Here is a 57,671-nt window from a genome sequence, read left to right as displayed (position 1 = left end):
CAATTTCTCCTATGCACTGATTGAGTTCCGTCACAGTTTCCGTATTTAAAGCATTCAACGCTTTAGGCCGGTTAATCTTCAAAATACCGATACCGTCTTCTTTTGTGAATTCAATGTTATTGTACGTCATGACAGTACAGCCTCCTTTATTAATGAATAATAATTCTGCAATAGCGGACATATATCCACATATCGCTCCCTATGTCCCCCTCAGTATAGGTCTTTATTTGATTGACTAAAACAGGAAATTTTTGCATCTTATCGACTTCTTTTGGCCCTTTATGGACTGGCTATGTCATAGCTTACTCCGGGTTATGCATATTGCGCATATTTTTTTACGTTAGCATAATAATTATGTTATAATAATCACGTTATCAGCGGATAAAAATTTATATGTCCCGGAGAGAGGATGAGACTCATGGGCCCAGATAACTATGCGGAAACATTGAAAAAATTACTGACTTTTACACAGGCAAAGTTTGTGTCTCTTGCCGAAGTAGTCGGTTATGACGTATCGTATGTCAATAAATGGAGCAACGGCACAAAACTCCCGTCATCCCGTTATATAGAGCAGATAAACGAAGATTTAGGCCGATATTTCGCTACCCTTATTAAAGAAAATAAAAAAGAAGAAAAGTTTATAAAAGCATTCTCCTTCCCCGACGATATAACCGATTTGGCCTTTGCCATTACACAGTATCTATGTGCAGCATATAGGGCCAGCATCCATCAGACTCATCCGACAAAAACAAAGGACGGTAAGTCTGCCTGCCTGCAAGTAGTGACGGGCACACACGACACAAAGGCTTTTTTATCCGACTTACTTCATAAAGAGGCGGCTAATGTAAACGAAGACCTTGAGCTTCTTGTCTTTGACGACTTCTGCACCTTATATCAGGCAGGATTTTGGAATTTTTTCAACGATATCTCTTTACAGCAAAAATGCCTGACCGTCCGCGTCGGACTTGATTTGGACAGACTGGAAGAAGACTGCCGTCTATTTGAACACGTCTATGCAACCTTAAACAGATTGCTTGATATCAACTTTATTTTTTATGACATCAAAGATATTGAGCGATCCAATTTACTTATTATGAAAGACGTCTTTGTCATCCAATACGCGCTTTCCAAGACCAGCCGTTTCATGATGTGTACGCATATTTTTGACGAGACAACGATTCGGGATATTTACGAAAACTTCAATTTTATTGATTCGGCTAAGCGGCCGCTTATAACTATTTCCAACTCTCTCGGTATGGATAACACGGGTTACCGCACGGCTTTTTACGCAAATAACCGCTTCTTTTTCCATCTTACAAACGGTTTTGATTTTCTTTTGCCCCACGATGTTTTCGAAAGCATTAAGGAAATCAGTTCCCCCGAGCAGGCTGTTTCTATTCAGCGCCTTTGTGTAACTTGGGAAGAGATCGTAAATAATGCGGAGATCGAATTTATTATTCCCGCATCATCCCTCATGCGTTATCTTGAAAACGGGTACATCTATCTGACAGATGTAGAATATTCACTGACACCGGAAGAACGCAAGGAACATATACAAACCGTCTTGGATACAATGCAGGAAAATCCTCATATCATTATGGGAGTCCTCTCAACGCTGGGGACGGACAGAAGCTATAAAGGGGAAAACCTCTCCTTCTACTCCAATTACAAGACAGGCTTCATGAAAAAAAATAAACGATATATCCACAACCGGGCCAGTCCGTTCTACTTGATTACGGATCATCACCTGCATACGATTGTTCTTGACTATTTTCGCTCCTTAAAAGAATCATCTCTGTTCCGCCAGTACGATGTAACCGAGCTGATTCCGATCTACGAACGAGTCAAACCGCTTATTGAACGAACGTTATGCCTGAAATAAAAACGGCTTCCTTCAGGAAGCCGTTTTTATTTCGCCTTATCTCTTCGCTTTCATTTCTCTCAATCCCATCAATTCATCTTTAAAGAGAAATTCCGGCATTACTTTCACATCTTCCATAATAGGTGTAAATCCCATCTGGTCGAGAACATCTTTCTGAAGATCAATGCCCGGAGCAATTTCCGTCAAGTGAACGCCGTCTTCTTTCATTTCAAATACGGCCCGTTCTGTAATATAGTAAACGGACTGGCCGTGTTTACGGGCATATTCCCCGCTGAAGGTAATGTGGTCTACGACCGGTACGAATTTGCGAACCGACCCTTCTTGAATAATAGTAAGCTTACCGTCTTTTATTTCTTCCTTCAGCTTACCGGTCGTAAAAGTACCGCAGAAAACAACATTCTTCGTATTCTGTGTAATATTGACGAAACCGCCGCAACCTGCAATCCGGGGCCCGAACTTAGAAACATTAATATTGCCGGTCCCGTTGCACTCAGCCAGCCCGAGGCAGGCAAGGTCCAACCCGCCGCCGTCATAAAAGTCGAATTGGCTGGACTGGTCAAGAATAGCTTCCGCATTGACGGAAGCTCCGAAACGAACACCGCCCTGAGGCACGCCGCCGATAGGTCCGGCTTCGACAGTCATCGTCAGACTGTCACCAATCCCTTCTTCATTAGCTACGGAAGCAACGAATTCAGGAATACCGATACCGAGATTGATAACAGCTTCACTTGATAAATCAAGAAGAAGAAGCGATGCGCGGCGGGCAATAACTTTCTTGGTATTCAGCGGAACCGCATCCAGCGCCTGCAACGGGACCGTCACTTCACCGGTAAGGGCCGCATCATATTCACAATCAAAGGATTGTCCCAATATTTTGACTCTGCTGTTTCTACGATATAATCGACATATACACCGGGAACCTTAACAAGTTTCGGATCCAATACACCGCCTTTGAAGATTTTTTCAACCTGAACGATGACCGTACCGCCGCTGTTGCGTGCCGCCTGAGCAATGGCTGTGGCATCAAGAGGCGCCACCTCCTTGGACAAAACAACATTCCCCCATTCATCGGCATAGGTACCGCGAATTAAAGCGACATTAATGTCCATGCGCGGGTAGAACAGCTGGTCCTGACCTTCAATTTGAATCTCTTTGACAAAATCTTCCTTAGTTACGTCATTAAGACGTCCGCCGGAAACACGCGGATCGGCAAATGTTTCCAAGCCGACATGTGTAATCGTGCCGACGCGATGCGCAGCGACATCGCGAAAATATTGGGACAATGTGCCTTGCGGTAAATTATACGCTTGAATCTTATTGGCATTAACCAATTTCTGCAATTCCGTAACCGCATTCCAGTGTCCGAGAATTGCTTTCTTCAACATGCCTTCATGAGCAAAATGATCTCCGCCGCGACCGTCCGAATTCCCTTGAGATGCAGCATAAATAAGAGTCAAATCTTTCGGAGTCCCGGTTTCAAGAAAACGGGATTCCAAGGCGCTCGTCAACGCTTCCGGTTGAGCGGAGCCTACAAAACCGTTCGATGCGACAACGTCATTATCTTTAACGAGTCGGGCCGCTTCCTGCGCTGTAATTACTTTTACCTGCTTCATGATCTCTTCACTCCCTAATCAACGAATATATACTATGTGCTTTTATTATACGTAGTTGACAATGGAATAATAGACAAATCCTTTGACTCATTTTGACTAAAAAAATTCCATGCAGTTCATACAGGCGACTAATTAATCTCTGTTTCTCTATCAAACAAAAACGACCTGTACTATATCTGTACAAGCCGCCTGTTTAATACCATTCATTGATATAGCAGTCCGTCTTCGGGAAAATACGTTGCAAGGTATCCAATCCTTTACCCGTTACTGTAAGTTTATCATAAAATTGTAATTCCCCCGCGTCTGCCGCACCCAATACAAGCAGCGCCAGAGATCCGACGGGAATTGTCACTGCCGCAGCCGCATCGGTCGTCCTTTCAACATGGCCTATACCGTCTTTTACTGAAAGTGCAAAAACACCTGTATTCCAATCGGCAATAGGGTCATTTACGGCAAAAACAACTTTTTCCTGCACAGTTTTATCATAGGGAATCGCTTCAAGAGCCGTTTTTACATCAACAATACGCCCGGTCATAAAAGGCATTGTTTCATGTCCCTTTTTGCCGTCCGGATAGAAACGATAAGATTGATCACGGAGGCCTTCATTCCACTGCAAGACCTCACCTTGAGAACGATGGTTATAAAAATAGCCTAAAAGACCCTTTTTCCCTTTATATGCGGAATAAACAAATTCACTGCATCGGATAGTCGGCCCCCCGAGTTGATAAAAAGCATACGCAATCGGTTCGGCACCGTCAAAGACAACGGCAATATTACCTTCTGCCAGCTGTGCATCAATATGGCGGCGCCATGATGCTTCATCGCGAACGGCATACCCCGAAAGACGAGCGGTATATTTTTCATATACTGCCGCTAAGTAATACCATTGATCCGTCGAATTTACGAATCCGTACTGAACGGAGCGATCCGTCAACAGACGCAGCTCTTCAAGCGGCAGCGTTTCCCGCCATTGGTGACAATAGAGTTCATAGCCGTATTGCTGATAAAACCCGGCCTTTGAAGGCATGAGGATATGTATGCCCTGGCCGCGACGTTTCATTTCTTGAAGAGACGCTGAAAGAAGCTGTCCGCCTAACCCGCCGCGGCGAGCGGCCGGATGAGTGGCCAGTCCGACTACATAAGACACGGGCAACACTGTATGGCGCACATTAATTTTATACGGATTAAGGTGAGCCAGGCAGGCAAGATTGTCTTCCCGAAACCCGAGAAGAACATTCTCGGGTTTATACATATTGGTAAAATACCATCGAAAAAAAGGATGTTCTTTCGGCTCAAAGCAATAGGCCCAAAGGTTCTCCACCAATTCCCGGTCGTCCGGACCAGCTAAACGAAAGTCGAGCATACGTCGCCTCTTTCTTTATTTTGCCAGCGTTACACTGAATTTTTCTACATAATGATCCGGATTATACGATTCTTTTGACTGACGCAATCCGGGTAAGCCCATATCTTCTTCGCGATTAATATACTTTGTATGACTCCATGCATGGACGACAAATTCATGATTAATAGCCTGGTAAAGACCGCGAATAGAAGGATCGCTTTTCTCAAAATGGATGATCGCCGTATCATCGTTCAGCATCTCACCAATAGAAAAGGCCGCAATCCTGTTAAAAATACGAATGGCACCGCCTGTAGCGCCCAAGGCCTCCCAATGGTTGAATATTGTTTCAATGGCAAGACGTTCACCTTTCATATCTTCTTCATTTTCACCGGCCGTTTCTCTGTTAATACGGTTATCCATCCACCGTTTGTCGGCATCCAGACATTCTTCAAATACATCCGGCGTTATGGTCAGGTACTCATACCCCATATACTGATTACGGAAATGATTAAGGTTATTTTTCTTTTGTCGAAATTTTTTGCCGGACAGATTAATAAGATCCTGTGTTAAGTAAACATATTCATAGTTATCCCGGTCGGGCGCTATAGTATAACAATCGGGACACAGAGCATGCAACTTATCTACAACAGGCTGTGTAACCCCTTTCATAAGAAAGGGATGGTCATGCGCCACAAACCATTCCTGCATCCGTTCTAAACCGGCTACAAGACCGCCGTCTTTACGGGAAAAAGGAGGCAGCCAGAACTGCTCGTTACCTCGACCCGAGCGAACATAAAGGACCTGATCTTCTTCTGCCCATTGAATATCATAAGGATATTGCCATGCAAGCAAATTCATAAATGTAGCATCCGCCTGTTCATATCGCTTTTCATGAAAATACGAATCCAAGACAGGCTTATCTTCAATAGTAAATCCTCTAAACTGAATTATTGTAATCTCCCTCCGATTATATAGCTACCCCTTAGAAACAAATGGATTATTTTTTATATAAAAGCGCCAAGGGAAATATTTTCCCTTAACGGCATAATCAATATTAATACGCCTGGAACGCTCCGTATGCATCAGTATACCAGATTCTCCATGAAGAATAAATAATGATTCTCCGCATAAATCAATCTTATTTTCAGCCAATCCGATTTCCATAGCCATACATAATTTTCCCGGCCCGTTCGTTAAATTTTTTGTAACTTTGGTTGCTTTCCGGTTTACAAGCATTCTTTCAATACCGTCTACAGGTTCTACCGCTCTGATCAGGACGGCTTGTGCGTCTCCGGGCGATGCAGTCACAATATTCATACAGTAATACATGCCGTAAATGAGATAAACGTAGGCAATTCCGCCCGCACAAAACATCGGTTCCGTCCGCGCAGTTAATCCTTTATGACTATGCGCGCCATCATCAACTTGCCGTCGATAGGTACCGCCGTAGGCTTCCGTTTCAACAATACGTCCGACGAAGGTCGTATCGGGCCGGACATGCACCAAATAAGACCCCAGGAGTTTAGGCGCCACCTTAGCGGCAGGCTCCTGGAATTCTTCATATTGCCATTTTCGCATCATTCTTTTCTACGACAACCGAGTGCATAGGAAATTTCATAGGCATACTGACTCATTGTGAAAAGCATTTTTTGTCTGATAGAATCATAAAACCGCATAGACGGCCCGGCTATAGTCAGAGAAGCGACTACCCGTTCTTCGAAGTTGAAAACGGGCACGGCCAAAGCAAAAAGACCGTGTTCGCTCTCATCCTGTGTAACGGCATACCCGTTATGACGAATCATGGAAAGCTCGCTCTCTGTAAGATTGCCGTATTCCGAACTGATACGTTTTTGTTCTTTTTCATTAGACCAAGCAACGAGAACCTTACCGGCTGCGCCTTTATAAATAGGCAGGGACTCTCCGAGAGAGATAACCCGCCGTAAAGAATGTGTGCTTTCGACATGATCAAGACAAATACGATTATCTCCTTCAGCAATATAAATACTTGCCGTTTCATTAAATTCCCGTTGGAGTTTGCGCAAATACGGTTTGGCCAAAGTAACAAATTTTCTGTCCAATGAGATGAATACCCGAGAGCCAACGATTTAGGACCCAGGCGATACTGTTTTGATTCTTCATTACGCGTTAAATACTGACGTCGCTCCAAGGTATTGACGATGCGAAAGGCCGTCGACGTATTGAGTTCCGTTTGTGCGGCAATTTCTTTCAGGGCCATGCCGGCATTGCATTCAACAAAAAGATCCAATACGTCCAGGCTCTTTTCCAGAGATTTGAGAAGGCTTTTCTCTCTATTTCCATCATGATGGCATGTATCTTTCATCATTGTTCCTTCCATTTAATTTTACACAGAAATTTTCATACCTATTTCTAACGAATCGGGCGGATCCGATACAATCGTCTCTCCTTCACGGAGACCGTTGAGGACGACAATACGGCCGTTTTCTTCATCTCCCGTGAGGACAGCGCGAACATCAACCACATCGTCACTATTGACGACATAAACAAAATCGCCGCTGTCTTTTGTACGAATCGCCTCTTTCGGTACCGTGATCTGTTCAATTTCCTGCGGTGTAGAAAGACGAATGTGATAAAATTCCCCGGGTACAAAAAGATTCTTATTGTTATTAAACGTAATTTTAGCTAAATATGATTCTGTTGCCCTGTCTTCTTCCGTCGCCAGGAAAGTGAGTTCACCGACCTCCGTTTCACCGGCCGGAGTCAGGACCAGCACACGCAGGCTGCCATTGCCCCTAGCCGTCCGGATAACCTCAATATAGTCCTTCGGTACGGCGAAAGTAGCTACAAGCGGCGTAAGCTGTTGAACTGTTGCCAGGACATTTCCTGCAACAGCGATGGAATTATTTTCAGTAACAGCCGTTACCTTACCGTCAATAGGAGAATAAATCGTGGCATTGCCGAGCATCTCCCGGGCAGTTTGAATCGTCTGCTGCAGCTGAGCAACTTTTTCTGTATCTACAGACGGCGCTGTATAATTTACACGACCCGACCGGGAACGAAGCTGATTATATTCGGCATGAGAGAAGTAGCCGTCCTTATAATATGCATTTAACTGCACCCGCTCGGGCGTATTTTCTTCTGTATCTTCATAGCTCGGTGCAGGTGCTGCCGAAACGGTTAGCGACATCAATTCCGCTTCAGCACTGCCGACGCTTTGTTGATACGGTGTCGGATCCACTTGAACAATAACTTCACCGGCCTTAATATCCTGTCCGACAACCAGGGGTGCCGAAATAATCTTACCGGACACCTTCGGCATAATTTCTGCCGAGTGAAGCGCTGTAATATTGGCATCCAAGGTAAGTGCTACAGGATATTCCGCTTTGCTAACCTTTTCGGTCTTTGTGGAAATTGAATTCCCGCACCCCGTCAATACGGCGAGGGATATAATGAATATGCAGAAAAGGCCTGTTACATGTTTTAGTTTCATTTTATCCTGTTCCGTTTCTTAAACAAAGGTATAAAACAAAGTAACGATTATGACACCGGGCACACCAAAAAAGCCGATGACAAGCCCCACCAAAGGGTTTACATCAACATGATGCAAGCCGACTATTGAGCCGTACGAATTAATAATATATAACATAAATAAACCTATCACCGTATTTATGGCAAGACGGCGAATAGGTGCCAAAATAAATTTATTAACGATAAAGAGAAGTACAATCCCCACTGCTATGGATGCATATTCCATATAAACCTCACATCTCCTATTGACGGTTTGCTACGGCACCGGCTAAAGTGGCTTCATCAGCAAATTCAATATCGCCGCCTACGGGAATACCTCTGGCAATTCGTGTTACTTTAACTCCTGCAGTCTTCAAGAGGCGGGCCAAATATAAGGCCGTCGCTTCGCCTTCCACGTCCGGGTCGGTAGCAATGATAACTTCTTTCACCGTCGTATCACTCAGACGCTGTAACAGCTCTTTAATACGCAAATCTTCAGGCCCTACACCATCCAACGGTGAAAGCGCTCCGTGTAAAACATGATAGAGACCGCGATAATCCTTACTCCGCTCTATAGCCGATACATCTTGCGGCGTCTCGACAACACAAATAACAGATTGATCGCGGCGTGAATCAGTACAGATGAAACACGGATCGGAAGAAGAAAGATTGAAACAAACGGAACAAAAACGCATCTGTGTTTTTGCTTGACGAATAGCTTCAATGAACGCGGTCGTCTTTTCCTCCGGTTGCTGCACCATAAAATAAGCAAGTCTGCGCGCCGTCTTAATTCCGATACCGGGCAAACGACGGAACTGCTCAGCCAATTGATCTAACGGCGTATCCATTAGAACATCCCCGGCAAATTCATACCGCCCGTGATTTTACTCATTTCCCGAGCCATCAAATCATCAACTTTTTTGCTCGCTTCATTAACAGCGGCAACAATGAGATCTTCAAGCATTTCCTTATCTTCCGGATCGATAACGGACGGGTCAATATTGACACTTTCTACAGACTTCTCCGCGTTCATGACAATTGTCAACGTACCGCCGCCAACGGTTGCCTCAACAGTACGTGTTTTTAATTCTTCCTGCATTTTCTTCATATCTTTCTGCATTTTCTGAACTTTTTTCATCATGCCTTGCATATTTCCACCAAACATATGTATTTCCTCCTTAAACTAATCCTTATATTCAACATATATATTACAATCACCAACAGCACTGAGCAAGGAATCCAATACCGTCCGTTCCGTTTCCGGTAATCCTGCCGCTCAATGAGAACGGGATCTTTACTGCCGTCTGCCTGGCTTTCCAGAACAGTTTCTGCCGGGACTCCAAGGGGATCAGGTGAAACCGGCCGTGTCATCATTGCCGGCAGAATGTCGTTTTTTTTTTCGTATTCCGCCAGCTCCGCATCGCCTTCAAGATAGCTATGCATATGATATCCCTTCCCGAGGACTTGAGCAAGTGCCGCATCAACACAAGCATAATAATCTTCCCGGTTGGCTCGCGTCACCATAAATTCCGTTTTTAGAGCTAAAATAAACTCGGTTTCACCGATATAGGCAACACGACCGTTGCGCACGCACGAAAGAACGGCTTTCTTTCGGTCTTTGTCAAGAACTGTACATACTTTATTCCAAATAATCGCATATTCCGCCTTTTCCGGCCGTGTCCTTCTCTTCTTTACTGTCGGAACCTCGCACATATCTGCAGCCTCTGGTGATACGGCAGTTGCAATTGTCGTCACGGCTTCCGCTTCAGGCGGTTCCGTAACGGACTCCGCTATCGTTGACTGAGCAGCCGGTATTACAGGCGCAGGTATTTCACTCCGCGTACTGCAACCAGATGCTGACCGTACCTGCATGGCGGCGGCAGATACCGGCGGCTGCCCCTGTTCAAGCTGTACAATACGATCCATTATATCCTGCGGCACAGTATAGGCCCGTTCCTCCAACGCTTTGACACGTTTAGTTAAATCTTCCCCCTCATGACTGTACGTACGTGCTGCCATAAGCAGGCCGGCTTCTACGGCTATGCGCGGTAAAGGGGAGGTTTTTACACGCAATAAAGCTTCTTGTAAAATGTTAAGGACCGCAAAAACTTGCCCCGCCGACACGGTTGCCGCCTGCTCCTGCAATTCTTTTTCCGAATCGGCATAGGCGGCAAGAGTATCCGAGCCGGGCGCCGCCTTATAAAGCATGACGGCGCGCAAATGAGCTATAATTTCCGTCAAAAGAACTTGCGGTTCTTTGCCCATAGCAATGATTTCATCAACACCTTTAATAAGTATATCATTATGCCTGTGAAAAAGGGCCGTTGTCATCATAAAAAGCCAGTCTTTCCCTACAAGGCCGAGCAATTGACGTACGAGAACTTCATCAACCGTACCGCCACCGTTACCGATACATTGGTCCAGAAGGCTTAGCGCATCACGCATGCCGCCGTCAGCCTGAACGGCGATGATATGAGCCGCCCCCTCGGTGAGAGCAATGTGCTCTTGAGAGGCTATGTACATAAGTCGCTCACCTATATCATGACTTGTAATACGACGAAATTCATAGCGTTGACACCGGGAAAGTATCGTCATCGGAATACGTTCCGGTTCAGTCGTTGCCAGGATAAAGATAACATGCGACGGCGGTTCTTCCAGCGTTTTTAAAAGTGCATTAAAGGCTTCTGTCGTCAGCATATGCACTTCATCTATAATATAAATCTTTTTATCCCCTTCTGTCGGCATAAACTTAACCGTTTCTCTGAGTTGGCGAATATCTTCAATACTGCGATTCGATGCCGCATCTATTTCTACGACATCGAGTGATTCTCCACTCGTAATATGGCGACATACAGGACATTCATTGCACGGACGTAATGTCGGGCCGTGTACACAGTTCACGGCTTTTGCAAAAATTTTAGCCGTACTCGTCTTACCGGTTCCACGCGGTCCGGAAAATAAGTAAGCATGTGCTACTTTATCATTTTTTATGGCTTGTTGTAAGGTTTCCGTAATATGTCTCTGACCGACAACATCTTCAAACAGCTTCGGTCGCCATTTACGATAAAGAGCAATATAGGCCATATTCTTCCCCTTTTATATAAAAAAAGCAGCTCTTCCGCTGCCTTTACCATCCCCTGTAAAAGCACTCGTGTGTGATAGCTTGCCAGGTTCCCTCGTGGCACATGAAAATGGCTACTTATCGCTGCTTCCTTTCGGACCTGACGAGGTTCATAGGTCTTCATTGCACAAGCCCCAACAGGCTATCACGCACCAATACTCTTAAATATATACTTGATAATTATAGCGTATCAACACAAAAATAGCAAGGCTGAATGCCTGTATACAGGTACTCAGCCTCGTTTATTTATACTCATTTCAATAATTTATAAAATAAGATTTCTCCTTGGAATTCCTATTTTATTTATGATGCCAAATATCTACACGGCGATTGTCGGCACGGCCTTGATCCGTTTCATTTGTTGCAACGGGATCATGCTTACCTTCGTACTCAAGTACGAGCTGTTCGGAATTAACGCCGTGATCAACGGCATATTTAGCAACGTTCACTACGCGGCGTTTAGAAAGATCGTCATTGTAAGAATCCGTGCCCTTAGCATCCGTATTGCCGACAAGTTTAAATGTGTCATGCGGATATTCTTTTGCTACCGCTACGAAGTGATCAAGTTTACCCTGGTCGTATGCCACGGGCGTATCAACATCGAAGTCGAAGTGTATGCTTTCAAGGTAGTAATCATTATAAGTATGCGGCGTTTCTGCCGGTTGTGCCGGCGCAGTCGGTGCGGGAGTTACATACACGGGAGCGGGAGCCGCATCCTTATGGCCGCCGAAACGATAAGAAAGCGTTACGAAAGGCCCTTTATACGAAATGTTCGCATCGTCTGTCGCCCCCAACGTCCCTTTATCGACTAACTTTGTATTCACATAGCGGTAGCCTGCTGAAAGATCAAAATCTTTAGCAAACGTATACCCCAAACCGGCTTCCCAAATTGTAGTTTTTTTCGTACCGATGGCCGCCTTGCCATAAATATCAAAGTTTTTAGCAAGCGGTGCTTTAGCAATAAGACCGAGCTGTGCTATATTATTTGTTTTACTGAAACTATCTACATCTACAGAGTTCTTAATGCGATTCCAGCCGCCATATACGGCAAAATTTTTATTGAGCGAATATACGAGGTTTACTTCGTGTTCATCACCGTCAGTTGCTTTGGCGCCATCATACTTAGTATTCAAATCATGATACACATATTCCAAATTCCACTTATCACTCAACGCATACCCTAATCCTCCCTGAAAATTCCATTTGGAATCAGTAGTGGCGGTTCTGTAATAACCGAAATTCTCACCGTCCACACTTGCCTTTACATCCCATGCACCAAGATCCAACTGAAACTGGCCTTTCTGGAACTATGTTTGCGGCGTAGCAAAGGCTGCAGATGTTACACACGCTGCAGCAAGGGCTGCTAAAACCAAGACTTTCTTTTTCATATTTTTCCCACACTTTCAAAAATAAAAAAATATACCGGTTATTCAGTAATTTTATCACTAAAAATCACTGAACTCAACTATAAAATACACGGGAATAAAATATTTTCCTGAAAAACAAGAGCCAAACTGCAATAACCCTTTTTTTATTACAGAACGCACTAAAATATCCATTTTTTTCGAGTTAAATAATTCCACGCCGTAACAATGGCACTGGACAATACCTTCGCCGGCAGGGGCGGTAAATTGCCAAGCGACGGCATTGTTAAAAACCACATGAGAAGAAGATTCCACAATAATCCCATAGAACTGACGAGAAAAACGAGCGACAGTTCCACCCTTTTATCATAACGACGCCCGCTTTCAAAAACAAAAATATTACCGAGAATATAATGATATATAGTTGCCAGGGCAAACGCTGTCGCCGTTGCAGTCAATATCTGTATAGTGCCGCCCACTGTCGGAAAGAATGCCCTATAGGCAAGATAAAGAAAATAGAAGAGTATCCATTCCAAAACAGCAGCAGACCCGCCGATACAGAGATAAAAAAACACTTTTATATACTCGTTATTTGTGTAGTCCCATTCAAAGAGCGTTTTTTTTCGCATTATTCCTCTTTTTCACCATGGTCTTTCTTCCACTGCTTAATTTGTTCAAGTCGGGTCTTACAACGCACCTCTATACCGTGTTCGGTCGGCCTGTAATACATTCTGCCGCGCAGGGAAGGGGGCAGACATTCCATTGCCGTCAAACCGGCGGGATTATTGTGAGCATATTCATAATCCTTGCCATAATTAAGCTCTTTCATCAGCCTCGTCGGAGCATTACGGATTTGCAGCGGCACCGGTTCGGCGAATTGTTCGAGTGCATCCTTTCGTGCCGCCAAATACGCCACTTCCACAGCATTCGATTTGGGCGCCAACGAAAGATAAATGACAGCCTCCGTCAAATGAACGGAACATTCAGGCATACCGATAAAATGGCAAGCCTGATAAGCAGCTATAGAAATTTCCATGGCCCGCGGATCGGCAAGCCCGACGTCTTCTGCTGAAAAACGTACGATTCGTCGCGCTATATAAAGCGGGTCTTCACCGGCTTCAAGCATACGCGCCAACCAGTAAACGGCCGCATCAGGATCGGAATTACGCATTGATTTATGAAGTGCTGAAATAAGATTATAATGCTCTTCGCCCTTCTTATCATAAAGAAGTGACTTCTTGGAAATGCACTGTTCCAACGACTCTTTGTTCACCGTTATGACATCACCTTCCAAATCACCGTTAAGGACGGCCATTTCCAATGTCGACAGCGCCGAACGGGCATCCCCGTTGGCAAACTCGGCAATAGCCGCCAAAAATTTGTCAGCAATGTGTATCTCCTGTGCGCCGAATCCGGACGGATCGGCTATGGCTCTTTTCAATAGAGTCAGTATATCGTCTGTCGACAGTGCCTGTAATACAAAAACTTTACACCGCGATAAAAGGGCGCCGTTAATTTCAAAAGACGGGTTTTCCGTCGTCGCACCAATAAGAATAATACTGCCTTTTTCCACAAAAGGTAAAAAAGCGTCCTGTTGTGCCTTATTGAAACGGTGTATTTCGTCAACAAATAAAATTGTTCTTTCACCGTACCGCGTATTTTCATCGGCTTTTTGCATAACCTGACGAATCTCTTTAATACCGCCCGTAACAGCGGAAAAATCTAAAAACGAGGCTTTCGTGTGATTGGCTATGACACGGGCGAGCGTTGTCTTTCCAACCCCTGGCGGCCCCCAAAAAATCATGGAAGGTACTGTATCATGTTCTATGAGCCGACGAAGAACCCTGTTCTCACCTAAAATATGGCGTTGGCCGATTATATCGTCGATTGTCCTGGGCCGTAAACGGGCAGCCAAGGGCTGCTGAACGGCACTCGTTTGAAAGAGAGATATTTCTTCCATAATCTTTCTCCCCGCAGCTGTAATATTACACTTCCTGACCGGTCAATATCGAATATTCAGCACGCACGTCGTCTTCACAAGAACGCATGGCAAGGATGGTTTTCTCCATAAGATCCGATAATTCCCACCCGAGAATTTCCGCTCCGTTCGTAATAATCTCACGCGAACAGCCGGCTGCAAACTTTTTATCCTTAAATTTCTTCTTCAAACTTTTAACTTCCATATCCTTCGTGCTCTTCGAAGGACGCATGATGGCAGCCGCACCGATAAGACCGGTCAATTCGTCGGCAGCATAGAGAACTTTTTCCATTTCATGTTCCGGTGCAAGATCGACGCAGATACCGTAACCGTGACAACATACGGCATGGACAAATTCAGGTGACGCATCGATTTCGGCCAATAATTCCGGCGCTTTTTTACAATGTTCTTCCGGATATTTTTCAAAATCCACATCATGAAGCAAGCCTACAAGACCCCAATAATCGACTTCATCCTCATATCCGAGTTCATGAGCATACCATTTCATCGTTCCTTCCACGGTAAGAGCATGCAAAATATGAAACGGATCCTGATTATATTTTTGTAAAAGCGCAAGCGCTTCCGTTCTTTTCATATTATCTCCTCCGACATATAGTGAGTGATTGCAGTTAATTTATATAAATTGTTCAAGCCGATTCATGCGAAAATCTTCCAGCATTTCTATAAACGCTTTGCAGTGAACCGGGTCCGCTGTAAAGTAAAACAGGTGAGACGGGCAACTGCAATCCGTACAGCCGAAATGATCAATATGCCGCTCTGCAATATCTTCCAAACGATGCGACAACCTGTGTTCCAAATCGTCAGCTGTACGAATCGGTATCGTCGCCGTCACAATCGTAATCGGTCTTAAATAATCAAGATCAATGCATCTTCTTGCGAACTCGTCTATGTCTCGCCAAGCGGGCGGCCAGATTTCTTTTCGCCGAGCCGACGTAAACATAGTAGCCCGGTACAAAAGTTATCGTTCCGAGAGCGCCTATATAAGCATTTTTTTCTTCCGGCACTTGTAATACAACCATATAACTGCCGCTGTCGTGATTTTCCCTCTCTAAAATATAGCCGGGATAGATAAGCTGTCTGCCCGGCTCAGGCAGGGAAAACCTGTCATTCCAGCCAACAGAAAAAGCTTTCCAATCAAGTTTATCTTGATAAGCCGCAAACGTGTCGGCAAAATCAGGATCCGTATGATAATCCGGCAGAAACCAGGTGGCCTTACGCCATTGAACAAGAAACAGAATACCTGTCCGATAGCCCTTTTCCTGTAATGAAACAAGATGAAGAATATGTTTGCGCCCCCGCTCCGTAACGGCGTCGGGAAACATGGCCCCTGTTTTGCTGAAAAGAGTGCAGGATTTTACTTCAATAAAAAAAAGTTCTTCATCTTTATGGAGAAGCAAATCGAAACGGCTGCCTTCAATAGTGACTTCCCGCCGTAAAATCTGCCAATCCTCCCAACCGGGTATTCTTTTTTCGCGAATAAGCGCTTCCGCCACATCATTATTATACTGCGTATCCATGAGAACGGGCGTATTGTCCCGCTCAACACCGACAACATCATACAGCGTCTTGCGTCCGGGATTGGCAGCTCTCCTGATCCATAAAACAACTCCGGGAAAAAGCAGCTCCCAGAGACGTCCGGGATTGGGCATATGGCAAGTAATGGTCTCACCGTCTAAATCCGCATGGACAACAAAACGATTCGGTCTGTCTATGAATTTCCCCTTGTATAAGGGCTCATGTCGTATCATAGTTTTCACTTTCTTTATATTTGTTTATTTTACACGCTTTCCCAAATCTTGTCATATATAAGAGAAGATAGCCGCCCTGTAGTAAGTACCTGCTTTTCAAAATTATACTTCATCCGGCCATTCACCTGTAAAAGAGACGGCTGCGGGACCTGTCATGTAAACATTACCGTCATCCTCATTATACTCTACATGGAGCGACCCTAAATAGAGCTGTACATCAACATTTCTTCCTGTATACCCGTTCAGAAAAGAACTGACCGCTGCCGAGCAGGAGCCGGTTCCGCAGGCAAGAGTAGCGCCGGCGCCGCGTTCCCATGTACGAACCTTTATGGTCTTGTCGTCGATAAGCTCTGTAAAATTAACATTGGTATTCTTCGGAAAAACTTCATGTGTTTTGAAAAGCGGTCCCCATTTATTAATATCAACAGCCTCTACGTCGTTCACATACGTAACTGTATGGGGCACGCCTAAAAAAAGAGACGTAATCTTCCAAGGTTCACCGCCAACTGTAATTTCCTCATTGAGAACGGGACCCGCAGAGCCTGCCATGGGAATGGAACCTCGGTCGGTAAAAGGCTTGCCCATGTTGATGGTAACAAGACCTGCATCACCGTTTTTATCAACTATGATCTTCGGTTTCATGATACCGGCCAGCGTTTCAACGGAAAATTCGGTTTTCGTAATTATTTTGCTGTCATATACATATTTGGCAAAACAGCGAATGCCGTTGCCGCACATTTCAGCTTCACTGCCGTCAGCATTGATAATGCGCATACGTACATCGGCCGCATCACTGCCGGCAATGATGATCAGTCCGTCGGCGCCGATACCCGTATGACGCTTACACATGCATCGTGCCAATTCAGAAAAGTTTTTGTCTCTGCCGTCCTTATTTTCAATAAAGACGAAATCATTACCTAAACCATGCATTTTTACAAATTTCATCGTCAGCTCCCCGTACACAGCCCCAAGGCATGGTACTTATCTGTTTCTATTAAAATTGATCAGACAGCCTGCCTGGATGATACGCCGTTCTTCAGGCGTCAGCTCTGTAATGTATAACTTAATTTCCGAAACGAATTTACCGCTTACAACATAAGCCGTAATGTCATCGGTCCGCCCCTCCAAAATATTGCGAATATGAGGAACATAAATATAATCTCCCACTTCAAAGTTCGCATCTTTCTTCATCTGAAAAGGAAGCATCCCCCAGTTAATAACATTGGAACGATAGCGTTTTGTCGCATATTCCTTGCAAATATTGGCCAACCCGCCCAAAACACGCTGACAGCTGGCAGCCTGTTCACGTGCCGAGCCGTCACCCGGCTTAATACAATATATCATACTGCCTACTTCTACAGCGTTACGATCAACCGGCCCGATAATATCTTCGAGGGCATCATAAACAAGATTGAGCTCTTCTGCAATCACTCCTTCTTTTCGGGCGGCTTCCCAAGATCGCACCACTTTTGCGCGACCCACATAGTCGGGATCGCGACGAGAAAGCGTAAATTCGGCAAGCCCGAGCGGATTGGAACGATATGACGAGGTTTCACCGGACGGAATCAGTTCATCTGTCGTTGTAACGGGATCCAAAATTTTGGAACATACTCTGACAAGAATCGAGTCCGCCAATTCTTCCTGTTCAGGCCAATCTTTGATATTCGGCCCGTAAATGAGAGCCGCTTCGGCATCGGCCTTGTTAAACCCATAATATATACGGTTAGCATAAGGTGAATCATCATATTCATAACCCGGTTCAATATAATCATCCATATACCCTTCAGCTGAGGTGAGGACGCCATCGTTTGCAGCTGTTGCCGCTATAGAGCGGGCATCCATGAGCGCCACTGCCGAAAACTGCCCGGCCCCGGGTTTACTGCCTTCACGGTTCGGGAAATTACGCGTTGTATGACGAATGCTGAAAGCATTGTTAGCCGGCGTATCTCCGGCGCCGAAACAGGGGCCGCAAAAAGCCGTTTTCATGACCGCACCGGCCGATATCAAATCGACTGCCGTCCCCTTACGAAGAAGATCCAGGTAAACCGGCTGAGAAGACGGATAAATATCAAGTGTAAAAACATCATTCGTCAGGCCGACATGTTTCAACACATGGGCAGCTGCCATAATGTTTGTATAATTACCGCCTGCGCAACCGGCAATTACACCTTGCTGAACAAGCAGGCGGCCATTTTTAATTTTATCGGCCAGGCTAAAATGAACGGACTCGGTATTAAGACGCTCTTTAATTTTTTCTTCCACATCATGCAAAATATCTGCCGTATCGGCATTTACTTCATCAATAGTAAACGCGTTGCTCGGATGCATAGGCATGGCAATCATTGGTTTGATCTTGCTTAAATCGACATAAATCATGCCGTCATAATACGCGACGGAGGCGGGATTCAGTTCCTTATAATCATTCCCGCGACCGTGCATGGTAAGGTATGCTTTTGTGTCTTTATCTGTACGCCATATGGAGGAAAGACAGGTTGTTTCTGTGGTCATGACATCAACGCTGTTACGATAGTCCGTATTCATAGAGGCAACGCCGGGGCCGACAAATTCCATAACCTTATTCTTTACATACCCGTTTTTAAAAACTGCACCGATAATGGCGACAGCAATATCATGAGGACCAACTGCCGGACTCGGCTTGCCTTCAAGATAAACGCCGATAATATCCGGATAAGCAATATCGTATGTATCGCAGAGTAATTGTTTTACAATCTCGCCGCCGCCTTCACCTACGGCCATGGTCCCGAGAGCCCCGTAACGAGTATGACTGTCCGAACCGAGTATCATCTTGCCGCAACCGGCCATTTTTTCGCGTATATATTGATGAATAACCGCAAGGTGGGGCGGGACAAAAATACCTCCATATTTCTTGGCTGCCGAAAGACCGAAAACGTGATCATCCTCATTAATCGTACCGCCGACGGCACACAACGAATTATGACAGTTTGTGAGAACATAGGGCACCGGGAATTTTTCTATACCTGATGCCCGCGCAGTCTGAATAATCCCGACAAACGTAATATCATGGGACGCCATAGCATCAAATTTTATTTTCAAATGATCCGGTGATTCGGATATATTGTGACTCATTAAGATAGAATAAGCAATTGTCCCTTTACGGGCTTCTTCTTTGAGAACGGCTTTCCCCGTCAGTGCCTTGATTTTGCTTGCTTTTTCTTCAGCTACAATACGACTGCCGTCAATCAAGTACACGCCGCCTTTATACAACTTAATCACGTTGACCTCCTTATATGACGAAAAACTTATTATTTCTCATTCTGAAATTTATGTAATTTGTTTTCATATTATAAAAACAACAAGCAATATAATATGTATTATATCATAATTATTCTATATGAAAAGTCAGATAACTTACTTTTTAATCATGGTCACATCATTTTACAGTATGTGGTTTTATGCTATAATTACTTATGCATAGACCTATGGGTTCACAAAAAAGGATTATATAAATATTTATAGATTTAAAAGAATATTTAAAAACAATAACCAAGCCCCTTGGAAAGGAGCCTTCGGAATGGACCAAAACATCCATGTTGCTCAATTTTACGGTAAATCCCAAAACTTCACACAAATCCCCAGAGCCCTCTATACGAAACACGGTGTAAAACGAGGACTGCGTAATGAAGACCATACAGGCGTTCTTGTCGGTTTGACACGTATTGCCGATGTCGTCGGGTATCGAAGAGATGCGGACGGTCACAAAGTAAATTGTGAAGGTACACTCTACTATAGAGGTATTGATATTTCGGATTTTATAAAAAAAGATATATATAACGGCTATCTTTATGAAGAGGCCTGTTTTCTTCTTCTTTTCGGGTATTTACCGAATAAAAAAGAGCTTCACGAATTTTGCAAGAATATTTCCGATTCATATGAACTTCCTGATGATTTCTTAGAAATGAATCTTCTTCGTATGCCCGGCAGAAATTTGATGAACAAACTGCAACATGCCCTGCTGACTTTATATAATTACGACGAAGATCCGGATAATACGGATGTATACCAAACTTTATTAAAAGGGTTAAATATTATGGGCAAGCTTCCGTCGATCGCCTGCTATGCTTATATGTCCAAGGTCCATTACTACGACAGACGCAGTTTGATTATACACTATCCGCGCAAAGATTACTCAACAGCCGAAAATATTCTTTCCATGCTGCGGCCGGACAGTTCTTTTTCAGAAGCAGAGGCACATCTTCTTGATTTACTCCTTTTCTTACATGCTGATCACGGCGGCGGTACGAATTCAACCTTTACAAATGTTGTCGTCGCTTCAACGGATACAGATATTTACTCAACCATGTCCAGCTCCATAGGCGCGCTCAAGGGTCCCCGCCACGGCGGTGCTAACGTACGCGCTTCAAAAATGATGGAACAAATCATTGATACGGTCGGTCTCAACGCTTCAGAAAAACAGCTGCGTGATACGGTTTACCGAATTCTTAATAAAAATTTCCCCGGCACGGACGGTCTCGTATACGGTTTCGGTCATGCCGTCTATACGATTTCCGACCCGCGTGCCGAGATTATGCGCAACTACTGCGGCGAAGTAGCTCATAAAAAAGGCCTTGATAAGCACTTCGACTTTTATCAGCGTTTTGAAAGCGTAGCTAAGGATATTATCAGTGCCGAAAAAGGTATGGATATTTGCAGTAATGTCGATTACTACAGCGGTTTTTGCTACCATATGCTCGATATTCCCCGCGATTTATATACGCCTTTATTCGTAGTCAGTCGACTCGTCGGCTGGTTGGCACATAATTTGGAAAATAAACTCTATGACGGGCGTATTATGCGTCCTGCCACAAAGTATGTCGGCGATTTACTTCCTTATATATGCAGAGAGGAACGATAACCAATGAAAACAATTACAGTCTTTAAAGGAGACGGAATCGGCCCGGAAATAACAGATGCGGTCATTTCTATTTTAAAAGCGGCCCACGCCCCTTTGACGTATGAAATATTCAATGTCGGCGCGGCCGAATATGAACGCAACGGTGCTCTCATCCCGAATGATGCCTTCGTCTCCTTCGAAAAGACACATCTGCTCTTGAAATCGCCTATTACAACACCGATTGGGAAAGGATTTCGATCCCTTAACGTGACCTTGCGCAATAAATACAATCTCTATGCCAATATCAGGCCAGCTAAATCAAACGATGCCGTAAAAACCCCCTTCCCAAATGTCGATATCGTTACATTCCGAGAAAATACGGAGGATCTCTATGTCGGCATAGAAACACAAATTGACAGGAATACGGTTCATGCTACCAAAATCATTACTCGTACTGCAAGTGAACGAATCATTCGCGATGCTTTCATATATGCACGGAAAAAAAAGCGGCACAAAGTAACATGTGTACATAAAGCAAATATTCTTAAACTGAGTGACGGTCTTTTTCTTTCTATTTTCAAAGAAATCGCTAAAGAGTTTCCTGATATTGAAAGTGACGATAAAATTGTCGATAATGTATGTATGCAACTTGTCATGCATCCTGAAAATTTCGATATCATGGTCACTCCGAATTTGTACGGTGATATCATTTCCGATCTTACAAGCGGTCTTATCGGCGGTCTCGGTCTCTTACCGTCCATGAACATCGGTACGGACTATGCCATGTTTGAAGCAGTCCACGGCAGTGCTCCCGATATTGCCGGTATGCATATCGCCAACCCGACGGCGCTCCTCTGGTCGGCATGCATGATGCTCGAATATATGAACGAAAATGAAACGGCAGCAACGATTCGGCATGCCGTAGACCTCATCCTCAGTGAAGGCACAACGCTTACTCCCGATCTCGGCGGTACAGCTAAGACGGAAGAGTATACAACAGCTATTATTGCTAAGTTATGACATTTTAATTTTAAGCTCTCTTTATGGGGTTACCATAAAGAGGGCTTTTTATATATACCTGTAAACACATATACGCTATAATAAGACCATTACAAGAAAAAGGAGTAGGTACATGAATATTTCCGTATTAGGCTGCGGCCGTTGGGGCAGTTTCCACAGTTGGTACGCAAATCATATCGGTCATAATGTTACTTTATGGGGCCGTGAAGGGTCATCCAATTTAAAGCAGTTAGCAGAAACACGGCAAAACGAATATCTCTTCTTGCCCGAAACTGTTGTCTTAACAAATGATTTAGAAAAAGCTGTAGCTGCGGCCGATATTTGTATCATCTCCATTAAAGCACAGGCATTTCGTAACTTTACCAAACAATTAAAAACTATTAAAACTATTACAACAAAACCGCTTCTCCTTTGCATGAAGGGACTCGAATCGGAAACAGGTAAGCGCCTCTCTGAGATAGGGTATGAAGAATTGGGTAAAAACGCAACTTTAGCGGTCTGGGTCGGTCCCGGGCATGTTCAGGACTTTATTAAGGGCATGCCGAATTGCATGGTCATTGCTTCAGAAAATACGGAATTGACAAAAGTGCTGGTCCAAACGCTTACCAGCCCCCTTATTCGATTTTATTACGGTCATGACCTGCTGGGAACGGAAATCGGCGCCGCTGCCAAGAACGTCATCGGTATAGCGGCAGGCATGCTCGACGGTCTCGGTTGTTCAAGCCTTAAAGGAGCTCTTATGTCCAGGGGAACGCACGAATTATCCAAACTTATCGCAGCCATGGGCGGAAATAACATGACCGTTTACGGACTTTCCCATTTGGGCGATTATGAAGCAACCCTTTTCTCACCATACAGCAATAACCGCCGCTATGGAGAAGGACTGATCAAACATGAATTTTTTGAAAAGTTGGCCGAAGGATTTTACACGGCCGAAGCTTTAATTAATCTGTCGGACAAGTACGGCGCAGAACTTCCGATCAGCCGTACAGTTTACGAAATAACACACAACAATAAAGACCCGAAAGAAGGACTGGAAGGGTTGTTCCTCAGATCCTTAAAAGACGAGTAAAAAAGGAATGGAGTTAACTCCATTCCTTTTTACTCTCTCTTCTTACATTCCTTCACTTTTACTCAATTATTTCTTCTGTCTTTGCACGGAATACAAGAATTTTATCGACACGAAGATTATCCATATCGATAACTTCAAATTTGTAGTTTTTCCATTCGTATATATCCGTTTCTTGGATAATTCGGCCTATTCCGTATGTGACAAAGCCGCCCATGGTTTTATAGAGGTCTTCTCCTTCACCGGGGAGTTCTTCATCTATCAGGAAGAAATCTTTAAATTCTTCAATCGAAACCAAGCCGTCAATAAGCCACTCATTGAGTCCTCGTTGAACGATTTTATTGGCTTCTTCCGCCTTCTCCGCTTCCCCCACGGGCATGATCCCGACGAGCTTTTCTAAAATATCGTGAACAGAAAGAATCCCGCTCAAGTTACCATATTCATCAAGGACGGCCGCTTCATGAATCCCCTTCTCCTGGAATATATGAACGACTTTCATTATATCCATGGATTCGGGGATATACTCGGGATTACGACAGGAATGTTCCAGGATAGCATGAATAGAAACATATCTTTTTAAAGCTACGCCTTTATAGTATTGACTAAATACCTTATTAATAGACGCAATGCCGATGAACTCATCAATAGATCCGCGACAGACAGGAACATTAATGTGGTGAAAAGCAACCAAATCTTTCATGATTTTATTTTCATCATCTTCCAAATCGATCCAATCCATTTGGGTTCGGTTCGTCATAATATCGCCTGCATCCATATCAGAGAGACGAAATACGCGTTCGACCAGTTTCGGTTCTTCTTTATCAAAAGCACCGAGTTCAGCCCCTTTTTCCAAAAGCAGCCGAATTTCATCAGCCGTTACGGGCAGCACTTCCGGATTATCCGCACCGATAAGTTTCGTAACAAAGGCGGTAGACGCAGAAAGAATCCAGACGAGAGGAGTACATAGCTTGGAAAACCAAAGCATAGGACGCGCTAAAAAACAAGCGATCCGTTCCGGGCTGTCTATTGCAATCCGCTTGGGAACAAGTTCCCCAAGAATTAAGGTCAGGTAAGTAATAATAATAACGATTGCGGTTAAACTGATGGAATAAGCATACGGCTCGGCCCCGGGTATAAGCGCTACATATGATGAAAGCGGGCCTGCCATTTCCGTACCGCCGTAGACACCGGTCAATAAACTGACCAAGGTCATACCGAATTGGACGGTCGAAAACATTTTATTCGGATTCTCTCGTAATTTAAGGACAATTTTCGCCGCCTTATTACCTTCTTCAGCTATCGTTTCCAACCGTGATTGATGACTGCTTACTATAGACATTTCAAGCATAGAAAAAATGCCGTTACCGACAGTAAGTAAGACTATTACACAAAACTGTTTTACCAAAGAAAATTCCAAGTACAATCACTTCTCCTTAAAATTATTACCAATCGCCGAAACCGCCGACTATCCTACGAGGAGAATGCCTGCCAATTATTCCTACACGGATACCGCGGTCTGTGCGCTCGCCGAACTTCTCGGGAAGATACTTGCAGTCAGTTACAACAATCGTCTTTTCAACGTTTTTTGTGACGCCGGCAATTTCAAGAGTGATCAATGCTTTCGTTTTACCTTCAGACACGGGCAATATTAAATTTTTGTCCGACACATTGGCAACGGCGTTATTCAATGTTCGCACATTTAAAGTATAAGGAACAAATGTCGGCACATCGACATAAAACGTTCCTCTGTCAATCAAGGAAAGCACCTGCGGGTACAAGTCTATCTTCGTTTTCTTAACAAGAGTCTCTGTCGTCCCGTAAATAAGTACACCTTTTGTACCTTCAGCAAGCAGCCAAATATTCGTTTTGTCTTTTGCAACCGCATACTCGGTTACTGCAAGACGTGTATGCACATCATATTCCGTAAGATGATAGAAATAGTCATTCATCAATTCATTGTCAATGTGAAAGTACGTGTGGCTATGTTTTTCAGGAATTGCCGTTTTTACAAAAGATATGATTTCATCATTTATTTTACTTTTAGAACTGTGATCGGCATCAAAATGTTTTATTGCAAGCACAGTGTCTGTCTCAGCATTTGTATATGAGATCTCGTTTGCGGCACAGGCAAATGAAGCGAAAAGGATTGTAATTACCAGCGGAATTATTATTTTCATCATTATTCCTCTTAAAAACGTGCCATTTTTTCTTTCATTGATGCCAATCGATCGAGTGCTTTATACAGAGTCTTATCATCCACAGCAAAATGGAGACGAATATAATTTTGTACATCTTCAGCAAAAAAAACAGAACCGGGTACAGCACCGACACCTACTTTTTTCACTAAAGTCTCACAAAATTCTGTATCCTTTTCATATCCGTACTCAGAAATATCAAGAAGAATATAGAATGCACCGCACGGTATATTATGGGTGATATTCAATTCATCGAGTCCATTCATAAAGATATCGCGTTTTTTTGTATACATTTCTATCAGACTGTCGTAATAAGCTTGATTAAAGTCAAGTCCCGTAACGGCGGCTTCCTGTAGCGGACTGGGTGCACTGATCGTCAGATATGCATGAATTTTCTTTATTTCTTCCACTATTACAGGAGAGCCTATAATATAACCGACACGCCAGCCCGTAATAGAGTAGGTTTTAGATAAAGAACCTATGCAAACAGTACGTTCATACATTCCCGGCAATTCACAAAAATAAGTATATGTATGGGGTTTATAAATAATATGAGAGTATACTTCATCAACGATGGCAAACGTATTATATTTACGAACGAAATAAGCAATTATTTCCAATTCTTCCTGAGTAAACACTTTACCGCACGGATTAGACGGATTGCAAATAAGGATAGCCTTCGGTCTTTGTTTAAAAGCCGCTTCCAATTCATCTATGTCAAAAGTAAAGTTTCCACCAAGAAGGGGGACAAAAATCGGTTCTCCACCGGCAAGAAAAACATCCGTGCTGTATGCATCATAATAAGGAGAAAAAATAACGATCTTATCTCCCCGATCAACGATTGTCATAATCGCCGCTATCAGTGCTTCCGTTCCTCCGCAAGTTGCAATGATTTCATGTTCTGCATCAGGTTTATGTCCCGTGAATGTAAAGCGATAGTCCGCCAATGCCTGACGAAAACTTTCCGAACCGGCATCCAAACTGTATTGATGCGGACCTTTATCAACAATGTCTTTAAGGCTATTCAAAATAGGTGCAGGCGGTGAAAATTCCGGAAACCCCGCAGATAAATTGATTGCACCGTACTTATCCGATAAAACGGACATGCGAGCAATCGGCGAATCCGTAAAAAATTGCATGCGTTTCGAAACTTCAGGCATAGCGCCCTCCTTATATTACAAGTCGAGATTTCTTACTTTCTTTGCGTTATCCTGAATAAATTTGCGACGAGGTTCTACTTTATCTCCCATAAGAACGGAAAAAATGCGATTCTGCCTCTACAGCATCTTCCAATTCCACTTTAACGCGTACGGAACTGAGGATCCATAGTTGTTTCCCAAAGTTGTTCCGGATTCATTTCACCAAGCCCTTTATAGCGCTGGACAACAGTATTATCACCGCCGACTTCTTCAATCTTACTTTTCAATTCATCATCAGTATATAAATACCAAATAGAACGACCTTTACGAACTTGATATAATGGCGGCTGTGCAATATAAACATGGCCTTTTGTAATCAATGGCTTCATAAACCGATAAAAGAACGTCAGAAGAAGAGTTCTAATATGAGCCCCGTCAACATCCGCATCGGTCATAATAATAATTTTATCATAACGGCGTTTCTCAATATCGAATTCTTCACCAATACCTGTACCGAAAGCCGTAATCATGGCGCGAATTTCTTCATTCGCCAAGATCTTATCAAGGCGTGCTTTTTCTACATTAATGATCTTGCCGCGTAACGGTAAAATAGCTTGGAACTTACGATCTCGCCCCTGTTTGGCGGAACCGCCCGCAGAATCGCCTTCAACAAGGTAAATTTCCGTTCTGTCCGGATCTTTTTCCGAACAATCGGCAAGTTTACCGGGTAAACTGCTGATTTCCAAGGCATTTTTACGACGTGTCAATTCTCTTGCTTTACGTGCAGCCTGACGGGCGCGAGCAGCATTAATATTTTTATTAACAATAGCCTTAGCTTCTGACGGATTTTCTTCAAAAGTTTGGTTTAACCCGTCGGAAATAATGTTATCAACAATCCCTTTTACTTCACTATTTCCCAATTTTGTCTTAGTCTGACCTTCGAACTGAGGTTCTCTGACTTTAACACTAATAATTGCCGTAAGACCTTCACGGACATCTTCGCCGGATAGATTTTCTTCGTTTTCTTTGATAATACCGGATGAACGGCCGTAATCATTAATCGTACGCGTTAAACCGGACCGGAAGCCGCTTAAATGCGTGCCGCCTTCTTCAGTAAAAATATTATTTACGAAAGTAAGAATATTCTCACTGTACCCGTCATTATATTGAAGAGCAATATCAACTATAATATCATTTTTAATACCTTCCAAGCTAATAACGGTTGAATTTACAGGATTCCTATTTTCATTGAGAAATTCAACAAAAGACTTTAACCCTCCTTCATAATGATAAACTTCTTTTCTGTCTTTACGCTTATCCGTTAATGTTATGGTCAATCCCTTATTAAGAAAAGCCAATTCACGAAGTCTGATTCTTAAGGTTTCAAAATCATAGGCTGTATCAGGGAAAATTTCCGGATCCGGTTTAAACCAAACTTTTGTGCCTCGTTCATCTCCTGCTTCAAGAGGCCTTACCTTTTGTAACGGTTTTGTCGTCAAACCGCGGGCAAAGGCAATATTCCATAAATAACCGTCACGTTTAACTTCAATTTTAGTCTGTTCGGAAAGAGCATTTACAACAGATATACCGACTCCGTGTAAACCGCCGGAAATAGGGTACCCTTCTCCGCCGAATTTACCGCCTGCATGGAGGACTGTCAAAACAACTTCAATAGCGGGTTTACCTATTTTATGCATAGCTACGGGAATACCGCGCCCGTTATCAATAACTGTAACACTATTATCCGCCTCAATAGTGACTTCAATATGTGTCGCATATCCTGCCAAAGCTTCATCAATACTGTTATCAACTACCTCATAAACAAGATGGTGAAGACCTTTAAGCGACGTGCTGCCGATATACATACCGGGGCGTTTCCGAACAGCTTCTAATCCTTCTAAAACCTGTATTTGTTCTGCTCCATAAGAAGATTTCTTTTTTTCAGACATAAAACTGATTGCCTCCTGCTTTATAATCATTAATTATACATCATTGCTGCAAACTCACAAATACTGTCCGCGATTACAAGATATTTATATAAATTTTTGAGATCGGGAAAATATATTTTTATACCGTTTAATGAGGGTTTCCAATGTAATTGGCGAACCATACAAATACTCGTCTGTCAATACATATGATTTTATTTTATTGTCGGAAATATTGCCGACCGCAATAAAAGGTTTATTGAATTTTTTTACACTGTTGGTTTTTACCGATTTTGTCGGGTGACATTTTACGATAGATATGATAGACGTAAGAGGAATAACTTCATTTTCTCCTATATGAAGATACATTATTCTTTCCTCCTATACTTATTTACCAAATGAATAATAAAACTATCTTCCAAATCAGACGGATTTTTTCTTGTAATAAAAATAGCTAAAAAAAGATCGTCTTCTTCCGTATCAACATTATGGTAAACTTTTTCAATCAATCTATAAATACAATTACGGCGTACTTCATTATACATTTCTTCCGTAAATCTTTCGGCACCATAATCATGAAGCACATCTTCCCATGTAAGCCAGGGAAGCTCCTGCAATATGGACGTTAATTTTATTTTTCTTTTCCTCTCAACTGCCAGACTACAAAATAAACACCCTTCTTCTTTTCGCAGCCATCTGCCACAATGCGGGCAAGAATGATATCCTTCCCGCTCGTAAGCAATACGTCTGCGTTCCCTGGCTACAAACAAATTAAACATTTTAGATTGCATAGATTCAGGAAATTTATCTATTTCATTATGAATCTTCTTAATTGTATCCGGAGTAATGACAATTGAAGAAAGATAAGTTTGAAATTGTCCTTCATGGATTTCATCCCATAAGATACTTTTTTTAGGCGGAACTTTTCCGGAACCTGTAAACTTTATATCTTTAACATACCGTTCACCCAGATAAGAATTTATTTTTTCTTTAATCTGCCGTTTATATATAAAAAGTTGGCTCATCCAAGCTGAATTAATAACGCCAATTGTAATAACACCATCACAGATATCATGGATATATGAATACCTTCCTATTTGAGATCCCATAATATGAGACCAATTACTCTTTAAGGTATAAAGACGATACGATTGTAGAAGATTATTTTTTTTCAGTATATTTTGTATAAAATTGCCGGCTTTTTCCGGAATCCCCTTTCTAATATCAGTCATATTTAACCTTTCCGTTGACAACATGTAAAAAATGATATTCTTTTTTCTTGCGAAAAACAGCATCATCTGTCGCAGTAATAAAAGTCTGTATTCGTTCATGAACAAATTCAAGAAGAGAGTTGCGCCGCCCTTCGTCAAGTTCACTCATTACATCATCTAAAAGCAAAACAGGATATTCCCCGCTTTCAGATTTTATAAATTCCAATTCAGACAATTTTAAAGCTAAAACAGCAGTTCGTTGCTGGCCTTGAGAACCGAACCTTCTCAAATTTCCTGCTTCCGTACCTAAAATAAGATCATCTCGATGAGGGCCGACAGATGTAGATATTCTGTATATATCATATTGTCTGTTTTTCTTCAAAAGCCGATAATACCACTCCGGATCAGTTATATTCTGCTCATCACCTATACCTTTATTATAGGGTTGCACATAGGTTAATGTTAAATTTTCCTTATTCCGTGTCAGCCTCTTATATATAATGCCTGCCATGAAACGAATTTTTTTTAAAGACTCCAACCTCTTTTTTACAATTTCCGCCGAAAATTGGGCTAATTGCTCATCCCATTCATCTAACGAAATACACCTCTTATATTTCATTTTCCTTAAAAGAATATTTCGCTGCGCAACAGCACGATTATATTGCAACAGCAAATGATAGTATGTTTGATTTACTTGAGATATTTCCATATCCATAAAACGTCGTCTCAACAAAGGAGTTCCTTTAATTAATTGTAAATCATCCGGTGAAAACATAACTGCCTGCAATGTTCCGAACAGTTCCTTTATCTTCACCTTTGTATTATTTATATATGCAGATTTTTTTTCAAATCGGGAAAAAATTATTTTAACTTCCTGTTCAACATTATTTCGTACAAAATCAATAATAACACTTCCTTCATTCGATCCTTGTCTCAATATATCAATATCCCCGACGCCTCTATATGATTTACCGATACAGCCCGCATACATGGATTCAAGAAGATTTGTTTTTCCCTGTCCGTTACGCCCATAAAAGATAATAATAGACTTTGGAAAAGAAATATCGACACTTTCATAGTTCCTGAATCCCTGTAAACGAACGCGTGTAATTATCATTTACTTCGCTCCAACCAGACGATATTTGCCATTATCTTTAATAATAATAACATCACCTGTAACAAGTTGTTTACGCTTAACCGTACAAATCTCTCCATTTACAATAACTTTCTTATCAGCTATAAGAAATCCTGCTTGTCCGCCGCTTTCCACAATATCGGCCCACTTTAAAAATTGATCAAGCTGTATTTTTTCTGTTTTAATAACTATATCCTTCATTATATTTTCCTATCTCGTACGCATCGGTGTAACGACAAAAACGCAATTTCCCTGGTCTTTATCTTGTACCAACATGGGACTGTTTTCTCTGCATTTAAGAAAAATTTCATCTTTATGGCAATGTCTAAGAAGATCAAGAATAAACCGCCCGTTAAAAGATATTGCAAGAGGTTCACCGGACATATTGCATTCTACAGAATCTTCCACCGTGCCGTGATCCGGATCCTGACTGGTCATCTTTATTTGATTATTTTTTATTTCAAAATTAATAACGTTATATTGTGCATCTTTAGCAACAATAGAAATACGTTCAACAGCCTCCGTAAATTCACTGCGATTTACAGTAATGATATTTTGAAATTCTGTCGGTATAACACGACGATAATCAGGAAAAATACCTTCAATCAATCTTGTCCTCATATATACATTTCCAAACTGGATAGCCAAATAGTTACGTACAGCTGTCACTTTAACAACAACAGGCACATCAGTAGGTAATTGACGCGACACTTCAGTAAGCAATCTGCTGGGTATAATTGCCTGAATATCATCTGTTGCAGATTGTTCCAAAACGGTAGATTTAAGAGCAAGTCGATGAGTATCCGTTGCTACCATGGAAAGAGATTTTTCGGAAACATCCATAAAGGTACCGGTAAAAACAGGCCGAGACGTATCTGTTGCACAAGCATAAGATGTATTATCAATAAGTTCTTTTAAAGTAACACTGTCTATTTCAAATTGAGCATATCCTTGTTCGACGACTTCAACTTCATTAAAATCTTCCGTATTCATAGTAACGTATCGATAAGTCAGTTTACCGCCATGAATTGTCATTTGAGAATTTGATTCATTTTTTGTCAGAATAATTTCATCACTGTTAATGCGTCTGGTCAATTCGGAAAGATGAGGATCCCAAAGGAATACTTCACCTGCTTCTTCAATAATGCCGGGTACTATTGTTTTAATGCCCATGTCATAGTCATTAGCCTGAATTTCAATAACATCGTTTAAAGCTTTAATTAAAAGACCGTTTTCACTGGAAAGATTATTGCTTTTATTAGCAGCTACTTTTTGTACGGACTGAAGTGCTTGTGTAAAATCATTTTTTTGAATTCTGAGTTTCATATCTTATTCTCCTTTTATATGAGTATGAAATGAATTGGGAATTAAATTATAGTAGTAATAGTAATAGGTACTGTGAATTTGTGCAAAAGCCTTATAGATTTACTAATTATAGTATCCACTTATGTGGGTATAAGGTAGATAAATCATATTTCTTTATCCACAATAATACATGTATTTTAAGTGATTTGATTTATAAACAGTATATAGACAACTTGTTCTCCTTAGTTGTTCACATTAGTGATTAATTTTTTTAACTGTTCTATCGTTGTTTTTAAAGATTCATCTTTTTCCATATTTTTAGAAACTTTAGTACATGCATGCATAACTGTTGTATGATCTCTGCCGTTAAAGGTTGCGCCTATATGGGGATATGTATTATCTGTCAGTTCACGACAGAGGTACATGGCGATTTGTCTGGGATAAGCAATTTTTTTCATTTTTGTTTTACTCATGAGGTCTTCATATTTAACCTTGTAATAATGACAGACAACCTTAGTTATTTCATCTATCGTAATATATTTTTTTTCATTTTTATCTTTGATTAGTTCTTTTAACGCGCGTTGAGTTAATTCCAAGGTAATAGGTGATTTTTCTACGGAAGCCTGCATTTGAGCTCGTATAAATGCTCCTTCAAGCTCACGAATATTTTCGCTTACATTAGAGGCAATGTAGTCGATAGCTTCTTTTTGTATTTTTATATTTTCTACTGAAGCACGATTGCGCAATATAGCTGTTCTTGTTTCTAAATCGGGAGGTTCTATACTGACTACTGTACCGCCTTGAAAACGTGAACGCAATCTATCTTCCAATTTTTTAATATCTTGCGGCGGCCGATCACTGGTAAAAACCATTTGTTTATGATCTTGATATAGTTTATTGAAGGTGTGAAAAAATTCTTCTTGAGTATGCTCTTTACTTTCGAGAAATTGGATGTCATCAACGAGTAAGACATCTATATTACGATAACGCTGACGAAAGCTTTCAGAATTGCGATCTTGAATGGATTGAATAAGTTCATTAGCAAAATCTTCACTTGTAATACAACGTAAACACATGGTTGGGAATTGTTTAAGAATATGATGCCCTATGGCGTGCATAAGATGAGTTTTACCGAGACCGCTGCCGCCGTAAATAAAGAAAGGATTATATTTTTTTGCCGGTGCTTCGGCAATGGAAAGAGCGGCTGCATGGGCTATACGGTTACTGTTGCCGATGATGAATGTGTTAAAAGTATAGGCATCATTTAAAGTAGAAACTCCTATATGTGATATAGAAGGATTTTCGGCAGACGGAACTATTTTTGAATCAGTATCGGCAAAGGGCGTTAATTTTATTTTTTGACAATATTCAAGCGGTTCGGATTCATATGATTCAGTAGATTGTTGGTCAGCAGTTTTAAAAATTTTTTCTTTTGATTTATATGTGTTGTCTTCATATATATTATCTGTTTTTTCTACCGCTGCAGCAGTCTCTTTATCTATAATTAAACTTTCGCTGTGAATAAGACGAACCCTTACAGGCCTGCCCAGAGAGGATGAAGCTGTATTTTCGAGAAGCTTTGTATATTTTTTTGTAATGAATGAACAAATGAAGTTGTTTGTCGTATCTAAAGTGAATACATTTTCTTCAAAGGAATAAGGAATGAGGGATGTCTCGATCCATGTATTATAAATTTGCGGCGGCAAAGTTTTTTTCAGTTTATCTAACATGGTAATCCATAATGTTGTAATGTCTACCGTTTCCATATAACCTGTAAATCCTTTCTGTAAGAATGATTATGATTTAAACATGCTGTAATGTGCATAATCGTGTGGAAAGAAACATATATCATTTAATAAATACCACAACTTTAAAGAAAAACAAAGTTATCAACAATTGTTAATAATCTGTTGATAACTTTTAATAGCTATCCACATTTTACACTAAAATAGTTGTAAAGGGAATAGACTGACCTCATTAAATTAATTAACCTGTTGATAGATAAGATGGAAGCTTTCATTGACAGTATGTAGTCGATTGAGTATAATTACACTATTATAGTGTAGGTTCATAAGACTGTGTGTAAAAGGGGGGTGCTTCATTTGAAACAAACATTTCAGCCGAATAACTTGTGGAAGAAAAGAACACATGGCTTTCGTGAAAGAATGAAAACGAAAGGCGGCCGTATGGTTTTAAAAAAACGTCGCATGAAAGGTAGAAAGAAACTTTCTGCTTAATAATTTTACGAGATGAACAGAAGAATTCCATATGGGATTTTTCTGTTTTTCTGGTATTAGTAGGTAACGTTCATGTATGAGTTAAGAAAAGAAGACCGTCTATGTAAAAATAGAGAATACCAGCTAGTGTATCGTTATGGTAAATCGTATGTTACGAAATCAGTTGTGCTTTATGTTATGAGACGGTCATCAAATCAATCTGTACGTACAGGATTTGTGACAGGTAAAAAAATTGGTTGTGCCGTTGAACGTAACTATTGTCGGCGTCTTATGAAAGAAGTATATAGACTTCACAAGGCGGAATTGTCTGACGGATATGATTTGGTATTGATTGGCAGAAGCAGATTGAAAAATGGCCGTTATGCCGATGCGGAACGTGCTATATTGAATCTTTTTGAACAGGCGGGTATATTACGAAAGAAGTAAATTATGAAATATGTTCTTATCTTTTTTGTGCGGTTTTATCGATTATGTATATCTCCGTTGGGATTACCCTGTTGTCGTTTTTATCCCAGTTGTTCTGCTTATGCTGTTGAATCCTTACAAAAGTACGGTATGTTAAAAGGAACATGGTTAGCGGTTAAACGTATTTTAAAATGCCATCCTTTTCATAAGGGCGGATATGATCCGGTACCGTGACGGAATAGACGAAATAAAGGCTGTTCCCGTATGGGGCTTGCACACTTGATTGGAGTTGAGAAATTTGGGCTTTTTCAGCGGAATTATGGATGTATTGGCAAGTTTTATGTCAACATGTCTTGATTACTGTTATGTTTTTACACAAATTATAGGATATCCTAGTTATGGTATCGCTATTATTATGCTTACGGTTATTATAAAATTAATACTTAGCCCGTTAACAGCGAAACAGATTCGTTCTATGGAAGGTATGCAACTTTTGCAACCTAAAATAAAGGAATTACAAAAAAAGTATAAGGGTAATCAGAAAAAATTGCAGGAAGAAATGAGCAAGCTCTATAAAGAAATGGGCGTAAATCCTTTTTCAGGGTGTCTTCCTATTTTGATTCAGATGCCTTTTCTTGTTTCCATTTTTTATGCTCTTCGTTCTTATCCTTATGATCCGGCATATCAGAGCTTTCTTTGGCTGTCCAGCTTAGGAGAACCGGACGGGACATATATTTTGCCTGTACTGTCAGCGCTTTCAACGTTTCTTATTCAGAAGCAAATGACCGGCGCTCAGTCTGATGTAGAAGGTCCTCAGGCTATGCAACAAAAAATTATGAAAGTAGCGATGCCGTTGTTTATCGGTTGGATCAGTTTGACCTTCCCGAGCGGTTTGGTTATCTACTGGATTATTTCCAACATTTTTCAAGGTGGACAGCAGATGCTCATGAGTTACCTTAAAAAGGAGAACTGAAATGACTAGTATCGAAGTTACGGGAAAAACCGTAGAAGAAGCGGTTAAATCGGGGTTGGCACAACTTCAAAGAAAAGAACAAGACGTTCTGACAGAAGTTATCACGGAACCGAGCAGCGGTATTTTCGGTTTCGGTAAAAAAGATGCTAAAGTTCGTCTTACCGTTATTGAAAAAGAAATAATGCCGGATACCCTTACAGAAGCGGTTATGACGGAATCTGTCACGGAACTGGAAGAAATGACAGTAAAGAAAAAAGAAGAGGCCGCTGCAGAAAATATCGCTGCCGAAGGAAAAGAATTTCTTCAGGAAGTTCTTGAAAAGATGGGTATTTCCGTTGTTATTGAGAAAATGATTAAAGAAGATAAAATCATCCTTCATTTACACGGTAAAGATTTAGGAGTTCTCATTGGCAAGCACGGGCAAACATTGGACGCACTTCAATATTTGGTTAATTTGAAAGCTAATAAAGATAGGGAAAATCACTGCTTCGTGATGCTTGATGTTGAAAATTATCGTACTCGTCGTGAAGAAACACTGAAAGCCTTGGCCCATCGCTTGGCAGGTCGAGTCAAACATAATCACGATAAGATGGTTCTTGAACCGATGAACGGGTATGAACGCAAGATCATCCATGTTGCCCTTCAGCATACGGAGCATATTCGCACGGAGAGTGAAGGACAGGAGCCGTATCGCCATGTGGTTATTTATTACCAGTAAAACAAGGACCCGGTGCGTTGCGCCGGGTTCTTTTCCTATATAAGGAGTAGGATTTGATATGTATGATATATCCGACACGATTGCCGCCGTTGCCACGCCGCTCGGAGAAAGCGGTATCGGTATTATTCGAATCAGTGGTCCCGAAGCATATGAAGTAGGCGCAAAAGTTTTCCGTCCTAAAGGTAAGCAGGGTATAAAAGAGTATAAAGACAGAACGATTCATTTCGGAACAATTGTCGATGAAGGCGGAGAAGAAATAGATGAGGTACTTGTTCTTATCATGAAAGAACCGCATTCATATACGGCTGAAAATATTTTGGAAATTCAGTGTCATGGCGGCAGACAGCCTATAGCTTCCATTTTACAACTTGTACTGAGAAACGGGGCCAGACTTGCCGAACCCGGCGAATTTACGCAGCGAGCGTTTTTGAACGGTCGTATCGACTTGGCACAGGCCGAAGCCGTTATGGATATTATTCAAGCGAAGAGCAGGCAGGGACTCAGTGCGGCGGTAAGCCAATTGGAAGGTAAGTTATCTAAGCTTGTCCGTAAAATGAGGACAGACTTAACCGATCTCATTACGCGTTTGGAAGTAACTGTTGATTATCCGGAAGAAGATTTGGAAGACATTGTTGTACGGGATATGATCGGTGCCTTGACGGAAATGAAGGAAAAAATAAGGATAATGCTTGCACAATCGGTAAAAGGCCGGATAATTCGGGACGGTGTTACGGTTGCCATTGTCGGTGCTCCCAACGCGGGAAAATCAAGTCTCTTAAATTACCTTTTGTCTGAAGAAAGAGCTATTGTTACGGATATTCCCGGTACAACGCGCGATATCTTAGAAGAGTGGGTATCCATTCAGGGAATTCCCTTTCAACTTGTTGATACGGCGGGGATTCGTGAGACAATAGATGTTGTTGAGACAATAGGCGTTACCAAGGCAAGAGAGTATTTGGAACGGGCCGATATAGTTCTTGTTGTGGTGGATCGCTCAAAGGCATTGACAAAAGAAGATAAGTGTTTGCTCCAATCAGTTAAGGGAAAACAGGTTGCTTTGGTATTGAATAAAATCGATTTGGCAGATGGTATAAAACATGAAGAATTATCCGAATTCTCTTATCCTCTTATTCTCGTTTCAGCTAAAAATGGTGAAGGTATGGAAGAACTGGAACAATTTCTTGTCGACAGATCTCTTCAGGGCGGTATGAACGGATATGATGTGTTGATCACCAATACACGCCATATAGAATTGGTCAGGCAGAGTTTGGCTGCTTTGGAAAGAGCGGAAGAAACGATTAAAAAGGGTATGCCTTTGGATTTTGCTATTATAGATATTCGTGAGGCCTGGGACCTTTTAGGCTCCATTACGGGGGATACGATTCATGACGATATAGTCGGTGAAATATTCAACCGTTTTTGTTTGGGAAAATAGGAGGCATACTCTTGTTTATTGCAGATACATATGATGTTATTGTAATCGGTGCGGGTCATGCCGGTTGTGAAGCCGCTTTGGCGGCTGCACGTTTGGGTGTACGCACCCTTTTGGTAACTCTCAGCTTGGATAATATAGCGCTTATGCCCTGTAATCCCGCTGTCGGCGGACCGGGTAAGAGCCACCTTGTCAAAGAGATCGATGCACTTGGCGGACAAATGGGGATTAATACAGATGTTGCGACCATACAGACGCGTATGTTAAATACCGGTAAGGGACCGGCTGTATATTCGTTGCGGGCGCAGATTGATAAGAAACTGTATCAGGCAGAAATGACACATACCCTGGAAAATCAGGATAATCTTGATGTGAAGCAGTTGATGGTTACAGAGCTTATCATTGAGGGCCGTGTTGTCAGAGGAATACATACGGAATTAGGTGAAACGTATCTGAGCCGATCAGTTATATTGGCAACAGGCACTTATTTGAGAGGAAAGGTCATTATAGGTGAAACTACTTATGCCAGCGGTCCTATCGGACAACGTTCCGCGGAGGTTCTTTCCGACTCATTACGTCGTGCGGGTATTTTTCTGATGCGTTTTAAAACAGGGACACCTGCTCGCGTAGACCGTCGTGCTTTGCGGACAGAAGAAATGGAAATACAGGCGGGTGATGAAAAAGGATATGCCTTTTCCTTTCTTTCAAAACGCAAAAATCGAAATCAAGTGTGTTGCTGGTTGACCTTTACGAATGAAAAAACACATGAGATTATACGTTCCAACCTTGACAGAGCACCTATGTGTAACGGCGTTATCGAAGGAATAGGCCCGCGATACTGCCCGTCTATTGAGTCTAAAATTCTGCGTTTTTCCGATAAGAAGCGACATCAACTCTTTATAGAACCGGAAGGATTACGAACAGAAGAAATGTATGTACAAGGTATGAGTACCAGTTTACCTATGGATGTACAGTATGAATTTTTAAAAACGATACCGGGGCTGGAAGACGTAAAAATTATGCGGCCGGGCTATGCAATTGAATATGATTGCCTTGATCCTTTGCAGTTGACACCGACCCTGGAAGTAAAACATATTCAGAATCTTTATTCTGCCGGGCAGTCTAACGGGACAAGCGGTTATGAAGAAGCTGCGGCACAAGGGCTGATTGCCGGCATTAATGCCGCTCTGAAGTTGAAAGGTAAAGAGCCGTTTATTCTCACTCGTGCAGAAGCGTATATAGGAGTTCTTATTGATGATCTGGTTACGAAGGGAACGGAAGAACCGTATCGTATGATGACAAGCCGTGCTGAATACAGACTTGTTTTACGTCAGGACAATGCGGATTTACGATTAACCGAAAAAGGCCGTGCTATCGGTCTTGTTAATGATAGACGTTATGCGGCGTTTTGTTGTAAAAGAAAAGCGATTGAAGCAATGATTGAAGAGTTATCAGAATTTCCCGTGACGCCGACCGCGAAAACCAATGAACGGCTGACGGCCGTCGGTTCAGCGCCGCTACGTACAGGCGCGAAAGCTGTTGATTTATTACGTCGTCAGGAGATGACCTATACTCTCTTACACTCCGTATTCCCCGAGCTTTCGGAACGGTCGGCTGAAGTGGCAGAAGAAGTGGAAATAATGATAAAGTATGACGGATATATCAATCGGCAGAAAGATCAGGTTGCCAAAATGAATAGGCTTGAACAGAAGCTCATTCCTCCCGATATAGATTATTCAATCATTGAGACCGTTTCCTCTGAGGGACGACAGAAACTGGCAAAAATTCGTCCTCGTTCACTCGGTCAGGCAAGTCGTATTTCGGGGGTTTCTCCGGCGGATATAACCGCTCTTTTAATTTATATGGAACAATATCGACGAGAGGGTAAAGGCAATGTTTCTATGTAATGGTAAAACGCTTTTTGCAGAAGCACAAGTAGCCATTTCGGAACTCCAATTGGAAAAATTTGAGACCTTTGCGCAAATGCTTATTGAAAAAAATAGAGTCATGAATTTAACGGCCATTACGGAAGCGGATGAAGTGACGGTAAAGCACTTTATTGACAGTCTTACTTGTTATGATGAAACATTTTTTGCTGCCGGCGCATCCGTTCTTGATTTAGGCACAGGGGCCGGTTTTCCGGGGATACCGTTGGCTATCATGCACGATGATTTAAAGATAACCTTTTTTGACAGTTTGCAAAAACGTTTGAATTTTCTTCGCGACGTAACGACTGCTATCGGTTATAAGAATGCATCTTTTCTTCACGGCAGAGCTGAAGAAGAAGCTCATAAAAAGGAGTTTCGGGAATTTTTTGATGTCGTTACGGCACGGGCCGTAGCCCGCTTACCGGTGCTTGCCGAATGGGCGCTGCCTTATGTGAAAATAGGCGGTACATTTATTGCACTTAAAGGGGCCGCATATGAAGAAGAGTTAAAAAATGCTGTCAATGCGCTGAAAATACTCGGTGCTGAAGTAGAGTCTGTGCAGATGAAATCTCTTCCCGGCTTGACGGATATACGGGCTGTCATCTATATTAAAAAGGTAAAAGAAAGTCCATTTGAATATCCGCGTAAACCAAAGGTTGCCGCAAAAAATCCGTTATGAGAACAAGAAGGGGATGTACGCTATGATGTTTTTTAAGAAATGTGCTATTATTGCTTCCGTATTCTGCCTCTGCGGATCTATCGTGACAGCAGCCGAAAATAATATTGATGTACATGCGCAATCTGCATATGTATTGGATGCTGATACAGGTGCTGAAGTATATGCAAAAAATGCAGACGAAAAGCTTTATCCCGGAGGCACGACTATGATTATGACGGCTCTTTTAGGTGCTGAAGCAGGAGATGCTCTTTTGGATAAACCGATTAAGCTTTCCGCTGAGGCGGATACCCTTGACTCGGACGTTGCTGTTCTCGGTCTTTCCCCGGATAAATCTGTTACTGTGCGTAATGCTTTGACAGCAATGATGACTTATACGGGTTGTGATGTGGCTCTCGGTACAGCGGTAACGGTTGCCCCTTCAGTCAGTGAGTTTGTTCGTCGAATGAATGATAAGGCTGCTTTAATCGGTGCTTTAAACACACATTTTGTCAATCCTCATGGACTTCCGGATAAGGAGCATTATTCAACGGCCCGCGATTTGGCAAAGATCGGAGCCTATGCTATGGATAACAGCACTTTTAAATCTTTTACCGGATATACATTCTTTGAAATGCCGTATATAACGGGCGGTAAAGAAGTAGTATATTCATTAAATGAATTTCTTACATCCGGTTATAGAGGTGCTGACGGGATTAAAACGGGTGCAACTGATTTTGGCGGCGCAACGCTTGTGGCATCTGCGACACGCGACGGTAAGACCTTTGTTGTATCCGTCCTGAATTCCGATGATCGTTCCGGTGATGCACGGCGTTTGATGGATTATGCTTTTTCTCAGGTAAAAGATGAAGCCCCGACAGAAACAACTATGTCTGATAATGCGAAGAATCCTGACGATTCGGCATATGTTCTTCGTGATGCTCCGGCAGGACAAACTTTAACCGATATTGCGGCACAGTATCATACTCCTGTACAAAATTCTGCGGTATAATAAATATAAGCTGAATACCGCTCCCATAATTATGAGAGCGGTATTCAGCTTATAAAAACAGAGATACTTTAGTTATTTGTTAGCCCTTACCAATAATAAATTTCTTTGTTACGGCAGGAAGATATACAAAATTTCTCTTTGTGCGATCTTCACAGCCGGCTCCATGCTTCTGTTGCTTAATTATACTGGTAGTAGTGGTATAATTAGAGTACCTATGGTATGAACAGGCAAAGACATGTATTGTTTTTATCCTGTTTTGCGCCAGAGAGCAACTCTTTCCGGTATATAAGGAGGCATTAACATGAAAGAATTTACGTATATTATTACAGATCCCTCGGGCATTCATGCCCGGCCGGCAGGCTTACTCGTCAAAGCGGCAAAAAATTTTGAAGCCGGGATTTTTGTCGAGAAAGATGCTAAAAAGGCGGATTTGAAAAAGATTTTTACGGTCATGGCTCTTGGGGTAAAGCAGGGCGAAACGATTAAGGTCACCATTGACGGCTTTGATGAAGAAGCGGCAGCTCATGAAATTGAGGGGTTTTTAAAAGAAAACTTATAAACGGGGGTATTTATGCTGGTCATTCAGGGAAAGCAGGTTTTTCCGGCTATTGCGACTGGGCCGCTTGCCTTTTTCCGTAGAAATACTGGTTTTACGGCATTGTGTCATATAAAAGATACAGAGGCGGAAGTACAGCGTTTTCAAACGGCCCGTAAGATATCGATCGAACAGCTCAGGTCTTTGTATGCAAGAGCGCTTGGAAGAATTGGCGAAACGGAAGCTGCGATTTTTGAAGTTCATCAGATAATGCTTGACGATAATGATTATATTGAAGGCATTGAACGGCTTATTCGCAATGAAAAGATGAATGCTGAAGCGGCAGTAGAACAGGTAGCACAGCAATTTGCAGAGATGTTTCGGTCGATGAGTGACGCATACATGCAAGAACGGGCTGTAGATATTCTTGATATATCCCGTCGTGTACAGGGACAGTTAAATGGCGGCAAAAGAGACGATTTCTCCGCTTATAGTGGTACGATCCTTGTTGCTGATGATTTATCTCCCGGTGAAATACTTCAGCTTGATACGAATAAAGTTCTCGGATTTGTCACGTCCTGCGGCAGCACGAGTTCTCATGCCGCTATTCTTGCGCGTACGCTGAGTATGCCGGCTGTAGTTAATACCGGCCTCGCTCTTTCTGCTGATGTGGAAGGTAAGCTCGCTATCATTGACGGGTTTACAGGTACTGTGTACATTGATCCCGATCACGCTACGATGGCCGCAATGAAGAAAAAGCAGGATGAAGCGGTAATACATAAGAAATATCTCGATACATTTTGCGGTAAAAAAACATATACTGCAGACGGTAAGAGAATCAACGTATTTGCTAATGTCGATAATCTCGGCAATTTATCGCAAATTATTGCCAACGATGCTGAAGGTATCGGCCTTTTTCGCAGCGAGTTTCTTTACTTTGAAAATACTGGTTACCCGTCGGAAGAACAGCAATTCGTTGTTTATAAAAAAATAACAGAAATGATGCAAGGGAAAACTGTCATTATTAGGACCCTTGATATCGGAGCCGATAAAAAAGTTGATTATTTCGATCTGAAAAAAGAAGAAAATCCGGCAATGGGGATGCGAGCTATTCGTATCTGTCTTACGCGTCCGGAGCTTTTTAAAACCCAGCTTCGGGCTCTCTGCCGAGCCAGTGCGTATGGAAAAATTGCTGTCATGTTTCCCCTGATTATTTCTGTTGATGAAGTGCGACGCAGCCGAATCTTGCTTTCGCAAGTACAGGATGAGCTGAGACAGCAAAAAATTCCTTTTGATAAAGAGATGCAGGTCGGTATTATGATTGAAACGCCTGCGGCAGCTATCATCAGTGATGAATTGGCAAAAGAGGTTGATTTTTTCAGTATCGGATCTAATGACTTGACACAGTATACGTTGGCCATTGACCGGCAACAGAGCGATTTGGATGAGTTCTTTGATCCTCATCATCCGGCAGTTCTCCGACTTATTGATATGACAGTAAAAAATGGTCACAAAGAAGGTATTTGGGTAGGTATATGCGGTGAACTCGGTGCCGATTTGAGTCTTGCGGAAACCTTCCTTCGTATGGGCGTGGACGAATTCTCCGTTAATCCGCCGTCAGTTTTATCGCTGCGCGAGAAGATTTCATCTGTTGATCTAAGTAAATAAACTGCGGAGTAAGAGCGCCCGTAAGGACGCTTTTTGTGTGAAAAGAATAGGCGAGAATGAGAGAATGCGTCAAATTTATGGTGGCAGATGGTTACAACAGCCGGGATATATTTCTATAAGTGGGACATGAGGGTTAAGAATTGAAAAAACTGTAAGTACAGACAGAAAACTTTGTGCTGCTTATAGGAATGCCGGAGAACCCCAACTCTGCCGATCCGTCAAACAGCCGACTTGGGAAAGTAATTCAGAACTGCACGATAAGGATAGATAACCGGAACGTTGTCCAATGAGATTTTCTAAAAGCCTGTATGTGCTTATCGGCTTAGCAGTGAACCACCGGGGCTTACTAGCTGTCAGTGCTCCGGCTGCAATACGATATTTCTGTAAATGCGGTATTAACTGAATCGGTATTGCCGTAGCCATATAAAACACGTTAATACGGTGACAATGGATAAGGAAAATTAACTTAGATGAGTTAAGATTAGAAAGGACATCCGGAAAAAATGCAATTAAAATACTAAAGAGAGGGTGCAGCAGAATAAAGATTTTATCTTACTCTGCTGCACCCTCTCTTTAGTTGTGTATATTTACGAGTTCATAGCCTGCGTCAGCAATTACTTTTGTAAATTCATCAATTGAAATTTCACGTATTGCTTTTACGTCGGCGCTTTTCGTTTCGAGGTCGACTTTTACGGATGTAACGCCATCCATGGCCGAGAGCGCTTCTTCAACATGTTTTTTACAATGATTACACATCATGCCTTCGATTTTTAATGTTGTTTCCATTTGTTTTTCCTCCTTAGGAATGATTAGTGTATAGCCTGCATCCGTAATCGCTTGAGCAAAGACAGATGTTCGGATAGCTTGATTACTTTCAATACGGGCCGATTTGCCTTTCAGGTCGACGGTTACGGCTGTTACACCGGGGATGACCGAAAGGGCATCATGCACCTGTTTTTGGCAATGGGCACACGTCATGCCGTCAATAGTCAAGCAGGTGTGTATAGTAGTTTTTTCGGATTCGTTTGGTTCAGTGCTTGTTTCACGTGAAACATTAGGATAAGTTGCGTTAAAAAAACGTAACCGCAAAGCGTTCATAACAACGCAAAAACTGCTCATACTCATTGCGGCGGCGCCGATCACAGGGTTAAGTTTGATACCGAAAGCGGGATAGAGGAGACCGGCTGCGAGAGGAATACCGATGATGTTGTAAATAAAGGCCCAGAAGAGATTTTCTTTAATATTTTTGATAACGGCTTTACTTAGGCGGACAGCTGTTACGGCATCCAGAAGATCATTTTTTATGAGTACCGCATCGGCACTTTCAATGGCAACGTCCGTGCCGGCGCCGATTGCAATTCCCAGGTCGGCTTTCATAAGGGCCGGTGCGTCATTAATCCCATCCCCGATCATGGCAACTTGATGACCCTCGGCCTGGAGTTTAGCAATATATTTTTCTTTATCCTGCGGTAAAACTTCTGCTATTATTTGAGGAATGTGCAGCCGCTTTTGTATGGCTTTAGCAGTTCGCGTATTATCACCTGTGAGCATAATTACATTGATCCCCATTTTTTTGAAAAGATCGATTGCCTGGGAACTTGTCGGTTTTTCAATGTCGGCGACCGCAATAATACCTTGGACAGTATTTTTTGTAGCGAAGAGGAGAGGTGTTTTGCCGTCATCGGCAAGGTGATTCAATTTTTTTTCTACAGTTGTAACGGAAATGTTGTTTTCCGTCATCAGACGGGCGTTGCCGGCATACCAGGGTTCACCGTTAATGTTAGCGCGAACGCCTTTGCCGAAAATGGCGGAGAAGTTACTTATCTGTACGGGAGATATGCCTTTGTCTTTGGCATAATCCACAACGGCCGTAGCCAGGGGATGTTCGCTTTTACTTTCAAGTCCCGCCGCGATTGGTAAAAGTTTATCAGCCGTCATACCTAAGGGAATAATGTCTGTGACAACAGGCTTTCCTTCCGTAATAGTGCCGGTTTTATCCATTACGACCGTATCAATAACGTGTGCTTGTTCGAGAGCTTCGCCCGATTTAATAAGGATGCCGTTTTCCGCCCCTTTGCCGGTGCCTACCATAATTGCTACAGGCGTGGCTAAACCGAGAGCGCAGGGGCAAGAAATGACGAGGACGGAAATGCCGAGAGAAAAGGAGAATTCAGGATCCGCTCCCATGAAAAAATACCAAATCGCAGTCGTGATCAAGGCAATGGTAATAACAACAGGCACAAAGATGCCCGCAATTTTATCGGCTGTTTTGGCAATTGGAGCCTTACTGCTGCTGGCTTCATCAACGAGGTGAATAATCTGACTGATAGTTGTATCCGCACCGATACGTTTGGCCGTCATATGGATAGCTCCGGCTTTATTCAGTGTCGCCGCCGTAACCGTGTCACCGGGTTGTTTGTCGACAGGAATACTTTCACCTGTGATGGCGGATTCATCAATACTTGTTGTTCCTTTGGAAACAATGCCGTCAGCAGGAATGCTTTCGCCGGGACGAACGATGATTTCATCGCCGATAACGAGTTCGCTAACCGGAATAATTGATTCAATATCATTCCTGATTACAGTGGCATTTTTCGGTGCAAGGTTTATAAGCTTTTCAAGTGCTTCGCTGGTTTTTCCCTTGGCACGGGTTTCCATATATTTACCGACGGTGATAAGAGTGACAATCATACCGGCTGACTCAAAATAAAGATTTGTACTGTACGTTTCAACGAGTAGCATATTGCCGTATCCGAGTCCCCAGCCGATGCGGAAGATGGCAAAAATACCGAAAAAGGCTGAAGCGGCAGAACCGAGCCCGACTAGACTATCCATGTTGGGAGCCCCTTGGAAAAGACTTTTGAAACCGTTTATGTAATAATGTCTGTTCAGATAAAGGATTGGTAAGATGAGAATAAATTGTGCAAATGCATAGGTAATCGCATTTTGCGGCCCGTCAAAAAGGGAGACAATATATTCAGGTACAGGTAGACCAAAAACGGCTTTGAACATATTGTGAGAAGCAATGTACATGGTCGGAATGAGGAAAATAACAGACCAGATAAGGCGTTTCTTCATCGCTGTAACAGCCGCGGCGGCACCGGATGAGGCGCTATTTTTTACCGGCCGTGCTTGAGCGGTGGAAGAAGCGGTTACAAAAGCCTCATAGCCGGCTTTGATAACGGCATTGATAATGTCCTGTTCAGATAAAACCGAGTCGTCAAAATCGACCTGCATACTGTTTGTAAGGAGATTAACACTTGCTTTGTTTATACCGGGTAATTGGGAAACCGCCTTTTCCACACGGCTTGAGCAAGCCGAACAAGTCATGCCTGTGACTTCAAACTTTTCATGCTTCATTTACATCACCTATTTCATCATTTTTTGTAGAAGTACCACTAGCTCATCGACGACTTCAGTCTTTCCTTCTTGAATATCATGAACGACACAGCTTTTGATATGTTGTCCCAGAAGCTCTTTGCTAAACGCGTTTAAAGCAGATTGAACGGCGCTGACTTGAGTTAGGATATCAACACAATAACGATCATCTTCAAGCATTTTTCTTATACCTCGGATTTGTCCTTCAATACGATTTAATCGACAGACAAGTTGTCTATATTCTTTGTCTTCTTTATTGCGATATTTCAATTTTATGTTCGTCGTGCAGCAACACTTGCTCTCTTTTACCATAATAAGTCTCCTGAGCAATATACTTGAATATATCTTATATATATACCCCATGGGGGTATGTGTCAAGAAAAGTTTTTAATAATATAAGAAGGGGTAAGCGCATGTAAATCATATTTTTGGACTATATAAACTTACAAATATGACAAAAATTTCTGAACCAAGGTCATATCAGCTATAAGTCGTATCGGATACAAGAAAAAACACGCTATTATCCACGTGCATTTAAAAAATGACCGGGATAATAGCGTGTTGGAAACAATTTTCGGATTAGTAAAACTGTGAATTTACCATATTACGAGACAGTATATCGTTTACGTAAGCTTTCCGGAAATGACTGAAACGGACTTTAATTGTTATAATATTAAACAAATTAAGATCAAACTAAAAGGAATGAGCCCTGTAGAATACCGACTCATTCCGAAAAAATCACTTTAACTGTAATTGTCCGATAAAACAGGTACACTTCATTTCCAAGCATACCTTTTAGCTAAACTCTTATTTCAACAAAGCGGCGACGGCCTGTGTTTCATCCACTGCGTTATCAGCGCCGGCTATGACGGAACCCTGCAATACAATTGCATCAAGGCCTTTTGCCTGGCGGTCTTGTTCAACTTTAGCGACGATATCTTTCTGAATGGGATCCAGTAACTGAAATTCAAGTTTATTAAGATCTTGACTGAGTTTGTTGCCAAGCTCCTGTTTCTCTTGTTCCGTCTGCATTTTGGCGCTCTTGCTCTTATATTCATCCTGTGCTTTCTTTACGGCATCCTGCATTTGCGCGGTAGCTTTCGGATAGTTTTTATGAGCCTGTATTAACGCATCAAAGTTGACATAGCCCACACCTGCCGCAAATGCGGAAGTTGCTGCCGCAACACCGAGCATACCGATTACGGCAAAAGATGCGAGCTGTTTTTTCAAATTCATGTTCATATACCTCCTAAAACAAATAATCGTTTTACACCAGTTCATTATAGCAAAAATAGCCTGAAAACACAATGGAATGGCTTATATTGTGACGAAATAGTAGATTTATATTATTATACTTCATTATTTTTCGGCTCCGTGTCGGTATCTTTGTCGGGGTCTCCTTCATCGTTAATATAAATATACTTATCTTTTTTCATCTTATCAATAATTTCGGGAGCCATGGCAATAAGCTTTTCAAAGCCTGATGCATGATATCCGTCTTGCTTGATAGAAAACATTTCTACCCGCTCACCTTTGATAACCAGAATAGCCGTCGGTTCCATTTTCGCGCCGCCGCCGCAGCCTGCACTGGCACAGGCGGTATCACCTTTACCGTTCGTTCCTCCTGAGCCGAAGCCGAAGGTAACATCGACAAAAGGGACGAGAATTGCATCGCCGATGTGAACGGCCTCACCAACGACGGTTTCAACTTTAATCATATCCTGAAAGCTTTTAAAAATAGTTTCGAGATTATTCCTGGTGTAATTGTTGTCCATTCTTCTGCCCTCTTCTGAAAATGATGTATTCTTTATATAATGTGCGCACTTCCTGTGTCAGTATAAAGGAAAGCGTATAATAAATTAAGACAAGGGGGATAATTCGGCCTGATAGTGTGCAATGCACGTTATATTCTTCATTTGAATAATTAAAAGATAAGTTACGTATATATTTTGCCATAAAAGTGTATAGCCAGCCTGCAAGCATGCCGGTTTCATGCGGTTTGCTCAGGCCGATTGTGCCGGTGAGCGTAAATTTTCGGATACATGAGTGCGAGATTATTTTATGGAAAAAAACAAGAAAGAGAGTTATGAAATCTTGAGTTAAGATAAAATGTCGCCAAGGAAATCGTTCTTTTACAGTGGCGGATTCAATATTTTTTTGTGTGTAATCCCGCTCTAAAGTTTCTTTTACAGCAACTTCGATTTGTACGGTTTCTGCTTTATTATCTGAAACAGTATGTGTTCTTCCTGTTGAGTTTTCTGGAGCGGTTTTTAAAGTCTCACTTTTTTTTGCCGTATGCCAGCGGATATAGCGCTCTTTAATAGGTCGCTTGCCGTAAGTATAGGAGTAAGAAAATAAAAAAGCTCGCCCTGACCAGGATACTGTAAATTTTCCTGAAAAGGGATCGCCAATATGGCCGTATACGGTATAATGGAACGGGATGGAGAGTATTATTACGGTTACCATTAGAAGTAATGTAATAATGGCCAATACGACCGCCATGGACGGACCTCCTCTATGATATATGCAAATAGTTTATATGTTATTACATTATATAGGGGCAGGAAAAGTTTTGCTAGTCTTTCTTTTCGTTAAAAATACAGTTTACATTCTCCGCTTTAAAGCAGCGAGAACAAGAAATACAGAGTGCAGGGGCTTTATCTCCCTTTCGCCAGCGGTTGGGTAAATCCGGTTCACGGAGTAAGGGACGGCTTAAAGAAATAAATGAAATATTTGTTGTTTGCAGACATTGTTCCATATCCGTAACATTACGGAAACCGCCGACTACACCGATATCGACTTTGCTTTTAAGACAGGCGGCGGCATCGGCGGCATATGAGGCGAAGTACATCGGTTCCTTTGTACGGCGAATAGCGCGGATCGGCCCTTGACGCGGTAAAGAGGCCGTATTGCCGCCGCTGATTTCAATGGCATTGATACCGGCTTTTACGGCCCAGGTCATGACCTTTTTGCTTTCTTCAAAGGTCATACTGCCTTCTTCCATATAGTCGGCACTATTCAATTTGAGCCACATAGGAAAATACGGACCGACGGCTTCACGAGCCGCACGAATACATTCCAGGAGGAAACGTGCCCTGTTTTCCAGAGAACCGCCGTACTTGTCTGTGCGTTTATTAAAATAAGGAGTGAGAAATTTACTTGCTAAATAGCCGTGAGCGCCATGAATTTGAATCCCGTCGTAGCCGGCTTTTTTTGCGCGGACAACGGCTGCAGTCATTTGTCGGACCAGTTGTTCGATTTCATCTGGCTGCAAAACATGCAAAGGGCTTTCTGTGATAACGACTTTTTCGGGAATACCGCTGGGGCTGATAAGCATACCGTCCCCTTCCGGCAATGCGATAGCCGAACCCATAATAACCAATTGAGCGATTATTTTACCGCCATGATCATGAACGTGAGCGGTTAATTTCTGTAACGGCCTGATACAATCATCAGAACTGATGCGAATTTGACAGTGTTGATACGGTTCCATCGGACTGACCGCCATCATACCTGTAATGATGATGCCGCTTCCGCCGTCGGCCAAGGTTTCATAGTTTTGAAATAGCCGTTCTGTCGGATACCCGTTGATATCGGCCATGCCCTCAAAGGTGGCAGAACGAATGATACGGCACGTCGCATCAATACCGCCGATTTGAGTTTTATCAAATAACATAATTATACTCTCTCCTTAGACCGCAAGTATTTTATAACAATATATTTTCTCATTATAACGTAAAAATATTGAAAATGCTAATATATTATTATGTCTATAATTATACCCTTTTATATTAGGAATTTATCAAATCGGGATGATTAAATTCGATAGGCATATAGCGGCCTTTCGTGTATAATGTAAGTATTTGTTAAGTGATTTATGCGCGCGAAGGGATGTTGAATAGATGGCAACTGCTATGGTACTCGGAACCCAATGGGGTGATGAAGGTAAAGGTAAGATTGTTGATTATTTAGCGCAACAGGCTGACGTAGTTATTCGCTCTCAGGGAGGTAATAATGCAGGTCATACCGTCGTCGCAGACGGTCAGTCATTTGCGCTTCGTCTGTTACCGTCGGGAATTTTATTTTCTGATAAGACGTGTATTATTGGCAACGGTGTTGTTGTAAATCCGGGAGTATTAATAGAAGAAATCGACGGCATGGTAAAAAAAGGCATACAAATCAGTAAGCTTGAAATATCTACGCGTGCTCATGTCATTATGCCATATCATATTCGGATTGATGAAGAAGATGAAAAATTGAGGGGTGATAATCAAATCGGTACAACGCGAAATGGTATCGGCCCTTGTTATGCAGATAAAGTGAATCGCATGGGCATTCGTATCGGTGATTTAATGGATGAAAAGATATTCCGTCAAAAGTTGAAACTTAATTTGGAGTTGAAAAATCGGCTCTTTAAAACTTATTATAATTGTAAAGGATTTGATTATGATGAAATCTTGCAGAGATATCTTGTTTTTGCCGAACGTATTCGTGGATATGTAAAAGATACGGAATATTCGGCAAATCTGTATATTGAACAAGGGAAAAAAGTTCTTTTTGAAGGAGCCCAGGCAACGATGCTTGATTTGGATCACGGAACCTATCCGTTCGTTACCAGCTCTAATCCTACAGCCGGTGGTGCGTGTGTCGGTTCCGGTGTCGGTCCACGTAGGATGCAGAAATAATCGGTGTTGTCAAGGCGTATACAACGCGTGTCGGTGCGGGCCCTTTTCCTGCAGAACAGGTAAATGAAGTCGGTGAATATCTTCGCCGGACAGGTCATGAATTCGGTACCGTAACAGGCCGTTGTCGTCGTTGCGGTTGGTTTGATTCGACTGTTGTGCGGTATGCGGCAATGTTGAACAGTCTTGATTATCTTGCCATTACACGTCTTGATATTCTTGATGGATTTGATAATATTAGTCTTTGTAAAGGCTATATATATAAGGGTAAGGAATTGCAGGAATATCCTGAAAGCCTTGATGTACTACAGAATGTGGAACCGGTTTATGAAGAATTACCCGGTTGGAAATCTGATATTTCCGGTTGCCGGACATATGAAGAATTACCGGAAAATGCTCGTTATTATGTAGAACGCATCAGACAGCCCTTCGGTGTGCCTTTGGGGATTGTTTCAGTCGGTCCTGATCGTGCGCAGACTATTGTTTTACATAATGTTTTCTAAGCAATAAAACGATAATTAAATAGCTCTAAGTAAATGAATTGGGTTCAGAGACTTTTTGAATGCGTTTATAAATCAAGAGTCGTTTTTTCTGCGGTTATATGACCAAAGAAAAAACGACTCTTGGTTTATAAAAAGATGGTAAGCAAAGCAAAGTAAGTTCCTTATTCCCGATTTTATACGGTTAGAGAGCACTTCTATATATCGTCTTCATCACCGCAATGTCCCGACATGGAGCAACCGCCGCAAGAGCCGTTACACATCTTTTGGAGAGAACTAAGTCCTGAAAGAGCCGTTATCGTTTTACGCGGTTCAATCATACGGCTTTTTGAAACGGTGATACCTATCTTAGCGGAATCAAGTGCCGTGAGAATTGACACTTGCTGGCTCAGAGGGAAATCTCCTTCTCCCGGGCAAACTCGCCATGCAGTTTTAAATTCATCACGAGAGTAAGTAATATCAATAATTTCAGTCAGCTTATTCAGAAGAGATTCTAGTGCCGCTGCTGCTGTGCAGTCAAGAATCATGCCTTCGGTGAACTTTTGCTCTAGGAAGAGATTATCTATGGCAGCATCTACTTTTTTTCCTAAAGTTGCCGTCATGGCAACGATTATTTCTGCTTGCTTAAGGAACGGCAGGATCTGTGTCCCTTCGACACCGAAGGGCTGTCTACCTAAAAAGGTATGAGACGGTATATCATATGGGAGTTCTTCATAAAGGCCTCGGGGTTCCGCAAAATCGAGAATACAGGTGATTGCCTTATCAATAGCGGTGCCGTCCATTTCAGATATATTACGCTGTATACCGTAGTGGATAATTTTTTCCTTTTTTATTTCATCTATATGCAAGGCTGTTTTTGTCATTTATAGTATCCTTTTCGCACTAATTAATATAATTCCTTATTATTATAACACTGTAATAATTGCGGCGATAGAGATGTGGGGACTAATAATTTCTGTCGTATAAAACGCGTCTTTATGCTATACTATACGATAGACTATGTGAGTATTGTCCCCCACTATTTTATACGACGAGGTGAGTCCGGTGGCTAAGGTTATAGCCGTTACAAATCAAAAGGGCGGTGTAGGAAAAACAACGACAGCCGTTAATTTAAGCGCCTGCCTGGCAGAGGCAGGCAAACACACTCTTTTGGTCGACCTTGATCCTCAGGGCAATGCGACAAGTGGTCTTGGTATTGATAAACACACTCTTCAAGGCGGTACATATGATAGTCTTATCGGTGCTATGGATATGAATGATGTCATCGCGGAAACAGCTGTAAAAAAACTTTTTATTGCTCCTGCTACAATGGATCTGGCCGGTGCGACTGTGGAGCTCGTGGCGATGGAGGAACGGGAAAGCGCGTTGAGAAAAGCTTTGATTAATGTATGAACGACACGCGGAAGGGCTTTCGATTATATTCTCATTGATTGTCCTCCGTCTCTTGATTTACTGACAATCAATGCACTTGTGGCAGCCGACTCGGTTCTTATTCCCGTTCAATGTGAATTTTATGCGCTTGAAGGGCTGGCACAGCTGACGGAGACGGTGCAGGCTGTAGCTTTGGATATGAATGCGAATCTTGCTGTTCTCGGTCTTTTACTGACTATGTATGATGGCAGGACTAACCTGTCTTTGCAGGTAGCGGAAGAAGTGAAGAAATACTTTGGCGATCAAGTCTTTAGGACAATTATTCCTCGCAATGTACGCCTTGGAGAAGCTCCCAGCTATGGTGAACCGATTATAACCTATGACCCGCATTCCAAGGGGGCTACAGTATACAGGAAAGTGGCGAAAGAGGTGATTGAGCGTGTCGGCTAAAAAGGCCGGTTTAGGCAGAGGACTAGGGTCTCTCGGCTTAGATCAGAAAAGAGAGATATCTTCAATTGAAGGCATAACGTTGCTTGCCGTCACATCTATCACGGCTAACCCGCGACAGGCCCGTCAGATTTTTGATGAAGAAGCTTTGCAGGCCTTGGCGGATTCCATTCGGCGTTACGGTGTTGTACAGCCAATTGTTGTACGTCCGCTCGCTGATAAAACGTATGAACTGATTGCCGGCGAGCGACGTTGGCGTGCGTCACAGCGTGCTGGGTTGAAAGAAATCCCCGCTCTTATTCGGACCTGTGAAGATACCAAAGCTACAGAGATAATCTCTTATTGAGAACATCCAGCGCGAAAATTTGAATGTGATTGAAGAAGCGGCAGCATATAAGCTCCTTATTGATATGAATAATTGGAAACAAGATGAATTGGCTGCAAAAGTCGGGAAAAGTCGTTCTCACGTTGCCAATATAATGCGCCTCTTGTCTCTTGCTCCGCCTGTGCGGAAACTTATTGAGAACGGAGCTTTAACAATGGGACAGGCGCGACCTCTTTTACAGTTAAAATCACCTGAAGTACAGGAGAAAGTTGCTCAACGTATTGTTGCGACCGATTTGAGTGCGCGTCAGGCGGAAACTTTGGTGAAGCACCTTTTGAAAGGCAAGAAAAGAACGGTTACGAAGGGTGTCGATACATATATAGAAGACTTGCAAGATCGTTTGAAAATGCGCTTAGGAACGAATGTTGCCATCCGTGTTCAAAAGGGAAATACAGGGAAAATCGAGATCTCTTTCTCATCAGAAGCGGAATTTGAACGACTCTTAGCCCTTCTTACAGAGGAAAACGAGAAAAACCGTCCGGATGAGACAATGAAATTTACTGTATGATGATGAATTATGAAAATCTCTTTATCAGAGATTAGCGTATACATAGCAGGAGGATATCATGTTTGACGGATTGAACATGCAGCTTTTTAATTTTATAGCTGTCTGTGTCGCAGGCGGTCTGTTTTTGCTCTTGCTGATATATATCGGCTTCTTGAATTATCGTGTTGTTAAACTGCAGAAGAAATATACTTTCTTTATGCAGGATGAAATCGGTCAGAGCTTGGAAAAAAAGCTTCATGCGGATGTAGCAAGTCTGCATGAAGTACGGAGTACATTGGAAACGATGCGGACTGCACAAGAAACCATTTTATTCATGCAAAATCAATGTTTTTGTAAAATCGGCTTCGTAAAATACAATGCTTTTGATAATATAGGTAATAATTTGAGTTTTGCCTTTACACTCCTTGATGGTAAAAATAACGGGTTTTGTTTATCCAGTGTATATGGTCGTAATGAATCACGTATTTTTGCCAAACCTGTTGTAGACGGAAAATGTCTTTACAGTATGAGCGAAGAAGAAAAGGAAAGCCTCAGAAATGCGCTGCATTATACGGGAATAATCAGTCCCGTTCAGAAAGGATAGGAAGGCGATTTTTTGAATATACGGGATAAAGCGATACTTTTGTGTGAAATAATACGGGAACGGATTGCTTTCATTAAAATGCTTTATGCGGAACAAATGAAAGCTCCGGATAAACCGGTTGTTATTTCACCGGAACAATACAAGAAATATAAAAGGGTAATTCTTGCAGGGGCTGTTGTTGGCACAATCGGTGTTATTGGTGCTGTTTACGGTATTGTAGCCTATAATTCGATGCGGCAACAGGAAGAGTTGCATCAACAGCAGCTCGAATTATTGCGGGATAAAACAACATCGCTACAAGAAAAAATGGATAAAATGGATTCTCTTGATCAGGAACTTCGGCAGATGGTTAAAGGCGCAGGCGCCGGTGAATCCCCAAAAGGTGACGGCAGCGTAGCAGGCCAACGTAAGAAGAATGAAGATTTGTCGCATGCCGGCTATAATAAATTACTGCACGCTGCCTCTCGTTTAGAAACGAAGAGCAATGCCCGCATCATCAGTTTTATAACATTGAAGACGGTTCTTAGTGATACAGCGGGGCAGCAAGTCGTACACATGCAACAATCAGCCGGAAAATACAATACTTCCGCGTATCCGTCCATTTGGCCTGTAACCGGCGCGATTACATCTCAGTTCGGATATCGCTCCAGTCCTATGACGGGTGCCAGCACCTTTCATGAAGGGATAGATATCGGTGTTGATTACGGTACTCCCGTACGATCGACGGCAAGCGGTAAAATATCTCAGGCCGGCTGGGTCTCGGGATACGGAAACCTTGTTGAAGTTGATCACGGTAACAGCATGGTAACACGTTACGGTCATAACTCAATGCTTCTCGTCGTGGAAGGGCAAGAGGTTAAAACGGGAGATATCATTGCCCTTGCCGGAAGTACGGGTAATAGCACAGGCCCGCATGTTCACTATGAAGTACGCATAAACGGAGTACCGACAAATCCCATTTTATTCCTGCCCTGAGAAGGACAGCAGACCAAGAGGAGAGAAAAGAAATATGGCAGATACATTATATGCGCATTTTAAGACAAGTGAAGGCGATTTTACGGTTGAATTGTTTGCCGATAAATCACCGATTACAGTAGATAATTTTAAAAAATTGGCCGATAATAAATTCTATGACGGTACGATTTTCCACCGTGTTATTAAAGATTTCATGATCCAAGGCGGCGATCCGGAAGGCACAGGCTTTGGAGGCTCTAATAACATGATTCCTGACGAATTCGCGCCGGGACTTACTTTTGCGGAGCCGGGTATTCTTGCAATGGCTAATGCAGGGCCCAATACGGGCCGCTCTCAGTTTTTCATTACCGTGATACCGACACCGTGGCTGCAAAATCATCACTCTATTTTCGGCAAAGTTATAGAAAACTATGATGTTGTTGAAAGAATCAGTAAGGTTAAGACAAACAGTGCAGATAGACCGTTGAACAATGTTGTTTTGGAATCTCTCTCCATTACGGACAGTCTCTAAACGCAGATGTATTATTACACATATATGCTTCGTTGCGTGGATAATACGTTCTATACGGGATATACGGCAGACGTGGAGAGACGTTTGGTTATGCATAACCACGGCAGAGGAGCCAAATATACAAGATCACGTCTGCCCGTTGAGCTTGTGTGGAGCAAAGCTTTTCCGAGTAAGCATGCGGCCATGCATTGGGAGTGGCAAATTAAAAGGTGGCCGCGCCGGAAGAAAGAACTCCTTTTTACAAAGGGAAGATTTATTTTGGAAAAAGCAATGGAAAGTACCAATATATAAAGAAAGATATTCTTGTAAACAGCCCCTTCAAAAATTGAACGATTGTCGTT

The 57,671-nt window shown here is 42.3% G+C and carries 57 protein-coding genes, 1 other RNA gene and 3 pseudogenes (1 of these 61 running past the window's edge); 23 read left to right on the top strand and 38 right to left on the bottom strand.

What is annotated here, in order from left to right:
- Positions 1–130: the 5' end (the start) of a short-chain-enoyl-CoA hydratase gene (locus HMPREF0080_RS00285; protein ID WP_040346604.1), read on the bottom strand. 653 nt of this gene lie to the left of the window's left edge; the window shows 130 of its 783 coding nt (coding positions 1–130); its start codon is at positions 128–130; its stop codon lies off the left edge, out of view.
- 288 nt (positions 131–418) lie between these two features.
- On the opposite strand from HMPREF0080_RS00285, the gene HMPREF0080_RS00280 reads away from it, so the two are divergent.
- Positions 419–1,882 carry a hypothetical protein gene (locus tag HMPREF0080_RS00280; RefSeq protein ID WP_040346603.1) on the top strand — a complete coding sequence of 488 codons (1,464 nt, stop codon included), beginning with the start codon at positions 419–421 and terminating at the stop codon, positions 1,880–1,882.
- Between the two features lie 36 nt (positions 1,883–1,918).
- Here the strand turns inward: HMPREF0080_RS00280 and HMPREF0080_RS11580 are convergent, their stop codons facing one another.
- The 20 genes from HMPREF0080_RS11580 to HMPREF0080_RS00195 form a co-directional block, all read right to left on the bottom strand.
- Positions 1,919–2,752: a hypothetical protein gene (locus HMPREF0080_RS11580; protein ID WP_280959807.1), complete on the bottom strand. Its 834-nt coding sequence runs from the start codon at positions 2,750–2,752 to the stop codon at positions 1,919–1,921.
- Entirely contained in the window at positions 2,701–3,495 is a 795-nt protein-coding gene (locus tag HMPREF0080_RS11575) for a malonate decarboxylase subunit alpha (protein WP_006789038.1), read from the bottom strand. The genes HMPREF0080_RS11580 and HMPREF0080_RS11575 overlap by 52 nt, the downstream gene beginning before the upstream one ends.
- A gap of 193 nt (positions 3,496–3,688) precedes the next feature.
- Entirely contained in the window at positions 3,689–4,858 is a 1,170-nt protein-coding gene (locus tag HMPREF0080_RS00270; protein WP_006789037.1) for a GNAT family N-acetyltransferase, read from the bottom strand.
- A 15-nt stretch (positions 4,859–4,873) separates the two neighbouring features.
- Positions 4,874–5,746: a DUF2156 domain-containing protein gene (locus HMPREF0080_RS00265; RefSeq protein WP_280959806.1), complete on the bottom strand. Its 873-nt coding sequence runs from the start codon at positions 5,744–5,746 to the stop codon at positions 4,874–4,876.
- 66 nt (positions 5,747–5,812) lie between these two features.
- Positions 5,813–6,418 (bottom strand): DNA-3-methyladenine glycosylase, encoded by a 606-nt coding sequence (locus tag HMPREF0080_RS00260; protein ID WP_006789035.1) that lies wholly within the window; start codon positions 6,416–6,418, stop codon positions 5,813–5,815.
- Positions 6,415–6,915, bottom strand: coding sequence for an IclR family transcriptional regulator (locus tag HMPREF0080_RS00255; protein ID WP_245527172.1), 501 nt, complete (start codon positions 6,913–6,915; stop codon positions 6,415–6,417). Before HMPREF0080_RS00255 ends, HMPREF0080_RS00260 begins: the two co-directional genes overlap by 4 nt.
- Before the next feature lie 284 nt (positions 6,916–7,199).
- Positions 7,200–8,306: an efflux RND transporter periplasmic adaptor subunit gene (locus HMPREF0080_RS00250; protein ID WP_006789032.1), complete on the bottom strand. Its 1,107-nt coding sequence runs from the start codon at positions 8,304–8,306 to the stop codon at positions 7,200–7,202.
- An 18-nt stretch (positions 8,307–8,324) separates the two neighbouring features.
- On the bottom strand, positions 8,325–8,570 hold the full coding sequence (locus HMPREF0080_RS00245) for a pro-sigmaK processing inhibitor BofA family protein (protein ID WP_006789031.1): 246 nt from the start codon (positions 8,568–8,570) through the stop codon (positions 8,325–8,327).
- 16 nt (positions 8,571–8,586) lie between these two features.
- A complete protein-coding gene (recR, locus tag HMPREF0080_RS00240) occupies positions 8,587–9,171 on the bottom strand; it encodes a recombination mediator RecR (RefSeq protein WP_006789030.1) in 585 nt (194 codons plus the stop codon).
- Entirely contained in the window at positions 9,171–9,488 is a 318-nt protein-coding gene (locus HMPREF0080_RS00235) for a YbaB/EbfC family nucleoid-associated protein (RefSeq protein WP_040346599.1), read from the bottom strand. Before HMPREF0080_RS00235 ends, recR begins: the two co-directional genes overlap by 1 nt.
- Positions 9,461–11,407 carry a DNA polymerase III subunit gamma/tau gene (gene dnaX / locus HMPREF0080_RS00230; RefSeq protein WP_006789028.1) on the bottom strand — a complete coding sequence of 649 codons (1,947 nt, stop codon included), beginning with the start codon at positions 11,405–11,407 and terminating at the stop codon, positions 9,461–9,463. The genes HMPREF0080_RS00235 and dnaX overlap by 28 nt, the downstream gene beginning before the upstream one ends.
- Positions 11,408–11,484: 77 nt before the next feature.
- Positions 11,485–11,584, bottom strand: an RNA gene (gene ffs, locus HMPREF0080_RS08940) — signal recognition particle sRNA small type.
- Positions 11,585–11,743: 159 nt separating this feature from the next.
- On the bottom strand, positions 11,744–12,730 hold the full coding sequence (locus HMPREF0080_RS00225; protein WP_006789027.1) for an OmpA family protein: 987 nt from the start codon (positions 12,728–12,730) through the stop codon (positions 11,744–11,746).
- 260 nt (positions 12,731–12,990) lie between these two features.
- The gene (locus tag HMPREF0080_RS00220) at positions 12,991–13,437 is read right to left on the bottom strand and encodes a GtrA family protein (RefSeq protein ID WP_006789026.1); all 447 of its coding nucleotides are present in this window, start codon (positions 13,435–13,437) and stop codon (positions 12,991–12,993) included.
- A complete protein-coding gene (locus HMPREF0080_RS00215) occupies positions 13,437–14,768 on the bottom strand; it encodes a replication-associated recombination protein A (protein WP_006789025.1) in 1,332 nt (443 codons plus the stop codon). Before HMPREF0080_RS00215 ends, HMPREF0080_RS00220 begins: the two co-directional genes overlap by 1 nt.
- A 25-nt stretch (positions 14,769–14,793) precedes the next feature.
- Positions 14,794–15,381 (bottom strand): hypothetical protein, encoded by a 588-nt coding sequence (locus tag HMPREF0080_RS00210; RefSeq protein WP_006789024.1) that lies wholly within the window; start codon positions 15,379–15,381, stop codon positions 14,794–14,796.
- A gap of 39 nt (positions 15,382–15,420) precedes the next feature.
- A complete protein-coding gene (locus HMPREF0080_RS11570) occupies positions 15,421–15,639 on the bottom strand; it encodes a DUF123 domain-containing protein (protein WP_006789023.1) in 219 nt (72 codons plus the stop codon).
- Positions 15,640–15,667: 28 nt separating this feature from the next.
- Positions 15,668–16,555: a DNA/RNA nuclease SfsA gene (sfsA, locus tag HMPREF0080_RS00205; RefSeq protein ID WP_006789022.1), complete on the bottom strand. Its 888-nt coding sequence runs from the start codon at positions 16,553–16,555 to the stop codon at positions 15,668–15,670.
- Positions 16,556–16,657: 102 nt separating this feature from the next.
- Positions 16,658–17,500: a diaminopimelate epimerase gene (gene dapF, locus HMPREF0080_RS00200; RefSeq protein WP_006789021.1), complete on the bottom strand. Its 843-nt coding sequence runs from the start codon at positions 17,498–17,500 to the stop codon at positions 16,658–16,660.
- A 36-nt stretch (positions 17,501–17,536) separates the two neighbouring features.
- Positions 17,537–19,810 carry a hydratase gene (locus tag HMPREF0080_RS00195; protein WP_006789020.1) on the bottom strand — a complete coding sequence of 758 codons (2,274 nt, stop codon included), beginning with the start codon at positions 19,808–19,810 and terminating at the stop codon, positions 17,537–17,539.
- Between the two features lie 298 nt (positions 19,811–20,108).
- Here HMPREF0080_RS00195 and HMPREF0080_RS00190 point away from each other — a divergent pair, with 298 nt between their 5' ends.
- The 3 genes from HMPREF0080_RS00190 to HMPREF0080_RS00180 all read left to right on the top strand — a co-directional run bounded on the left by HMPREF0080_RS00190 (position 20,109) and on the right by HMPREF0080_RS00180 (position 23,520).
- Positions 20,109–21,449: a citrate synthase gene (locus tag HMPREF0080_RS00190; protein WP_006789019.1), complete on the top strand. Its 1,341-nt coding sequence runs from the start codon at positions 20,109–20,111 to the stop codon at positions 21,447–21,449.
- Positions 21,450–21,452: 3 nt separating this feature from the next.
- Positions 21,453–22,448 (top strand): isocitrate/isopropylmalate dehydrogenase family protein, encoded by a 996-nt coding sequence (locus HMPREF0080_RS00185; protein ID WP_006789018.1) that lies wholly within the window; start codon positions 21,453–21,455, stop codon positions 22,446–22,448.
- Positions 22,449–22,560: 112 nt separating this feature from the next.
- Positions 22,561–23,520 carry an NAD(P)H-dependent glycerol-3-phosphate dehydrogenase gene (locus tag HMPREF0080_RS00180; protein WP_006789017.1) on the top strand — a complete coding sequence of 320 codons (960 nt, stop codon included), beginning with the start codon at positions 22,561–22,563 and terminating at the stop codon, positions 23,518–23,520.
- A gap of 58 nt (positions 23,521–23,578) precedes the next feature.
- Here HMPREF0080_RS00180 and HMPREF0080_RS00175 read toward each other — a convergent pair whose 3' ends face one another.
- The 10 genes and pseudogenes from HMPREF0080_RS00175 to dnaA form a co-directional block, all read right to left on the bottom strand.
- Positions 23,579–24,934, bottom strand: coding sequence for a hemolysin family protein (locus HMPREF0080_RS00175; RefSeq protein WP_040346608.1), 1,356 nt, complete (start codon positions 24,932–24,934; stop codon positions 23,579–23,581).
- A gap of 25 nt (positions 24,935–24,959) precedes the next feature.
- Positions 24,960–25,598 (bottom strand): hypothetical protein, encoded by a 639-nt coding sequence (locus tag HMPREF0080_RS00170; RefSeq protein WP_156795256.1) that lies wholly within the window; start codon positions 25,596–25,598, stop codon positions 24,960–24,962.
- Between the two features lie 107 nt (positions 25,599–25,705).
- Positions 25,706–26,872 (bottom strand): pyridoxal phosphate-dependent aminotransferase, encoded by a 1,167-nt coding sequence (locus tag HMPREF0080_RS00165; RefSeq protein WP_006789014.1) that lies wholly within the window; start codon positions 26,870–26,872, stop codon positions 25,706–25,708.
- Positions 26,873–26,887: 15 nt separating this feature from the next.
- Positions 26,888–28,830 (bottom strand): annotated as a pseudogene (gyrB, locus tag HMPREF0080_RS00160) (DNA topoisomerase (ATP-hydrolyzing) subunit B).
- Positions 28,831–28,884: 54 nt separating this feature from the next.
- The gene (gene remB / locus HMPREF0080_RS11565) at positions 28,885–29,145 is read right to left on the bottom strand and encodes an extracellular matrix regulator RemB (RefSeq protein WP_006789012.1); all 261 of its coding nucleotides are present in this window, start codon (positions 29,143–29,145) and stop codon (positions 28,885–28,887) included.
- Positions 29,145–30,008, bottom strand: coding sequence for a DciA family protein (locus HMPREF0080_RS00150; protein ID WP_006789011.1), 864 nt, complete (start codon positions 30,006–30,008; stop codon positions 29,145–29,147). The genes remB and HMPREF0080_RS00150 overlap by 1 nt, the downstream gene beginning before the upstream one ends.
- Positions 30,001–31,104, bottom strand: a complete 1,104-nt coding sequence (gene recF / locus HMPREF0080_RS00145; protein ID WP_006789010.1) for a DNA replication/repair protein RecF — start codon at positions 31,102–31,104, stop codon at positions 30,001–30,003. The genes HMPREF0080_RS00150 and recF overlap by 8 nt, the downstream gene beginning before the upstream one ends.
- Positions 31,105–31,323: an RNA-binding S4 domain-containing protein gene (locus tag HMPREF0080_RS00140; protein WP_006789009.1), complete on the bottom strand. Its 219-nt coding sequence runs from the start codon at positions 31,321–31,323 to the stop codon at positions 31,105–31,107.
- Positions 31,324–31,332: 9 nt separating this feature from the next.
- Positions 31,333–32,448 (bottom strand): DNA polymerase III subunit beta, encoded by a 1,116-nt coding sequence (dnaN, locus tag HMPREF0080_RS00135; protein WP_006789008.1) that lies wholly within the window; start codon positions 32,446–32,448, stop codon positions 31,333–31,335.
- A gap of 221 nt (positions 32,449–32,669) precedes the next feature.
- Positions 32,670–34,193, bottom strand: a complete 1,524-nt coding sequence (gene dnaA, locus HMPREF0080_RS00130) for a chromosomal replication initiator protein DnaA (protein WP_006789007.1) — start codon at positions 34,191–34,193, stop codon at positions 32,670–32,672.
- 336 nt (positions 34,194–34,529) lie between these two features.
- Between dnaA and rpmH the strand changes: the two genes are divergently transcribed.
- The 11 genes from rpmH (at position 34,530) to ptsP (ending at position 43,990) form a co-directional block, all read left to right on the top strand.
- Positions 34,530–34,664: a 50S ribosomal protein L34 gene (gene rpmH / locus HMPREF0080_RS00125; RefSeq protein ID WP_006940814.1), complete on the top strand. Its 135-nt coding sequence runs from the start codon at positions 34,530–34,532 to the stop codon at positions 34,662–34,664.
- A gap of 72 nt (positions 34,665–34,736) precedes the next feature.
- Complete coding sequence (gene rnpA, locus HMPREF0080_RS00120) at positions 34,737–35,090, top strand: ribonuclease P protein component (RefSeq protein ID WP_040346563.1); 354 nt, start codon at positions 34,737–34,739, stop codon at positions 35,088–35,090.
- Between the two features lie 3 nt (positions 35,091–35,093).
- Positions 35,094–35,303 carry a membrane protein insertion efficiency factor YidD gene (gene yidD, locus HMPREF0080_RS09320; RefSeq protein ID WP_006789004.1) on the top strand — a complete coding sequence of 70 codons (210 nt, stop codon included), beginning with the start codon at positions 35,094–35,096 and terminating at the stop codon, positions 35,301–35,303.
- A gap of 85 nt (positions 35,304–35,388) precedes the next feature.
- Complete coding sequence (locus tag HMPREF0080_RS00115; protein ID WP_006789003.1) at positions 35,389–36,042, top strand: YidC/Oxa1 family membrane protein insertase; 654 nt, start codon at positions 35,389–35,391, stop codon at positions 36,040–36,042.
- Between the two features lies 1 nt (position 36,043).
- Positions 36,044–36,760 carry an RNA-binding cell elongation regulator Jag/EloR gene (gene jag / locus HMPREF0080_RS00110; RefSeq protein ID WP_006789002.1) on the top strand — a complete coding sequence of 239 codons (717 nt, stop codon included), beginning with the start codon at positions 36,044–36,046 and terminating at the stop codon, positions 36,758–36,760.
- 58 nt (positions 36,761–36,818) lie between these two features.
- Positions 36,819–38,195, top strand: a complete 1,377-nt coding sequence (mnmE, locus tag HMPREF0080_RS00105; RefSeq protein WP_006789001.1) for a tRNA uridine-5-carboxymethylaminomethyl(34) synthesis GTPase MnmE — start codon at positions 36,819–36,821, stop codon at positions 38,193–38,195.
- 11 nt (positions 38,196–38,206) lie between these two features.
- A complete protein-coding gene (gene mnmG / locus HMPREF0080_RS00100; RefSeq protein WP_040346560.1) occupies positions 38,207–40,099 on the top strand; it encodes a tRNA uridine-5-carboxymethylaminomethyl(34) synthesis enzyme MnmG in 1,893 nt (630 codons plus the stop codon).
- On the top strand, positions 40,086–40,799 hold the full coding sequence (gene rsmG, locus HMPREF0080_RS00095) for a 16S rRNA (guanine(527)-N(7))-methyltransferase RsmG (protein ID WP_006788999.1): 714 nt from the start codon (positions 40,086–40,088) through the stop codon (positions 40,797–40,799). Before mnmG ends, rsmG begins: the two co-directional genes overlap by 14 nt.
- 22 nt (positions 40,800–40,821) lie before the next feature.
- Positions 40,822–41,787 carry a D-alanyl-D-alanine carboxypeptidase family protein gene (locus tag HMPREF0080_RS00090; protein WP_156795255.1) on the top strand — a complete coding sequence of 322 codons (966 nt, stop codon included), beginning with the start codon at positions 40,822–40,824 and terminating at the stop codon, positions 41,785–41,787.
- A gap of 301 nt (positions 41,788–42,088) precedes the next feature.
- A complete protein-coding gene (locus HMPREF0080_RS00085) occupies positions 42,089–42,346 on the top strand; it encodes an HPr family phosphocarrier protein (protein WP_006788997.1) in 258 nt (85 codons plus the stop codon).
- A gap of 12 nt (positions 42,347–42,358) precedes the next feature.
- The gene (gene ptsP / locus HMPREF0080_RS00080) at positions 42,359–43,990 is read left to right on the top strand and encodes a phosphoenolpyruvate--protein phosphotransferase (protein WP_006788996.1); all 1,632 of its coding nucleotides are present in this window, start codon (positions 42,359–42,361) and stop codon (positions 43,988–43,990) included.
- A 573-nt stretch (positions 43,991–44,563) separates the two neighbouring features.
- On the opposite strand, the gene HMPREF0080_RS00075 is transcribed toward ptsP, so the two are convergent.
- From HMPREF0080_RS00075 to HMPREF0080_RS00050, 6 genes are all read right to left on the bottom strand, one after another.
- A complete protein-coding gene (locus tag HMPREF0080_RS00075; protein WP_006788995.1) occupies positions 44,564–47,350 on the bottom strand; it encodes a heavy metal translocating P-type ATPase in 2,787 nt (928 codons plus the stop codon).
- A 9-nt stretch (positions 47,351–47,359) separates the two neighbouring features.
- Entirely contained in the window at positions 47,360–47,680 is a 321-nt protein-coding gene (locus HMPREF0080_RS00070; protein ID WP_040346557.1) for a metal-sensing transcriptional repressor, read from the bottom strand.
- Positions 47,681–48,175: 495 nt separating this feature from the next.
- Positions 48,176–48,604: an OmpH/Skp family outer membrane protein gene (locus HMPREF0080_RS00065; protein ID WP_040346554.1), complete on the bottom strand. Its 429-nt coding sequence runs from the start codon at positions 48,602–48,604 to the stop codon at positions 48,176–48,178.
- Positions 48,605–48,717: 113 nt separating this feature from the next.
- Entirely contained in the window at positions 48,718–49,143 is a 426-nt protein-coding gene (locus HMPREF0080_RS00060) for a GerW family sporulation protein (RefSeq protein ID WP_006788992.1), read from the bottom strand.
- Positions 49,118–49,870, bottom strand: coding sequence for a hypothetical protein (locus tag HMPREF0080_RS00055; RefSeq protein ID WP_006788991.1), 753 nt, complete (start codon positions 49,868–49,870; stop codon positions 49,118–49,120). The genes HMPREF0080_RS00060 and HMPREF0080_RS00055 overlap by 26 nt, the downstream gene beginning before the upstream one ends.
- A gap of 73 nt (positions 49,871–49,943) precedes the next feature.
- Positions 49,944–51,044, bottom strand: a complete 1,101-nt coding sequence (locus tag HMPREF0080_RS00050; RefSeq protein ID WP_006788990.1) for an NADH:flavin oxidoreductase — start codon at positions 51,042–51,044, stop codon at positions 49,944–49,946.
- 226 nt (positions 51,045–51,270) lie between these two features.
- Here HMPREF0080_RS00050 and HMPREF0080_RS00045 point away from each other — a divergent pair.
- Positions 51,271–52,553: pseudogene (locus tag HMPREF0080_RS00045) on the top strand (adenylosuccinate synthase).
- 194 nt (positions 52,554–52,747) lie between these two features.
- Here HMPREF0080_RS00045 and HMPREF0080_RS00040 read toward each other — a convergent pair.
- Entirely contained in the window at positions 52,748–53,413 is a 666-nt protein-coding gene (locus HMPREF0080_RS00040; RefSeq protein ID WP_006788987.1) for a hypothetical protein, read from the bottom strand.
- Between the two features lie 181 nt (positions 53,414–53,594).
- On the opposite strand from HMPREF0080_RS00040, the pseudogene HMPREF0080_RS00035 reads away from it, so the two are divergent.
- The 7 genes and pseudogenes from HMPREF0080_RS00035 to HMPREF0080_RS00010 all read left to right on the top strand — a co-directional run bounded on the left by HMPREF0080_RS00035 (position 53,595) and on the right by HMPREF0080_RS00010 (position 57,621).
- Positions 53,595–54,371: pseudogene (locus HMPREF0080_RS00035) on the top strand (ParA family protein).
- Positions 54,361–54,714: a ParB N-terminal domain-containing protein gene (locus HMPREF0080_RS11150; RefSeq protein WP_006788984.1), complete on the top strand. Its 354-nt coding sequence runs from the start codon at positions 54,361–54,363 to the stop codon at positions 54,712–54,714. Before HMPREF0080_RS00035 ends, HMPREF0080_RS11150 begins: the two are co-directional and overlap by 11 nt.
- A gap of 25 nt (positions 54,715–54,739) precedes the next feature.
- Positions 54,740–55,261 (top strand): ParB/RepB/Spo0J family partition protein, encoded by a 522-nt coding sequence (locus HMPREF0080_RS10325; RefSeq protein WP_006788983.1) that lies wholly within the window; start codon positions 54,740–54,742, stop codon positions 55,259–55,261.
- Positions 55,262–55,319: 58 nt separating this feature from the next.
- Positions 55,320–55,844, top strand: a complete 525-nt coding sequence (locus tag HMPREF0080_RS00025; RefSeq protein WP_006788982.1) for a DUF4446 family protein — start codon at positions 55,320–55,322, stop codon at positions 55,842–55,844.
- Between the two features lie 12 nt (positions 55,845–55,856).
- Positions 55,857–56,819, top strand: a complete 963-nt coding sequence (locus HMPREF0080_RS00020; protein ID WP_006788980.1) for a M23 family metallopeptidase — start codon at positions 55,857–55,859, stop codon at positions 56,817–56,819.
- A gap of 34 nt (positions 56,820–56,853) precedes the next feature.
- Positions 56,854–57,330: a peptidylprolyl isomerase gene (locus HMPREF0080_RS00015; RefSeq protein ID WP_006788979.1), complete on the top strand. Its 477-nt coding sequence runs from the start codon at positions 56,854–56,856 to the stop codon at positions 57,328–57,330.
- Between the two features lie 6 nt (positions 57,331–57,336).
- A complete protein-coding gene (locus HMPREF0080_RS00010) occupies positions 57,337–57,621 on the top strand; it encodes a GIY-YIG nuclease family protein (protein ID WP_040346549.1) in 285 nt (94 codons plus the stop codon).
- Positions 57,622–57,671: the final 50 nt, after the last annotated feature.

It is taken from the genome of Megasphaera geminata F0357 (assembly GCF_000239275.1).
Classification (GTDB): Bacteria; Bacillota; Negativicutes; order Veillonellales; family Megasphaeraceae; genus Megasphaera; species Megasphaera geminata.
This window is presented reverse-complemented; position numbering and strand designations above follow the sequence as displayed.

Coding starts and splice junctions, on each gene's coding strand:
- HMPREF0080_RS00235 (WP_040346599.1), bottom strand. CDS start 9,488: ATGTTTGGTGGAAATATGCAAGGCATGATGAAAAAAGTTCAGAAAATG.
- HMPREF0080_RS00085 (WP_006788997.1), top strand. CDS start 42,089: ATGAAAGAATTTACGTATATTATTACAGATCCCTCGGGCATTCATGCC.
- HMPREF0080_RS00050 (WP_006788990.1), bottom strand. CDS start 51,044: ATGTTATTTGATAAAACTCAAATCGGCGGTATTGATGCGACGTGCCGT.
- dnaN (WP_006789008.1), bottom strand. CDS start 32,448: ATGAAACTCAGAATTCAAAAAAATGATTTTACACAAGCACTTCAGTCC.
- HMPREF0080_RS00025 (WP_006788982.1), top strand. CDS start 55,320: ATGTTTGACGGATTGAACATGCAGCTTTTTAATTTTATAGCTGTCTGT.
- yidD (WP_006789004.1), top strand. CDS start 35,094: ATGAAATATGTTCTTATCTTTTTTGTGCGGTTTTATCGATTATGTATA.
- sfsA (WP_006789022.1), bottom strand. CDS start 16,555: ATGATACGACATGAGCCCTTATACAAGGGGAAATTCATAGACAGACCG.
- dnaX (WP_006789028.1), bottom strand. CDS start 11,407: ATGGCCTATATTGCTCTTTATCGTAAATGGCGACCGAAGCTGTTTGAA.
- HMPREF0080_RS00260 (WP_006789035.1), bottom strand. CDS start 6,418: ATGATGCGAAAATGGCAATATGAAGAATTCCAGGAGCCTGCCGCTAAG.
- HMPREF0080_RS00055 (WP_006788991.1), bottom strand. CDS start 49,870: ATGGCGGTCGTATTGGCCATTATTACATTACTTCTAATGGTAACCGTA.
- HMPREF0080_RS00140 (WP_006789009.1), bottom strand. CDS start 31,323: ATGAAGGATATAGTTATTAAAACAGAAAAAATACAGCTTGATCAATTT.
- HMPREF0080_RS00075 (WP_006788995.1), bottom strand. CDS start 47,350: ATGAAGCATGAAAAGTTTGAAGTCACAGGCATGACTTGTTCGGCTTGC.
- HMPREF0080_RS00150 (WP_006789011.1), bottom strand. CDS start 30,008: ATGACTGATATTAGAAAGGGGATTCCGGAAAAAGCCGGCAATTTTATA.
- HMPREF0080_RS00180 (WP_006789017.1), top strand. CDS start 22,561: ATGAATATTTCCGTATTAGGCTGCGGCCGTTGGGGCAGTTTCCACAGT.
- recF (WP_006789010.1), bottom strand. CDS start 31,104: ATGATAATTACACGCGTTCGTTTACAGGGATTCAGGAACTATGAAAGT.
- HMPREF0080_RS00185 (WP_006789018.1), top strand. CDS start 21,453: ATGAAAACAATTACAGTCTTTAAAGGAGACGGAATCGGCCCGGAAATA.
- rsmG (WP_006788999.1), top strand. CDS start 40,086: ATGTTTCTATGTAATGGTAAAACGCTTTTTGCAGAAGCACAAGTAGCC.
- HMPREF0080_RS11575 (WP_006789038.1), bottom strand. CDS start 3,495: ATGAAGCAGGTAAAAGTAATTACAGCGCAGGAAGCGGCCCGACTCGTT.
- remB (WP_006789012.1), bottom strand. CDS start 29,145: ATGTATCTTCATATAGGAGAAAATGAAGTTATTCCTCTTACGTCTATC.
- HMPREF0080_RS00280 (WP_040346603.1), top strand. CDS start 419: ATGGGCCCAGATAACTATGCGGAAACATTGAAAAAATTACTGACTTTT.
- recR (WP_006789030.1), bottom strand. CDS start 9,171: ATGGATACGCCGTTAGATCAATTGGCTGAGCAGTTCCGTCGTTTGCCC.
- dapF (WP_006789021.1), bottom strand. CDS start 17,500: ATGAAATTTGTAAAAATGCATGGTTTAGGTAATGATTTCGTCTTTATT.
- HMPREF0080_RS00015 (WP_006788979.1), top strand. CDS start 56,854: ATGGCAGATACATTATATGCGCATTTTAAGACAAGTGAAGGCGATTTT.
- HMPREF0080_RS00215 (WP_006789025.1), bottom strand. CDS start 14,768: ATGGAAGAAATATCTCTCTTTCAAACGAGTGCCGTTCAGCAGCCCTTG.
- HMPREF0080_RS00040 (WP_006788987.1), bottom strand. CDS start 53,413: ATGACAAAAACAGCCTTGCATATAGATGAAATAAAAAAGGAAAAAATT.
- HMPREF0080_RS00065 (WP_040346554.1), bottom strand. CDS start 48,604: ATGAATTTGAAAAAACAGCTCGCATCTTTTGCCGTAATCGGTATGCTC.
- HMPREF0080_RS00070 (WP_040346557.1), bottom strand. CDS start 47,680: ATGGTAAAAGAGAGCAAGTGTTGCTGCACGACGAACATAAAATTGAAA.
- ptsP (WP_006788996.1), top strand. CDS start 42,359: ATGCTGGTCATTCAGGGAAAGCAGGTTTTTCCGGCTATTGCGACTGGG.
- HMPREF0080_RS00245 (WP_006789031.1), bottom strand. CDS start 8,570: ATGGAATATGCATCCATAGCAGTGGGGATTGTACTTCTCTTTATCGTT.
- HMPREF0080_RS00250 (WP_006789032.1), bottom strand. CDS start 8,306: ATGAAACTAAAACATGTAACAGGCCTTTTCTGCATATTCATTATATCC.
- rnpA (WP_040346563.1), top strand. CDS start 34,737: ATGTATGAGTTAAGAAAAGAAGACCGTCTATGTAAAAATAGAGAATAC.
- HMPREF0080_RS00220 (WP_006789026.1), bottom strand. CDS start 13,437: ATGCGAAAAAAAACGCTCTTTGAATGGGACTACACAAATAACGAGTAT.
- HMPREF0080_RS00210 (WP_006789024.1), bottom strand. CDS start 15,381: ATGAAAAGAACGGAAGCGCTTGCGCTTTTACAAAAATATAATCAGGAT.
- HMPREF0080_RS00115 (WP_006789003.1), top strand. CDS start 35,389: ATGGATGTATTGGCAAGTTTTATGTCAACATGTCTTGATTACTGTTAT.
- dnaA (WP_006789007.1), bottom strand. CDS start 34,193: ATGGAAACGGTAGACATTACAACATTATGGATTACCATGTTAGATAAA.
- mnmE (WP_006789001.1), top strand. CDS start 36,819: ATGTATGATATATCCGACACGATTGCCGCCGTTGCCACGCCGCTCGGA.
- jag (WP_006789002.1), top strand. CDS start 36,044: ATGACTAGTATCGAAGTTACGGGAAAAACCGTAGAAGAAGCGGTTAAA.
- HMPREF0080_RS00165 (WP_006789014.1), bottom strand. CDS start 26,872: ATGCCTGAAGTTTCGAAACGCATGCAATTTTTTACGGATTCGCCGATT.
- HMPREF0080_RS00060 (WP_006788992.1), bottom strand. CDS start 49,143: ATGGACAACAATTACACCAGGAATAATCTCGAAACTATTTTTAAAAGC.
- HMPREF0080_RS00090 (WP_156795255.1), top strand. CDS start 40,822: ATGATGTTTTTTAAGAAATGTGCTATTATTGCTTCCGTATTCTGCCTC.
- HMPREF0080_RS00010 (WP_040346549.1), top strand. CDS start 57,337: ATGTATTATTACACATATATGCTTCGTTGCGTGGATAATACGTTCTAT.
- HMPREF0080_RS00190 (WP_006789019.1), top strand. CDS start 20,109: ATGGACCAAAACATCCATGTTGCTCAATTTTACGGTAAATCCCAAAAC.
- HMPREF0080_RS00270 (WP_006789037.1), bottom strand. CDS start 4,858: ATGCTCGACTTTCGTTTAGCTGGTCCGGACGACCGGGAATTGGTGGAG.